The organism is Myxococcus sp. CA033, assembly GCF_013336625.1.
Taxonomy (GTDB): domain Bacteria; phylum Myxococcota; class Myxococcia; order Myxococcales; family Myxococcaceae; genus Myxococcus; species Myxococcus llanfairpwllgwyngyllgogerychwyrndrobwllllantysiliogogogochensis.
In genome coordinates this window covers 859203-916259 of sequence record NZ_JABUMU010000001.1, presented here as the reverse complement: position 1 = coordinate 916259, position 57057 = coordinate 859203, and the positions used below count along the sequence as shown (strand labels likewise).

Genomic DNA, 57057 nt, shown 5'->3' with positions numbered 1-57057 from the left:
GCGAAGGCCCCCGCGAAGAAGAAGCCCGCCCAGGGGAAGAAAGGGAAGCGGCTGCCCTCGCCACTGCCCAGGAACTGTTGGACCGGCGCGGGCAGCCCCACGCCCAGCCGCCACATCGTCGCGCTCGCCAGCGGGACGGCCACGGCCAGGGTGAACAGGACGAGCGGACGGCCTCCTCGCGCGGGCACGAGCGCGAGCAGCACGGAGCCCACGAGCAGCGCGAAGCCGATGCATTGGAGCGCATCGAAGGCGAAGACGCGCGACAGCATCGCGTCCGACCAGCCCATGTCATGCACCGCCGGCCAGCCGGGCCAGTGCAGGACGTAGCCGAGGAACAACAGCAACAGCGACCGACGGACGCGACGACCGAGCGAGTCGCGCGCGGCATTGGGCTTGGTTCCCAGCGCCGCGACCACGGCCCATCCACTCACGAGGAGGAAGAGGGGCGCGGTGATTCCGCGAAAGCTCCAGTAGTGCTGCACCCAGGGATTCAGGCGAGCTTCGGGCGAGAGCAGCGCGTCCAGCGTATGTCCCAGCACCATGGCGAGGACCGCTAGCCCGCGCGCCCCGTCGAGCCCGGGGTGCCGGTTCGATTGCTGCTGGAAGGTGAACGAGGGGCCGAGTCGTTTCACGCGACCCGGAGCATAGGACGACCCAAGGGCCGCGTCTCGAAAAGGCACGGCTGGACGCGGTCTCTGCCACGCTCCGGGCGAGCCACCTGGACGGTCCGTGGGGTGCTACATGCCTGGGCATGCGGACCCTTTCCAAGCGCCTGGTTGCCCCGCTGCTGCTGTTGTCCACCACGACTCCCGCGCGGGCCGCGTCAGGAGATGACTGGCTGGGCTCCGACAAGCCGAAGCACTTCGCGGCGTGCTTCGTCCTGGCGGGTGTGGGTTATGGCGCGGGCGCGCTTCTCTTCGAGCTGCCCGAGGCGCGCTTGTGGACGGGCGCTGGGCTCGCGCTCGGGGTCGGCGTGGGCAAGGAACTGTACGACCTGGGGCGTGGGACGCGCTTCTCGTTCAAGGACCTGGCGTGGGACGCGGCGGGGACGGCGACGGGTCTGGGCGTGGCGTGGCTGATCGACCGGCTCGTCTTCGGTCCACCGTCGAGTGCGGGCCCGGCGGCGACGCTACGACGGGATGTTCCGCTCGTCGTGCTCGTCCCCGGAGGACGTGGCGTCGGACCGGGTCGACAAGAGGTCTTCGTCGGGACGCGCGCGCGCTTCGATGAGTCGCAGCAGCTTCTCGCGCTCCATGAGCGGCTCCACCGTCATCAAGGCACTGCCTTGTCGCGCGCCTCCGCCGGTGACGAGCACGGTGACCTGTCCTCGGGGGCACTGCCGCAAGCAGCCGGTGGGCATGACCCGCACGGAGTCGGAGAGCCCTCGCTCGCTCAGCGAGCGCTGGAGCCAGCGCGGCAGCTCGATGCCACCCGACCTGGCGCCGCCGCGCATCAGGCACTTGCGACAGACGAGCACCTCGATGTCCTCGGGCGTCTCGTCCGTCTCCCCAGCGCGTTCATCCCGCATCCATCCTCCTCGTCGTCTTCGGAGCCGGGCACTTCCGCCGCGCGTCATGGCGCGGATGCGCCGCTGCGGAATGACCTGGTCCAGAGGAGGAGGTAGCCGCGCCTCCGCGGCCGCGCAGCCCGGACCCGCATGTCCGTGGAGCGAGGCGGCGAGGGGGCGACCGCTGACGGCGGGGCTGATGGACGCTGAAAGAGGGCGTGGGGTGCGTCATCAAGACGCGGGCGCCACGCGGGAGGTGGACTGGTAGCGTGCCGCCCTGTCCACGCCCCTGGAGTGCCTCATGTCGCGCAATCGGTTCCTGACGCTGCTCACGTTGACCTCGCTCGGCGCGGGTGGGCTGACGGCGTGCGAGCGGAAGCAGGAGGTCGCAGCGCCCGCGCCGGTGGTGGCGCAGGCCGCTCCGAAGCCGAAGGGCCCCAAGCCGATGACGCCCGAGCAGCTCGCGCACTTCTTCCGCCCGCTTCCTCTGGCGAAGGATGCGAAGCTCGCGCCCAAGGACACCGAGGCGCAGGTGCTGCTGGGCCGCATGCTCTTCTTCGAGCCGCGCCTGTCGAAGAACCACGACGTCTCCTGCAACACGTGCCACGGCCTGGACACCTACGGCGTGGACAACAAGGCGCTGTCGGACGGGCACAAAGGGCAGAAGGGCACGCGCAACTCGCCCACCGTCTACAACGCGGCGGGCCACATCGCGCAGTTCTGGGATGGGCGGGCGGACACGCTGGAGGCGCAGGCGTCCGGCCCCATCCTGAACCCGGTGGAGATGGCCATGCCGGACGAGCGGCGCGTGGTGGCCACGCTGTCGTCCATTCCCGAGTACGTCACGCGCTTCCGCGACGCGTTTCCCGGGGAGAAGCGGCCGGTGTCACTGACGAACGCCGCGCGCGCCATCGCCGCCTTCGAGCGGGGGCTCACCACGACCTCGCGCTTCGACCGCTTCCTCGCGGGCGAACATGCCGCGCTGACCGAACCGGAGCTGCGCGGCCTCCAGCTCTTTGTCGTCACGGGCTGCACCACGTGCCACAACGGCCCGGCGGTGGGGGGCCTGTCGTTCCAGAAGCTGGGGCTGCTGGAGGACTACCCGGGCCTGACGGACGCGGGCCGGTTCGACGCGACCAAGAACGAGGATGACCGGGGCAAGTTCCGGGTGCCCACGCTGCGTGACGTCGAGCGGACGGGACCGTACCTGCATGACGGCAGCGTGAAGGACCTGCCGACGATGGTGCGACTGATGGCGAAGCACCAGTTGGCGCGGACGCTGACGGACGGGGAGGTGGAGGACCTGGTGGCCTTCCTCACGAGCCTCACGGGGGCGCTGCCGCCCCGAGAGCGCATCGCCGCGCCGCCGCTTCCCCCCAGCACGAAGAAGACGCCCGAGGCAGATCCGTCTTGAAACGTGCTTCCCACCCCGTGCGTTGCTAAACCGCGAGCCCCATGGACCGAATGTTCTTCTACGCCCACTCAGGGCTTCGCTATCTGGTGCTGCTCGCGGGCGTGTTGGCCATCGCCTACTTCGCCTTCGGGTTCGCCACGAAGCGTCCGTTCGACAAGGGCGGACGCATCCTCGGCGCTTCCTTCGCGGGGCTGCTGCACCTCCAGGTGTTGCTCGGCATCCTCGTGCTGGTGACGCGCTTCTATTACCCGGCGCTCATCGGCCACATCGTGATGATGGTGCTGGCCGCCGTCGTCGCGCAGGTGCTCCTCTCGGTCAACCGCCGACGTCCGCAGCCCGGTTATGCGCTGCCGCTGGTGGGCGTGGGGCTCGCCTTCGTGTTCATCATCGGTGGCATCATGGCCATCGGCCGCGGCGTGTTCACCAGCACCGCGATGTGAGCCCGTGCCGCGCGGGTGGAGCGCATGGCTCCCCGCGCGGCTCTGTGTTGCTCGTCTCCGCTGGAGGGCGTGCACCGCTCCCAGCAGCGCGCAGGGCTGCTCGTCGGCCCTCCCTGCACGGAGGTGCGAGCGAGCCCTGCCGACCTCTCGTGGCGCGGACGAGGCCTCCATTGGGATGCGCGCACCCGGTCGAGGTCGAAGCTGCTCGTTGCCGGGCAGGCTCGCTTCCGTGCGTCACGGTGCTTCCTGCCGCGCGAGCCGACGGCGCATGCGCACCGGCCCGGTAGGACGCCGCCTTGGAGGCGTGGCGCGGAGCCCGAGTCCGTTCGTGCCCTGGCAAACGGTGCGTCCGCTCGCGTCACGCGGCGCAAATGCTGCGCTCCCTTCTCACGATTTCCGGTGCTCCGTGCGGCCCTGAGCCGATGAGCCCCCTGGCCTCCTGGTTGCACTGATGCCGCGTGTGCCGAGCAATGGGCTCGGCTTCCCCGTGAGGAGGGGCACGCAGCAATGCGGACACGTGTGCTGGGAGGATGGCCGCGTCAGGAGCGAACGCTCGTCCCCATCATTCCGCTCCTGGCCGTGCTGGCCGCGCCGTCCGCGCTGGCGCAGGCCTCGGGACAGGGCGCGCAGCTCTTCACCCAGCGGTGCGCGACCTGCCACTCGGTGGGCGAGGGCGACCGTATTGGTCCGGACCTGCACGGGGTGCTGGAGCGTCGCGACGAAGCCTGGCTCACCCGTTTCATCAAGAGCCCGGGCGCGCTCATCGACGCGGGAGACCCCATCGCGGGTGAGTTGCTCGCGAAGTTCAACGGCGTGCGCATGCCGGACCAGGCGTTGTCCGACGCGGAGCGTGCCAGCCTCTTCGCCTTCTTCCGCGAGTGCACGCAGAAGGGGAGGGGCGGCTGCAAGCCCTCTCCAGCGGAGAAGATGGGCACGGATGCCACGCCCGAGGAAATCGCGCGGGGCCGTCGTCTCTTCGACGGCACCGAGCCACTGACTCACGGAGGCGCCGCCTGCATCGGCTGCCATGACGTGCGTGGCCTGGGCATCGCGGGTGGCGGCACGCTGGGCCCCAACCTCACCTTCGCCTTCGCGCGCATGGGCGAGAAGGGAATGCGGCCCGCGCTCGCGAAGCTGGAGGGGCCGATGATGGGCGCGCTCTACGCGAAGGCGCCGCTCATTGAGGAGGAGCAATACGCCCTCAAGGCCTACCTCGCGGACGCCTCTCGTGATGGCAGCCGTCCGCGCGCGGACCGCGACTTCTTCTACCTGGGCGTCGTCGGGCTGGTCGCGGCGCTGGGCTTCATCGGGGTGGTCTTCACCACGCCGTCCGCGCGAGGTCACTCGTGAGCGACTCCCTCCTCTTCTCCTTCGTTCCATACGCGGCGGCGGGCATCGCGCTCGCGGGCATCATCCGCAAGCTGACGCTGCGTGAGACGCCCGCGCCGGGTTCTCCCTGGACTCCCGCCGGTCGCGCCGTGCTCGCGGGCGCCGCCATCGTCGCGTTCAACCACCTGCTGGGCCTCGCCGCGCCTCGCGCGATGCAGGCCTTCAACGCCTCGCCATCGCGGCTGTTCGCGCTGGAGTCGGTGAGCCTCATCGGCGCGCTGCTGCTGGGCTGGGGCTTGTTCTCCCTGACGCTGCGCCGGGCACGCGAGGGACAGTGGGGCGCGGCGGTCGCCCTGGGGCTGGTGTTCGCCCAGGTGCTCACGGGCGTGTACGTGGCGGTGTCGCTGCGCTGGGGCTCCGCCTGGTTCGTCCACGTGGTGGTGCCGTACCTGCGCTCGGTGCTGGCCTTCCAGCCAGACTCGACGCTGATTCGCACCGCGCCGCTCGTCTTCCAGGTCCACCTGCTCACGGGCTTTGGCCTGTTGGCGCTGGCGCCCTTCTTCCGGATGAGTCGGGTGACGGCACCGGCGCGTGCTCCCGAGCCAGTCGATCCTGGGCTGCTCGCCACGCCTCGTGAGGAGACGCCATGAGCCGCGGCTCCTTCCGTGCCCTGGGCTACGCCGGTGCGCTCGCGGCGCTGAGCCTTGGGGGATGCAGTGGCCCGGTGAACAACCAGCAGGGCCACATGCCCGCGCAGCCGGTGGCTTTCTCCCATGCCGTCCACGCGGGCCAGTACGAACTGGACTGTCAGTACTGTCACGTGGGCGCGGAGCGCAGTCGTCACGCGGGAGTGCCTTCCGCCAGCGTGTGCATGAACTGCCACACGCAGGTGAAGAAGGACTCGCCGGAGATCCAGAAGGTGGCGGCGGCGGTGGCGGCGAATGCGCCCATCGAGTGGGTGCGGGTCCACCGTCTGCCGGACCACGCCTTCTTCAACCATGCGAGCCACGTCACCGCGGGGCTGAAGTGCCAGGCGTGCCACGGCCAGGTCCAGGAGATGGTGCGCGTGGAGCAGGTGGAGCCCATGACCATGGGCTGGTGCCTGGACTGTCACCGCAAGACGTCGACGGAGTCGCTGACCGCGCCAACGCCGTCCGCACCGCGCGCGGGTGAGCTGCTGGCCCTGTCTTCCGGCACGCCTCTTCCCGAGCCGTCCAAATCCCCCCGCATCCTCCGGCCGCCCTCGGATTGCTCGGGCTGCCACCGCTGAGGACCTCTCGCCATGTCCGACACCCTTCCCAAGTACTGGCAGAGCCTGGCCGAGCAGGCCACCGACGCCGCGTGGCTCGAGCAGAAGCGCGACGAGTTCCCCGAGGAACTCCCGGTGGGCGTCGCGGACACACCACCGGACGCGAGCAGCCGCCGCGACTTCTTCAAGATGATGGGCCTGAGCGCCGCCGCGGCCATGGTGGCCTGTCAGCGCGCGCCGGTGCAGAAGCTCATCCCCTACGTGTCCCGGCCGGACGAAGTCATGCCGGGCACGGCGCTCTGGTACGCGTCCACCTGCGAGGGCTGCTCCGCGCGCTGCGGTCTGCTGCTGAAGACGCGCGACGGCCGTCCCATCAAGGTGGAGGGTAATGACGAGCACCCCGTGTCGCGCGGAGGTGTGTGCGCGGTGGGGCAGGCGTCCGTGCTCTCGCTCTATGACGCGAGCCGCGCGCGGTTTCCTTCGCGCGCCTGCAATCGCGTGTCGTGGAAGGACCTCGATACGGAGGTGAAGGCCGGGCTGCGCAAGGCGGCCGAGGAGGGCAAGTCCATCCGGCTGGTGCTGCCGTGGGTGATGGGGCCCACCGCCGAGGCGGGAGTGAAGCAATTCCTGGCCGCGCACCCGCTGGCGCGCACGGTGCGCTACGAGCCGCTGGGTGAGCTGGCCGCGATAGGTGATGCCTGGCGCCTCACGCACGGCGCGCGCGTGGTGCCCGACCATCGCTTCGACCGGGCCCAGGTCATCGCCAGCTTTGGCGCCGACTTCCTGGGCACGTGGGTGTCGCCGGTGGCCTTCACACGCCAGTACACCGAGGCGCGCGACGCCGCCGGGCGAAGGTCGATGGCGCGGCACTACCAGATTGAGCCGGTGATGACGCTCACCGGAGCCGCCGCCGACCGTCGTTTCGTGGTGGCACCCTCCGAGGTGACGCTCGTCCTGGGCGACGTGGTTCGCCGGCTCGCGGCGAAGGCGGGGCGTTCCGTCCCGGGTTTGAAGGAACTGCCGGCCTCGCGACTGGAGGAGGCCGCGCTGGACGAGCTTGCCGCCGCCCTGTGGTCGCACCGCACGGAGTCGCTGGTGGTGTGCGGCGGTGACGAAGTGGCGTCGCAGGTGCTGGCCGCGACGGCGAACGTGTTGCTCGGCAATGAAGGCACCACGGTGCTTCCGACGGAGGGCGTGGCGCTGGACGAGCAGGCCCTGTCCTACGGCGAGCTGTTGACCGAGCTGGGCGCGGGGAGCGTGGGCGCGGTGCTCTTCCTCGGCGTCAATCCCGCGCATGCGGACCCACGAGGAGACGCCTTGGGCGCGCTGTTGAAGAGCGTGCCGCTCACCGTGGCGCTCAATGACCGGCTGGATGAGACGGCGCTCCTGACGAAGCTGCATGCCCCGGCCTCCACGCCGCTGGAGTCGTGGGGTGACGCGGAGCCTCGTCGAGGTGTGCTCTCCCTGCGTCAGCCCGCGGTGGCACCGCTGCATGACACCCGGGACGCCGTGGAGTCGCTGTTGAAGTGGGCGGACGCCCCCGTGTCCCATCATGACTTCCTGCGGGCTCGTTGGGAGGTGGAGGTCTTCCCACACGCCACGCAGGCGGGGCCGTCCTTCGGTGCCTTCTGGGACGACGCGGTCCGCCGAGGTGTCGTGACCCTTCCCCTGGCACCGATGGTGCCTCAGTCCTTCCGCGAGGACGCGCTACCGAAGGTGCTGGCCTCGGTGGCCCGTCCGTCCGTGGAGTGGGAGCTGGTGCTGTTCCCCTCGGTGGCGCTGCGCGACGGCGCGCTCGCGAACAACGCCTGGCTCCACGAGGTTCCGGACCCCATCACCAAGGCGACCTGGGGCAACCCCGCGCTCATCGCGCCCTCACGGGCGAAGGAGCTGGGCCTGCGCGACGGCGATGTGGTGCAGGTGCGCGTGGGCGGCGAGTCGCTGTCCCTGCCCGTGCTGGTGCAGGCGGGGACGCACCCGTCCGCGCTCGGCATCGCGGTGGGCTACGGCCGGACGCGGGCAGGGCGCATCGGCGACGGCGTGGGCACGAATGTCTTCCCGCTGGCGGCGGTGGTGGACGGGCGCGTGCGGCGCTCGGTGCCGGGGGCGACGGTGGTGGGGACGGGGGAGCGGCAGAAGCTGGCGCTCACGCAGACCCACTCGAGCCTGGAGGGACGGCCGCACGTGCGCGAGGCGGAGCTGGCCGCGTTCCTGGCGAATCCGCGCGCGGGCAACGAGGAGCACGGCGGGCATGGTGGCAACGGCGCCCATCCGCTCTCCATCTGGTCCGGCCATGAGTACAAGGGCCACCGGTGGGCGCTGACGGTGGACCTGAGTGCGTGCACGGGCTGCTCGGCGTGCGTGGTGTCGTGCCAGGCGGAGAACAACATCCCCAGCGTGGGGCGCGAGGAGGTGCTGCGGCAGCGCGAGATGCACTGGATGCGCATCGACCGGTACTACCAGGGCGACGAGGCGAACCCCCAGGTGGTGCATCAGCCGATGATGTGCCAGCACTGCGAGAACGCGCCGTGCGAGACGGTGTGCCCGGTGCTCGCGACGGTGCACTCCAGCGAGGGGCTCAACCAGCAGGTCTACAACCGCTGCGTGGGCACGCGCTACTGCGCGAACAACTGCCCCACCAAGGTCCGCCGCTTCAACTGGTTCGACTATCCGCACGACGAGCCGCTGGAGCGGATGGTGCTCAACCCGGACGTGGTGGTGCGCAGCCGGGGCGTCATGGAGAAGTGCTCGCTCTGCGTGCAGCGCGTCCAGGAGGGCAAGGCGGAGGCTGTTCGCGAGGGCCGGGCGCTGAAGGACGGCGACATCCAGACGGCCTGTCAGCAGAGCTGCCCCGCGAAGGCCATCCACTTCGGGGACGTGAATGACCCGAACAGCCGCGTGGCGAAGCTGGCGAAGGACGGGCGCGCGTTCCGGCTGCTGGAGGAGCTGAACATCGGGCCGTCCATCACCTACCTCACGAAGATCCGGAACACCGGGTCGGGAAGCGGAACATGAGCCAACAGCACCTGTCCCCGCTGCGCGTGCCGCTGGTTACAGAGCCGCGCACCCTGGGCCAGCTCACCGAGGAGATCTGCGCACCCATGGAGCGCGCGCCCACGTGGAAGTGGTGGGCGGCGTTCGCGACAGCGGTGTCCGTGCTGGGCACGGGCGCGGGAATCGTCGCGTACCAGGTGGGCACCGGCATTGGCGTGTGGGGGTTGAACAAGACCATCGGCTGGGCGTTCGACATCACCAACTTCGTGTTCTGGGTGGGCATTGGCCACGCGGGCACGCTCATCTCCGCCATCCTCTTCCTCTTCCGGCAGAAGTGGCGCACCAGCATCAACCGCGCGGCGGAGGCGATGACGCTGTTCGCCGTCATGTGCGCGGCGCTCTTCCCCGTCATCCACATGGGCCGGCCGTGGCTGGCCTTCTGGGTGCTGCCCTACCCGAATACTCGCGGCAGCCTGTGGGTGAACTTCCGCTCGCCGCTGTTGTGGGACGTGTTCGCCATCTCCACGTACTTCACCGTGTCGGCGGTGTTCTGGTACGTGGGCCTGATTCCGGACCTGGCCACGGTGCGTGACAGGTTGAAGGCGGGCGTGAAGAAGGCCGTCTTCAAGGTGCTGTCGCTGGGATGGACGGGCTCGCACCGAACGTGGAGCCGCTACGAGACGGTGTACCTGCTGCTCGCGGGGCTGGCGACGCCGCTGGTGCTCAGCGTGCACACCATCGTCTCGATGGACTTCGCCACGTCGGTGATTCCCGGCTGGCACACCACCATCTTCCCGCCGTACTTCGTGGCAGGAGCGGTGTTCAGCGGCTTCGCGATGGTGCTGACGTTGATGATCATCACCCGCGTGGTGCTGGGCTACGAGCACCTGATTACGCTGCGCCACCTGGAGAACATGACGAAGGTCATCATCGTCACCGGTGGCCTCGTCTCGCTGGCGTATGCGACGGAGTTCTTCATCGCCTGGTATTCGGGCAATCCGTACGAGCGCTTCGCGTTCATGAACCGCGCGTTCGGCCCCTACGCGTGGGCGTATTGGATCATGGTGGCGTGCAACGTGGTGTCGCCGCACCTGTTCTGGTTCAAGAAGATTCGCACGTCGCCCGCGGCCATCTTCGCGCTGTCGTTGGTCATCAACGTGGGCATGTGGTTCGAGCGGTTCGTCATCATTGTCACCAGCCTGCACCGCGACTTCCTGCCCAGCAGTTGGTCCATGTACACGCCGACGATGGTGGAGGTGGGGACCTTCATCGGGACGTTCGGCCTCTTCTTCACCCTGTTCCTGCTCTTCGTGCGCGTGCTGCCCATCATCTCCATCGGCGAGGTGAAGAGTGTCCTGGGCTTCGCCAGGAGCCCTCACGAGCACGCCGAGGCGCATCCCCCGACGCATGCCCCCGCGAGGGACGTGTCGCCGGAGCCCGCGTCGCCCCGACTCAACCCGCCGCTGGCCATCGCCACCCGGAAGGACGTCCCCGTATGAGCGCCCCGGTCCTCATCGGCTATTTCGAGCATGAGGCGCAGGTCCTCGAAGCCACCCGCGCTGTGCGAGAGGCGGGCCATGACCTGCGCGACGTGTACACGCCCTACGCGGTGCACGGCCTGGATGATGCGATGGGGCTCAAGCCTGGTCGGCTCACCTGGGTGTGCTTTGGCGCGGGGCTCCTGGGCTGCACGCTGGCCCTGTCACTTCAGATCTACACCAGCGTGGTGAGCTGGCCGCTCAACGTGGGAGGCAAGCCGTTCAACTCGTTCCCGGCCTTTATCCCCGTGACGTTCGAGCTGACGGTGTTGTTCGCCGCGCTGAGCACGGTGGCGGCGTTCCTGGTGAGGGCCCGGCTGTTTCCGGGGAACAAGCGCCAGACATTGCCCAGGGTGACGGATGACCGGTTCGCCATTGTCATCGCGCCGCGCCAGTCCCCGGAGTCGCTGGAGGCGGCCGAGGACCTGCTGCGCCGGCATGGCGCGGTGGCCACGGACTTGAGGGAGGTGGCGCCGTGAGGAAGACCTGGGTGGGACTGGCGGCGCTGGGGCTGGCCGTCGGTGGCTGTGAGCAGGACGAGACGCGGCCGAACTTCGAGTACGCGCCGGACATGGTGGCCTCGGTGCCGTACGACAGCTTCGCGCCCAACCCGAACACGGGGGACGGCAAGACGCTGCTGACTCCGGCGAAGGGCACCGTGCCGCGAGGCCACCTCCCGTTGCACCTGCTCGCCGGACCTGACGCGGCCGAGCGGGCCGGGAGCGAGCTGCGCAATCCGTATCCTTCGTCGCCCGAGGTGGTGGCGCGCGGCCAGACGGCATTCCTGCGCTACTGCTCGCCATGCCATGGGGCCGGAGGGTTGGGGGATGGTCCGGTGACGGCGCGCTTCCCAATGCCGCCCTCGTTGCTGGCGGAGCACGCGGTGGGACTTCCCGATGGACGCATCTTCCACATCATCACCCATGGGCAGGGATTGATGCCGGCCCACGGCTCGCAGGTGGCGCCGGAGGACCGGTGGAAGCTGGTCCACTACCTCCGCACGCTCCAGAACCCCGCGCGCACGGCGCGCAAGGAGACGCCATGAGCGCCCCTATCGATGCAGTCGCCACCGAGTCGCGGGGTGGCTTCGCGGTCTCGCCCGTCTTCCACCGCGCGGCGCAGGTGGCGGCGGGGGCGGGGCTGGGAGTGCTCGTGCTGGGGTTGGTGCAGGCTCCGGAGCGCGCGCTGTCGAGTCTGCTCACCAGCGGCTTCTACTTCCTGTGCCTGGGGTTGGGCGGCGCGGTGTTCCTCGCGCTGATGTACGTGGCGAACGCGGGGTGGTTCACCGTCTTCAAGCGCATTCCCGAGGCGTTCGCTTCCTACGTGCCCTGGGGCGCGGTGACGATGCTGGCGCTGCTGCCGTTCGTCACGAAGCTGTATCCGTGGGCGAGGCCGGGGGTGATGGAGACGGACCACCTGCTGCATGAGAAGGCGGCCTTCCTCAACGTTCCCTTCTTCGCGATTCGGATGGGGGTGATGTTGGCGGTGTGGGTGGGCTTCACGTGGATGTTGCGGCGCAACTCGCTGCGACAGGACGTGGAGCATGGCGAGCCGTTGACCCGGAAGAACGTGACGGTGTCGGCGGTGTTCCTGGTGCTCTTCTCGCTGACCTTCTGCCTGGCGGCGTTCGACTGGCTGATGAGCCTGGAGCCGCACTGGTTCAGCACCATCTACGCGCTCTACAACGTGGCGGGGCTCTTGAGCTCCAGCGTGTGTGCAATCACCGTGGTGGCGGTGCTGCTGCACCGGGCGGGGGCGCTACCTCGGCTCAACTCCAGTCATTTGCATGACCTGGGCAAGCTGATGTTCGGCTTCGCGACGCTGTGGGCCTACCTCTGGTTCTCGCAGTTCATGCTCATCTGGTACGCGAACATTCCGGAGGAGACGGTCTACTTCATCGCGCGGATGCACGGCGGATGGGAGGTGCCGTTCTATGTGAATGTGGTGTTGAACTGGGCGCTGCCGTTCGTGTTGTTGTTGCCGCGTCCCGCGAAGATGAACCCGACGCACTTGCTACGAGTGGCGGGAGTGCTGCTGGTGGGGCGCTGGTTGGATTTGCAGTTGATGGTGGCGCCCGCGCACCAGCCGGAGGGGCTGACGGTGGGGGTGTATGAGCTGGCGGGGTTGGTGGGGGTGGGGGCGCTGTTCACGCTGGCGGTGACTCGGGCGGTGAGGACGTCGCCGATGTTGCCGGTGGGAGACCCGTACCTGGTGGAGAGCCTGCACCACCACACCTGACGCACGACCCGAGAGAATCAAGTCCGTGGTTGCTGACCCTTTCGGGTCGCGATTCAACGCTCCTGGGCCGAGCCAGTCAGCGAGTACCCCTTGGTCCGGAATCCCGTACCGAAGCGGCCGACGAGCCTGTCCATGTGTTCGGGCGAAACAGGTGACGTGACGACCCCTGTCAGACGCGGCATGCCCTTCGCGCTCACGAGCGCGGCGATGACAGCATCCAGATCGGTTCCCGCGACCTCCTCATCCTGACTCATGACCGTTGCGTCGAAGTCGAGGTGTAGCTCGGTGAGGTTGGGCAAGTCGGCGCGGCCGAGGCTGTCCGCGGTCGTGTGGTTGACCTCCAGCCGGAGCTCGCGCAGGCGCGGCAGGCGCCGAGCGACGAGACCTTGCTGCGACGCCGTGAGATCGTTGCTCAGGGTCAGAGACTCGAGTGCGGCGAGAAGCGGAGACCGTCCAAACCCGGTGAGGGTCGTACTCGAAAGATGGCAGCTCCGTAGGTGCAGGTGGCGCAGAGCGGTCAGGTAGGGAGACGCGATGAGGGACGCGAGCTCGTCATCCTCGACTGCCCAGAGAACGAGGTGCTCGACGGTCGTCATGCGTGCCGAGCCGGCGACCACCGCGGCGGCTCCCGGGACGTCGCCCAGACTGAGATGCGCGACGGCCAGGCGCGGCGACGTCATGAGCGCCGAGAAGCCGGGGCCAGGCAAGGCCGAGTCGCCGGCATCGTCGAAGCCGAGACAGCCCTCGAGATCGAGCCCTCGAAGGCGAGACAGGCTCGAGGCTCGGGCCAGGGCGTGGCAGCCCTCTTCGCCGATCTCGGAACGTGCGAGGTCCAACCAGGCCAACGCGGGCAGGTCGAACAGACGACTCAGCCCCGCCGGGCCGATGCCGACGCGGGGGAGCGTGAGGCTCTCCAGACGCTCGAGACCGGCAGCCGCGAGGAGGTCGGCCAGATCATCACCCACGGGGATGTCACCATCCTGGGCGTCGGGCATCGCGAGGCCGAAGCGGCGCAAGTGGGTCATCTTGCGCCGAGCCAGCGGCTCGTATGCCTCGACCGTGTGGAGCCCGGCGGCCAGCTCGAGTTCGTCCAGGTGATGCAGGAGCGGTGACGCAAGCACCTCGGCTACCCCCGTGACACCGAGCCAGTCGCAGTCGAGGCGCAGCTCAGAGATGTCCCGTAGCCGAGAACACCGAGTGAAGGCGGGCATCAGGTCCTCGGACCCGAAACGCTCGTTGAGCCAACCGCGATGGATGTCGATCCAGGACTCGGCGACCTCCCTCTTGATGCCGCGAGCCATGCGTCCAGCCAGGACTTCGTCGAGTCGAACGAGCCCTACCACGGATAGACGCGACTCGACGGAGACGTCATCGCGGATCAGCTGCCGCGCGGTGAGCTCAAGGGGCCAGGGCCGTTGGAGCATGGTCGGAAAAGTATTGCCGAATCTGGCGTGGCGGCAAATGGTGATCGCGTGGTCGCGCGACGGCCAGCGAGCGAACGGCGTGACCGCCGATGGCCCTTGCACTCCGACTCTCTTCCGTGACCCGCAAGAGCGTGCCCGGTGGGGTGGTGCACAAGCTCCCTGTAGACCTGCGTGAGGCGCTGATCGCGAGCCCCACGGCGCTTGCAGTGCCGTACACAGACGCATTCAAGGCGCAGATGGTGAAGCGGATGGTGGGCCCGAGCGCGGTGAGTGCCGCGACACTGGCCCGGCATGTGGGAGTGTCCCAACCGACGTTGTCGAGAGTGGTTGCGGGCGGCGGATGGGGGAGGGGGGAGGGGTCTAGACCGGAGAGGGGAATCATCGGAGGCCCGCAGGGCGCACACGCGCAACGAGGGACGGGCCCGTCCCGTCCCGGGCGGCGCCATCCCCGGAGCCCCTTGCGTTCACGCAGGGCGCGAGCCCTCGCACGGGAAACGCGGGAGGGCTCGTACGGCCCCTCGGCAAGTGCCGCGGCCCCCACGTGGAGCAGAAGCGTCAGGTGGCCTCGTCCGCCTCCTCGACGTCCTCTTCCTCGCCATCGTCGGCGACGACGGACGACGCCTCGGCCGACACCTTGTCCATCGCACGCTCGACGAGCGCCAGCAGCGCCTTCCTGCGGGCGGCATAGAACGCGTCGAACGAGTCGGTCCGCAGGAGCGCCGGCTGGATGACATGACTCGCGAGGATGTCGTCCATCTTGGTTTCGGCCAACTGGACCTGGGAATGGTCCTGGATCTGCGCCAAGTACAGCGACGGTGCCTTGCCGCCAATCATCCTGTTCGCCTTGTAGGAGATGGCCGTCTTGTTGACGATGGCATTGAAGACGCGAGGAGCGATGCCACGGTCCTCGCACCACTTCTTCGGGAAGATGTGGTGGATGTCGAGCTTCGCCTCGTCGCGGTCGAGGTCGACCATGCGCGTCTTCCAGAAGAAGTCGCGGGCGCCTTCACGTTGGAGCAGCACGTAGAGCCCACGGTACGCGGCGCTCGTACGTGAGCGAAGCGTGTCGAGGCGGTTCGGGTTGAACCCGGCGGCCTGCACGGTGGCCGGCTCTTGCGTCGAGGACCCGTCGATCCACGTGAGGAGCTGCTGCACGTCGAGCGCGATGCGGGTCTCGACCGCGCCGCCGTAGAGCTCGCCGAAGACGCCACACCAAAACCACCGCGCGAGCTTCGATTTAATCTGCGGCTCGAGCCAGCGCTCCCCGAGGTGCGCGAGCACCGCGGCGAGGGGCGTGAGCTGCGTCCGGTATGGGAGGAACTTTGGGTGATGGAATCCCTCGCTCCGCAAGAAGCGGTCGGCCTGCTCGAAGCCCTGGGTCAACGGCTCTGCCCACTTCTTGAACACGGTGAGCGGCATCTCGAGCACGTGCTCACGCTTCGCGGTGACGCTGGTGACCTCCTTCCCGGAGCGCCCCGCAGCGAGGTCCTGCTTGCGCCGCTCCAGCGAGTAGAGCAGCGACAACCCCTGCAGGAAGTCCGTCGGCTGGAGGTCGCGGAGCAGCGGCCTCTTGCTGAGCCGTGCTTGACGACCCCCCTTGCCACGAGGCCCGAACCAGTCATCACGCAGGTTGAAGCCATCGGCGGCCCATGTCGCCGTGATGAGCTCGAAGACCGTGAGCGGCACGCCCCCCGTGTTCACCTTCTCGAAGACGAGGCAGACGGCTTCCTTCGAGGTGGCCTTCGTCAAGCTGATAACCGGCAGCATGTAACGGCGGAACGGGTCGAGCACCTTCTCGCGGAACTCCATGAACCGCATGAACTTGTCGCGGTCCGCCTGGACGAGCGCGTACTCCCACTTGCTCGAATCGAGAATCTGGCTGCACGGGAAGTGGAACGTCTCGATCTCCTTCTCGCGCGTGCTGAGGTCGAGCACCACCTTGCGCCCGAAGTCCTCGCGCAGCGTGCGCTGCTCGTCGACGGCCTTGATTGCATCCGCGAGGGAGTCGGGCCCCTGGAGCGCATTCTCGATGTCGAAGTAGTAGTGAAGCCGAAGCTCCCGCTTCTTCGCGTCGCGCGTCACCACGGGCTTGTCGAACTTCAGCACCTGCGTGAGTGACGTGAGGCGCTGCTGACCATCGAGGAGCAGCTGCTCGGTGAGGGCGGAAGAATTCGGTGGCAGGTCGACGCCCTCGACCGGGCGCACCTGGAAGCGTGTCTCGCCACCGGTCTCGAGAAGCATGACCGCGCCTATGGGGAACGAGCGCGCGATGCTGACCAGCAGGGAGCGTATGTGCTCATCGTCCCAGACCCATCCACGCTGGAAATCGGGCAATTGCAGCTTGCCCTCCACAACCCTCGAGAGCAGCACGCTGAGCTGGGTCTTGGTCGAGTCGAATGTAGACATAGGCACCGGGTGCGGACGATTCCGCCGAGAGGCTTCGAGGATAGCCCACGGTGTGACGCAGGGACACTGACCGGCCCCCAGTGCCCCTACCGGGGAGGCGTGGACTGTGATTGATGGGCACCATTACGGCACTTACAATTCGCGACCATGGGGTCGCCAGCACCCACCACACGTACGGTGAGCGTCAAGGTAGTTGTGTGATGCCTGGAGGAACTCATGGACCCGTAGGGTGAAAGTCCCGAGGCGGCAGCAGGTCAAGGCCGCATAGCTGGGGTGGCGCCGACAGGGGAGACCCCTGCGGTGAAGCCCACTGACAACGCCCCGTTTCAGCGGGGTGAGCGAGTGCGCGGGCCGTAACGACGAGTGAATGCCCAGTCGAGGCCCCGTCAATTGATACCTCCGGGGGCCGAGCCGCCACAACTACGGCGAAGGCAGCAGGGCGTCCCCGCAGAACGACCGAGGGGCGCACCACCCGGCGAGGTAGAGGGCGACGGCACGCGCACAAGGACATGAGTGGAAACAGGGAAGGGCTCCTCGCCCTGCAGAGAAAACCTGCGGAAGCAAGGTAACCGCGGCGAGCCGATGAGGCGAAGCCCGGCGAAGGCGAGAGCCCGGCGGATGGGGTCGTAGTAGCGCGGAAGCGGGGTAATACCCGTGGAGCGAAGGGCCCCTACCGGAGGCACTCCGAGCAGAGGAGCGAGGCGGGAGCGGGATGACAAAGCCCACCATCAGTCCGCAGGAACTCCGCGCGAGGATAGGTCATCGGGCGAAATCCGCCCCGAAGCATCGCTTCTGGGGATTGTACGTCCACGTCCTCAATCCCGAGGTGCTCGAAGCCGCCTACCTGGAAGCCAAGCGCAACGGAGGGGCTCCCGGGCAAGACGGCATTACCTTCGAGCATATTGAGGATGAGGGACGGGCAGGGTTTCTCGGTGCGGTCGCCGAGGAACTCCGCGCAGGCACCTACCGCCCCAGACCGTACCGACGAAGAGAGATTCCGAAGGAGGGTGGCAAGGTGCGTGTCATCTCGATTCCATCAATTCGAGACCGCGTCGTCCAAGGTGCTCTCCGGCTGGTATTGGAGCCAATCTTCGAGGCCGACTTCTCGGGCAGCTCCTTTGGGGCGAGGCCGGGGCGCTCGGCGCATTAAGCCATCGACACCGTGCGGCAGGGGCTGCGACGGCGCAGGCACCACGTCGTGGACGTGGACTTGAAGGCATACTTCGACAGCATCCGGCACGCGCCGTTGCTGGAGCGGGTGGCCCGAAGAGTCCAGGACGACGAGGTACTTGCGCTCGTAAACCAGTTCCTGAAGAGCACGGGGGGCAATGGAATCCCGCAGGGCTCGCCCCTGTCCCCGTTGCTGGCCAACATCGCGCTGAACGACCTCGACCATGCTCTGGACCGAGGACGAGGCTTTCTCAGCTACGCGCGGTACTTGGACGACATGGTGGTGCTTGCCCCCGATTCCGAGAAGGGACGGAGGTGGGCATCCCGGGCGCTGGAGCGCATCCGCCAGGGGGCGGAGGCACTCGGCGTGTCGCTCAACACGGAGAAGACGCGGACGGTGACAATGACCGACCGTGGCGCCTCCTTTGCGTTTCTGGGCTTCGACTTCCGGTGGAAGAGGAGCCCGAAGACGGGGACGTGGTACCCGAATACGAATCCTCGACGAGAGAAAGTCACCGAAGTCCTGCGCCGCGTGCGCTACGTCCTGCGGGACAGCCGAGCACTTGCGGTGCAGTCAGCCGTGGCGGAAGTGAATGCCATTGTGCACGGCTGGGTGAACTACTTCCGGTGGGGAAACTCGTACCAGGCGCTCGACAGGGGGAAGCACCACGTCGAGCTCAAGGTGAGGTGGTTCGCTGCGAAGAGAGCGAAGCGAGGGGGATTCGGTTGGAAGCGTGGAGTAAGGACGTAGTGTACGGAAGCTGGGGTCTCTTCAATGACTACCGGGTGAGGTACTACGCCGCCCTGAAAGCGGACCTCCCAACGAGCGGGACCATAACCCCGGTGAGATGACGCCTTCGCGGCGAGCCGGATGCGGGAAACCCGCCTGTCCGGTTCGATGTGGCGGGGACCGGAGACGGAGTGATGGCGCGCTCTACTCGAGCACGAAGGCGGAAACGGCGGAGACGGCCAAGAGGAGCCTGTACACCACCGCGCCGGCCCCCGACCCGACCGCGTGAGAAGGCTCCCCCTCAGCGTCCCTCGCCTCCCGCTCTGCTCCTGCCTTCTACCCCCGATAGCGCTCCTGCCCTTCCTATGCGCGGCGTGGGCCTTGGCGTCGGAATTGAAGAGGGTGGCTTCGAAGCTCGCGGCCGGGTCCGGAACTGGCTTACGTCATGGGTACGTCATAGAACGCGCGCATCACATTCTTCTCCGGGCCCTTCCAGACCGCGTGAGGCCCCCACGCTCCCCCCTGCTTGCGCAGGCTGCGCGTGTGGACGCGGATACCACTCAGGTCCCGCTTCACCTCGATGAGATTGTACAACCGGGGGACTGACTCTGGACGGTCCTTCGTGGGCGCTCCAAAGCTGCCGGCTCCCACAACATGAATCCTGCGCGTCGGGTTCATGTCGTAGTTGAACAGGTCCGCGCGGTCTTCGTGAACGTGACCATGCAGGCAAACTCGGACGTCCGCCCTTTGCAGCCGCTGCATGAATGCATCCGACTGAATCTTCTCATTGCCTGTGCCAGGGTGGTGCCACACGCCCAACCGCAGGACCTTCGCATCTGTTGCGAGCGTACCCCCCTTGCGCGCATCGGCAACCTGCTTCTCCGCATCCACCAATCCTCGAGATAGTGCACTCTCGTTGATGCTGGAGCGATTCCGGAAGTATTCGTCAATCTCCCAGGCCGAGTTCATGGCCAGGAACTGGAGACGCGTGTCGCTGAAGAAGAATGGGATGCACTGCTGCTTCTCAGAGAGCGGGTACTCCTTCTGCAACAGCGGATGGTAGAAACACTCGGAGAAGTGGCGGAAACGCTCGGGGTACCTCGCATCGTCTCTCACGAGGTACATGTCTCCTTCGATGTGGAAAGAGCCCGGCTTGAGGTCCTGCTCAAGCACCAGCCGTTTCTTCTTGGTGAAGTAGACATCCGTGTCCCAGTGCAAGTCGTGATTGCCGGGAACAATAATGCAACGCTCGGATGTCAGGCTCAGTTCGTGGATGAGCTCGGACACGAACTTGCGGGCCTGCTCGAACTCCTCCGGTGTCGCCCGGTTGGTGATATCACCAGAGATAACCAGATAGTCCACGCGCCTCACGCCCAGACCATCCTCCTGGTCCCTCAGGTCCGCCATGAGAGGCTCGCGCAGGGCAAGTGGGTCTTGCCCCGCCCCCACGTGAAGGTCGCTCAAATGGAGGATTCGGATGGGAGTCTCGTCCTGCGCCGGTGCAAGCCTGTCAGCTTCCGCCATGATGACCTTGGTCTCCGTGATGCTCTGTGACCGTTGCTCCTGGACGCGCGTGCGCAGCACCCGTGTCTTCGTCACCAACTCCGGGTTCATGGTCTGAGATGCGCGGACCCCTTGCATGAGCGGCGTCCTGCAATCACACACCTGACAACCGACATCAGCCTGCCCCGCCTCGATTCGCGCGAGAACCACCTCTTCTTCGAACACCCAGCCGCACTTGCATGTGATGGAAATCCCCTCCACCAACTCCACGCCATGCTCGGCGAGGTGCGTTTCGACGAAACTGGCGAACAACTCTCGCTTGTCCCGGGACGTTTCGCTATCGAAGTAGAGATCCACGCGGGCGAAGCCGCGTGTGCCCTGAGGGCCACGCTGGACGCACCGGACCCCTACCATGCCAGTCCCGGCCCAGCTGAACTCGGCCCGGTCCTCCCACAAGCGCATTTGTCCAAACCCCCGACTCATGGCGAGTGAAGTCACGAGCGAGGCATAGATGTTGTCGACGGGCCCCCCGAAGTCGTAGTGCAGCGAGACGGAGTACGCAAATACGTCCGAGCGCTCGTGTGGCAGAGGCCTGAAGAGGGATGGGAAGATGAGTAAGCCCTCATGACGAAGGCACAGTCCATGCTCGATGAGGAGCTGGGTGACGCAATCGAGCACAATGAGCTCCTGGTCCCATCGAAGCCGCTCGTCGGACCGGATGCGTGGGAACTGTGTCGTGCGCGAGCGCATCTTCGCCACGTCGATGGCGGGCACTCCGTGCGGATTGTCCCTCGCGGCCAGGATGAGCGAGCCCGCATAACGCTCCACCTGCTCGACGTCCAAGATGAGTGCCCGCGTCGTATCCGCCATGCGCGTATCCGCCAGCAGTCCCCGGCGCGCGAGCTGGGCCACCACCGCATGGAGCGCCTCTGCGTCCACGGGGCCACCCAGCTCCCGCCGCAGCTCAGCCTCCAGGTCTGGGAAGGTGATGACCACCCGGCGCTCGCCGCGCAACCGCTGGATATACTCATGCAGCCGCTGGAAGAGCTCGGGGCGGCTCACCTTTTCGAGCATGTCCCATGCGACGGTACTCGCCAGCACGGCCCTCAGGTCGGCGATGCCCCGCCCAACCCTGGCACTGGTCGGGATGTAATCCGTGAAGCCGAGGCGCTGGACAAGTTGTTGAATCGCCCCCGAGTCCGCCGGCGCGTGCGCATCGTCCAGCTTGGTACCCACCAAGAGCCTGCGGACGGTGCGACCTGTCGTCTGGACCAGGAATCGCTGGTTCCACCCCTCTACTTCATCGAGCGCCGGCTTCCCTCTCGCCGGCTCCATGACCAGCAGCGCGAGGGAGGCGTCGTGGAGGAAGAGCTGATGCACCAGCTGATACTCGCTCTGCCCGCCCATGTCCCACAGGATGACTTCACGATGTGAACTCACGTTGCCGGGTTCGGGAGGCACAGGCATGGTCCAGAACCGCATGCCATGAGTGGAGCCCAGGTCCTCATAGCGGTCTTCGATCATCCGCTGGGCCAGACAGCTCTTGCCCGCGCGTCCCTCTCCTACCAGCACCACCTTGGCGCTGACCACGTGCACCGTGGGTGGCGGTACTGCGGTACTCAGCAGGGCATCGACATCGATGTCCCATAGACGAACCCCGACGCCTTCAGGACCCAGCGTAGCCAGGACAGAGGCCGTCGGAGAAAAGGCCAGCCCCGCGGAGGACAGAGGGGAAGCCAGTTCCTCAAGCCTCGCCACCTCCGTCCAGGTGTCCGTTCGGTAGAGGCGCACGCTTCCATCCAGGGACTTGGATGCGAGCAACCTTCCATCACTGGAGAACGACACGCCCATGACGGCATCCGTGTGCCCTTCGAGCACGGCGACCGACGTGTCCGAGTGTGTATTCCAGACGCGCACGGTCCTGTCCCGGCAAGCAAGCACGAGCCACGGCTCCACCGGATGCCAGGTCAAGTCGAGGATGTCCGCCTTCCCATTCACTCCTTGTTCCAGCACCTGAGTCGCCAGCCAAGAGGAATCCAGCACGACGCGGAAGACGACAAACGTCCCATGCCCTTTCTGGTTACTCCCTCCGACAGCCAGGAGGTCCCCGCTTGGTGACCATGACATGGAGAACACAGCCGCCAGATTCGTGCGGACCCGCGCACGGCCCAACCACATCGAGTCCACCCGCTCCCAGAGGAGAACTTCACCTGCCACGTTATCAAAGGCCACGAGCCCGGAAGGCGACCACGCGACCACCATTCCATTCATCTCGACGGGTGCCATCTTCATCGCCCGTGTCCCGTTCACGTTCCAGAAGTACAAATGGTGCTTGGATCGGGATGCGAGCATCCCTCCGTCCGCTGCAAAGCAGAGATCCACAATCTCCGTCTCGTGGGCCTGCACCGAGCGCGGGGCGCCCGTTGCCAGTTCCCAGGTCACAAGCCGACCGTCCACGAGGCCCACTGCAAGCGTGTCGCCCGAAGGGGCCCACGCCATCCATCCGACCACCGCGTGTCCCGTGCTCAGTGACTCCCGGTAGGTCATCCCCGGCGGCACGTCGCTCGTCGGCCCGGGGTGCGCCTTCACGACACGGAGGCCGGTGTCATCACGTTCGCTCTTTGGACCGGATGCCTTTCCTCGGACGATCGCCAGCGCCGCACCCAACCCGAGACTCGTGTTCCGTGAAGTCGCAAGGTCCGTGGAAAATGACTCGCCCGGAGGGGTATGAAGCTGTGCATCCGGAATGAGCGTCATGCCGGCCCGGGACTGCATGGCCACGCGAGAGAAGAGAGTCAGCCGGGCGGCCGCACTGCCGGAACCCATCTCGATGCTTCCCGCGATATAGCCCCAGCCGCGAGGCCCTACATCTGGATCTTCCCAGCCGAAGAGCGAAGGCGCATAGAGGCTGGAGGGGCTGATGCCCTTCTCAGAAGAAAAGACGCGCCTGCCTCGAGAGCTGCCGCACAGGTGGACCAAGACCCCCTCGGGTGGCGTGATGACGGCCGAAAGCTGCTCCAGTGCTTGGGGATGAAGCCTCGATCGACCGTGGTGGGAGAGGAGCATGACGACCTCATGGCTCCGAGCCCACTCAAGCGGAGTGTCATCCATGGCCGCATCCAGTTGCTGGATATCGACCTCGTGTTTCCACGTCATTTTCGTATTGGCGCCCTCCCGGAAGATGGAATTGAGCCCGGCGATGCCCACCTTCAGTCCGTTCTTGAGCACCGTCGCGGTGAAGTCGCCCGGGAGCAACCCAGGGCTGAAGCTCCGCAACGCAGGCGTTGGATGCGCATGCCGCCATGCGTTGAACCACTCCGTGAAGGGAGAAAGGCCTGCACGAATCTCCCACATGCTTTCGTCGGGCCCTGAAGCCTGATGGAACGCCCGTCTGGCGTCCGTGGCGCGCAACTGGGATGCTCCCAGGAACTCGTGGTTGCCTGGCACAGCGAGCAGCGTGGGGTTGGATCCGAGGCTGTTGAAGAACTTCCAGAGCGAGTCCAGCGTCGAGCGCACCAATTCGAACTCTCGCTCACTGCCAGACTTCGTCAGGTCTCCCGAGATGAACACCAGGTCCCAGGGACCTGTGCGCGCGTACAGCTTTCGAAGATCCTTCTCCAGCGCATCCCGGTACTCCGGCTGAAGAAGCCGTGAGCCGCGAGTCCCAATGTGAAGGTCCGAGAAGTGAAGCCAGTTGAGCTGCGCCACGTGCCCCCCCAAGGCAGACAGATTGGGAGACCCAGCATGCACCGATTGGTCGTCGGCGAAAAGCCGCTGGTGGGTCTACTGTTGTCATTGCTGGTCCCTCAAGCAGGCGCGCAGGAGGCGAGCGCGGGGCTTGAGGCAGCGGCCAGCAAGGAGCGGATGAAGGAGAGGACACCGCGAGAGGACTTTCGCCGAGTTGCTCAGCAGGAGGTTCGACTTCGACGTGTTCGCCAGCAAGAGGTGTGGAGGCAGGAGGCAAGTGCTGGCGTACGAGAAGGAGGAGGGAGAGGTGAGAGCGATTCTGGAGCACCGTGGGCCAACCCACGGCAGGTGCGAGACTCGCCCCGGCGCGCGGGTCTCCCCAGGCCGAGTGGTGTTGAAGCTCAAGCCGCCACAGCCAGCCGCTACCCGTCTACCCGTCAGCGTCCCTCACCCCCCGCTCTGCTCCCGCCTTCTACCCCCAATCGCGCTCCTGTCCTTCCTATGCGCGGCCCGGGCTCGCTGTGCTGCCTTGAAGGAGGTCACGGTCCTCACCTGTTGCTTCGGGCCTGCGCTCGCGTTCGAGCGGGGTGCCGGCGCGCTCATATTCACCTCCACTTGAGGGGCGCGGCGAGGGGCCCGCGTTCCTGAACGGGAAGCTCCAGTGACGCGTAGACTGCCCATGGTGCTGGCGTATCTCCTATCGGCGTCGGTGCTGGCTCGTCCGGCCGCGACGCTCGAAGACCTTCGGGGGCTGGCCGTGCAGAAGTCCTGGGCGGAGCTGCTGGAGCGCGCGGAGGCGCTGCCTCCCACAACGCGCTCCGACACATGGCGCGCGCTCGTGACGGAAGCGGCGACGGCCGAAGTCGAATCGGCCACGGTTCTGGACGACAAGGACCCGTTCGCCATGGCCCGGAAGGCGCGTGCTCTGGGGCAGCGGTATGCCTTCCTCGCCACGGCGCCCGGCTTCCTCTCGGCGCGCGATGCGCGGGGATTGAAGGACCTGGAGCGTTGCCTCGCGCTCGAGCGCAGTGGCTGCATCGACACGTACCGGGAGCTGGCGGGGGACGCGAGCGCTGAGACGATGCTCCAGGCCGCGCGGCTCGTGAAGAGAGGTCACTTCGCCTACGTCGCGATGCCGCTCTTCGCCTCGGCGGTGCGTGGTGGGAAGGAGGCTGGTGCTTGCAAGGACGAGGCTCTCGCGGAGGCGGTGCTGGCCGCACGGGACCTGCCCGCGCCGGATGCCCGCGCGGGTGATCGTTCGTCCCCGTCAGCCACAACACCACCATCAAGGAGGGGGCCAGCAAGGAGGTCGGCTTCACCGCCACGGGCCTGGGCGTGCCCTTCCACTGCACGCTCGACGGCAACCCGTGTGAGTAGGTGACGTCGGGGGCTCCGGGCCCATGGGGTCAAGTCTGGAGCCAACAGTTCCAGCGCGGATTGTAGGCCGCGGACTACAGGCCAGGGTGGGCAAGGCTCGTCCTTTCCCACCTTTGGCGCGTAGGCCCGGACCTTGCTCTTGGGGTCGTCCACCGTCTTACAGGCCCCCAGGAGCACCCCCATGAGCGTCGGACCCTCGAATGGCAGTCGGAGCAACGGAGTCAGCGAGCAGGACGCGGCACGGCGCGCAGCCGAGGAGGCACGGCGCGCGGCCGCGGAGGCCGCTCGCAGGGCCGCGGAGGCCGCTCGCAAGTCGGTCGAAGCCCAGAACCAGCAGGCCGCGGAGGCCGCTCGCAAGTCCAACACGGCCTTCGAGGGCATGCCTCGCAACGCGCAGTTCGACACGCGTCTGGGCGCTGAGGGGCCGGCCACGTCACTGCTCACGGAGGATGCCAAGGACGGGCAGGTGAACTGCCTGGACGCGGCCGCCGACTGGGTCGACAAGGGGACACCGCAGCTTCGCGCGAAGTCGGAGATGGTCTTCCTCAAGGACTCGCGCGCCGGAGCAGAAGGGCAAAGCGGGCACGTCATCGTCAGGCAGGGCGACCGCATCCTCGACCCCTCCACCGGCAAGAGCTTCGAGTCGATGGCGGCCTACCAGAAGGCCCACCCTGAGTACTCCGAGGCGGGGGCAGTCTCCGCCACGCAGGCAAAGAAGATCTTCGATGCCCCTGCTGGCTCCGCCGAGCGCGCGGACGCGCTGAAGCAGGCCAAGGTCTCGCCGGAGCTCCAGCAGATGATGGTGGCGGATGGGGACCCCATGAAGCAGGCCCAGGACGCGAAGGCGTCGGCGGCGAAGCTCCGGGCTCGTGCCAACGAACTGTCCGCAGAAGCGCAGCGGGTTCCCTCGGGGCCCAACAAGGAGGCCGCGGCCAGGGCTGAAACCAAGGCCGACGAAGCGGAGCAGGCCGCCAACGACGCTTCCCTGAAGGCGGGCCTCGAGGTTCCGTTCCCTCGTCCCCTGAACATCAAGTCCGCCACCCAGGCCACGGAGGACTACAAGCGGCTCAAGGAGCTGCACCCGGAAGGGCAGGCGCACCAGACGCTGGAGCTGCTCAAGCAGCACGCGGGAGACCCCGACTACACAGCCCAGCTCATCGACATGGCGCGCAAGGGGGGCGACAACGGCGTCCTGTTCCACCTGGGGACCCGGACCTTCAGCGTCAACGCGAGCACGCAGACTCCCAACGCGCCCGAGGCGGATCGCCAGGTGCTCCTCAACGCCTTGAAGACCGCCCGCGACGCGGGGCGCTTGTCCGATGTCGACATCAACTCCTTGCGGACGGCCGGAGGCGGCCTCAGATCTCCCTGGAATGACATCGCCCAGGGGCTCGGCACTCCGGTGGTGGAGCACTCGAGCTCCGCGAACGACGTCATCGGAGACGTGAAGGGGGCGACGTCCGACTACGAGAACGCCGTCGACGCGGCGAAGAAGAAGGACCAGGACTTGTTCAACCAGCTCACCGCCCTGGGGGACACGCTGACGGAGGGGCAGAAGCAGGAGTACATCAAGGCCTTCCAGAACCATCCGGACTACAAGGCCGCCTATGAGAAGAAGGATGCGGCCGCGAAGAAACTGGCGCAGGCGCTCCAGAAGGACCCGGAGGCACTGAAGAACGCCCTGGCCACGGGCACCCAGAGCGTGGCGGACGTGCGCAAGGCGCTCAACCTGCTGGCCGAGTCGAAGGAGGGCCCGCTCGCGCTCACGGTGGCGAACGACCTGGTCAAGGACCCGACCTCCCCCGCAGCGAAGGCCTTGCTGAGTGGTGACCCCACGTTCGCGGAGAAGCTGGTCGAGAAGGCCCTGCCCAAGACCGCGGCGGAGTACCTCCAAGGCGCCGATGACCCCAAGGACGGCTACTCCAAGTTCGTGGAAGGGATGGAGAAGTTCAAGCCCTTGCTGGAGCTCGCGGGCGGCTATGACCAGGCAAGGTTCGCCGCGAAGCAGATGAAGAACGCGGCCGATTACGAGAACTACCCGGACCTGAAGAAGTTCGCGCTGCAATGGCAAGCCAAGGGGCCCGCGTTCAAGGGCATCGCCGTGGCCAGTCTCTTCTTCGCGGGAGCGTCCGCCGGGGAGTCCTGGCGAAACGCGGGCGAGAAAGGCTCCCCCCAGTGGGAGAGCTACGCCAAGGCCTTCAAGGACCTCGGGTCGGCGTCCAAGGGCGGACTCGACCTGGCGGCCCAGCTCACGGGGGCTTTCACCGGGTTCGGAGCGCATGCGGCCCCTCCTGGCGCGGCCGCGACACGCATCGCGGCCGCCGCGGCGAATGCGTCGCCGGTGCTGGGATTGATGACCAGCTCGGTGTCGGCGGGGCTCAGGGTCCATTCCATCCGGGAAGATGCGGACGCCGGAAAGTGGGTCGCTCTCGGAGGCGATCTCCTCTCTGCCGCGGGGAGCATGATGGAGCTCGGGGCTCCCTTGGCAGGCCCCGCCGCGCCAGCCGTCATCGTGTCTGGAATGTTGGTGGGCGGGGTGGGGGCCATGACCTCGGCGGCCGGTGAACTGTGGAGCAATCACCTCCAGGCCAAGGAGCAACAGGAGCAGATGCAAGAGTTCCTGGAGAAGGCTGGCGTCCAGGATGCCGACTTGCGTGAGGTGCTGTCGAAGACGGACGAGAAGCAGACGAGCTACCTCACCGAGGACCTGGGGCTGACCGCGGAGCAGGTGCAGGCCCTGGCGACGAAGACGCCGATGCTGGTCGCGCCGGGGCATGAGACGCACTTTGACTTCAAGGAGTTCAAGCGCATGCTCCTGGACCATGGCCTCAAGGGCGAATCCGCCTACAAGGTCCTGGATGCCTTGTTGAACAAGGCGGAGGACCCTCACGGTGCTCTGGCCGTGCTGATCTCCGGGGCCGCCAAGGATGGCTCTCACATCAAGCGCAAGGAGCAATGGGGAATCATGCTGGAGCAGGCCAGCGCCACGTCTGACAAGAAGGACCGCGCGGCCATCGATGACCTGCGCAAGACGCTCGGCTACGCCGTTTGAGCCTGAGGAAGAAGAAGAGCCCTGCCTCTCGACAGCGAGGGACCGGGGCTTTTTTCGTGCGCTTCGGGTTTCCATGAACCCGAAGCGCATGGGTACGACATGGTCACTTCAAGAATGCGTGAGGGAGGGCGAACTGCTCCCCAGGCATGACGCCGACGAAGCCGAAGCGACTGGAGGGAGAGAGGGCGAACCTCCTCGAGTCGATGTTCTCGGGTCTGGGCCGTGTGGAGCGGCGCCGGGGCAACTTCAGACGCACAGACCGGGCCCGTCTCATTTCTCCCATTTTTCGGCTCGGCCTTGCCACCGCCACCTGCTTCTTCGCCCTTCCCCAAGACCCACTGGAGCCGGCTGGTGGGGGCTTTGGGTCAGAGGCGAGCACTGGCCAACCAACACGGGCCCATTCAGGGGGAATCGGACGCGTGGGTGAGGGCCTTGCCGTCCTTGGGCGCGGTGAACCGCGCCTCCTCCCGTGTGAAGCGAGACTTCCTGATGGATGAGAAGTCGCCCTTCGTCCGGGAGAAGTCGAGGTCCATGACCACCTCGCCTCCCTTCACGAAGACGAGCAGGCACTCCATTTCAGGGACGTCCCTGGCGCCGGACCAATCAATGCCGAGCCACTTCCGGACCTCTTCCGCGCCCACGTAGGGCGTAAAGATGTGGAAGGTGTCCCAGTCGAAGTCCGTCACCTCCGTCAGGAGGACATCGCCCCCCGTCGCCGAGGCGGCCTGGATGCGCTGCTCCAACTTCGTGGCGAGCGCCGCGCGTTCCTTGCCTTTGCCGCAGCCGCTCATCGCCACGCTGCAAGCGAGCCACATCGTCACCGCAATCACTGATGTGCCTGTCCATCTTCCGTGTCCGCGCATGCGGGACACTCTAAATGAGGGCTACACCAGGGGGAACGGCGTCTACGGCATCGAGGCGGGCGCGCGGGAGCACTTCGGCGTGTCCGCCTGTCGGGCCGCGCGCCCGTGGTAACGGGCGGCGGTGGTGACGAGGATTGAAGCGCTGTGTCGTGCGGGAGCGTGAATCGAGACGGTGGGTCAGAAGCAGTCGTTGCCCGGATAGGGCGGGCCGAAGCCGTCGTTCACGCTCTCGACGATGTAGTACTTCACCCTGCCGTAGTAGCTCATGTCGCCCAGGCAGGTCTTGAGATGGGCGCTGTAGTAGGGGTCTCCCGAGCGAATCAGCGTGCCGTCGAGGTAGACGGTGAGCCCGCTGCTGAACGTCCCCATCGCGTCACTCGTGCGCAGGTAGCCGTCGAAGATGTTGTTGCAGAAGGCCTTGATTCCGGAGCCATCGGCGCAGTTGAAGTACTCCTTGACGAACGCCGGACCGAAGCCGGAGCGCTGATAGGCCAGCGTGCCATTGACGTAGATCTGGGTCAGGGAGCCGCCGGTGCTCTGCGTCGACCAATAGCTCGCCAGGGCGGCGGTGCTGGCGAACGGACCGTCCTGCTGGGCCAGGGCAGGGGACGCGACAGACATGGAAAGCACAAACACAGCGAGGAACGCTTTCACAAACACTCTCCTTGGGAAGAACCGAGCGAAACTGGCGTCGGTGTGATGGATGTATAGAGGAGGAGCGGGGAGGGGGCTCGGCCACCAGCGCACAGGAATTCGGCCGGGTGTGCAGGGGGCCGTCGGACCGGGCGGATAATGTGTGCCTCCTTACCTGGGGTGGCCCATGCGCACAGTCTTCTCCACGGACGCGGTCTCCGAGCGGGAGCGACACGAGTACTGGCAGGAAATGGCGAGCAAGGTGCTCCTGGGACTGCGGACGGAGCGGAAGACGTCCAGTCCCTTCTTCGGGCGGCTCGACCACCACGAAGCAGGGCCGTTGGGAGTGACCTATCTCCACTCCTCGGCCCAGAGTGTTCATCGAGGGGAGACGGAGATCTCCCGCGCCCCCCGGGAGTGCTACTTCCTCTGCATGCAGGTGTCGGGGGTCTGCCGACTGCGCCAGGGGCGTGAGGAGCGAATTTCCCATCCAGGAGACGTGGAGCTCTTCGACGGGACTCGGCCAGGCGAGCTTTCGTTCGACGCGGAATACCGCCGCATCGTCATCGTGGCGCCTTATGCCACGCTGCGGCCACGGCTCTCACACCCAGATGAGATGGTCGGGAGTGTGCTCCATACCCGGGAGGGCGTCGGTGCCCTGGTGTCCGCCTACCTGCGCGCCTTCGCGGAGACCCAGGTCGCCGAGCCCGTCGCGGGCTCTGTCTCGGACAACCTGCTGGAGCTCCTCGCGCTGGCCTTCAACACCCAGGGCCGCGATATCCAGACAAACGCCGCGAGCGTGCGAGAGGCCCGGAGGCACGCCCTGCGTGTCTATGTCGAGCATCACCTCGCGGAGCCATCGCTGAGCCCGGCGACGGTCGCCGCCCGTTTCCGCATGTCCACGCGCTACCTGCATGGGCTGTTCGCGGAGAGCGGTGAGAGCTTCATGCGCTGGGTCCTCTCGCGTCGCCTGGCTCGCTGCCGCAAGGCGCTCGAGGACCCGGAGATGGACGCGCGGAGCATCGCGGACATCGCCTTCAGCTGGGGCTTCATGGACCTCACGCACTTCGGCCGCGCCTTCAAGAAGGCATATGGCAGGACTCCCCGGGACTGGCGCTACGAACAAGCCCGACAGCGGTCATGACATCCGCCGAGAGAGGCGCAAGCGCCTTCCTGGGCGGCGGGTATCCGGCGTGCTTCAATCCTTGTCCCCATGAGCGAGCCCGCCACCCCTCCCGCCCCCCTCCGCGTCGCCCTGTTGGGCTACGGCTTCGCGGGCAAGTCCTTCCACGCTCCGCTGCTGCGCACCGTGGAGGGCCTGTCATTGCGCACGGTGTCGTCCAGCCGGCCTGATGACGTCCATGCGGACCTGCCGGATGTGACAGTGATTCCGTCCGCGCGCGATGCGGCCACGCACCCGGACGTGGACCTGGTCGTGGTGGCGACGCCGAACGAGACCCATGTTCCGCTCGCTGAAGCCGCGCTTCGTGCCGGCAAGCACGTCGTCGTCGACAAGCCCTTCACCATTACGTTGGCGGAAGCGCGAGCCCTCTCCGCGCTCGCCCATGAGCAGGGCAGGGTGCTCTCGGTGTTCCATAACCGCCGATGGGACAGTGACTTCCTCGCGCTGAAGGCCCTGCTCACGGATGGCACCCTGGGCCGTGTCACCCATGTCGAATCGCGGTTCGACCGGTTCCGTCCAGAGGTCCGCCAGCGCTGGCGCGAGCAGCCCGTCCCCGGGGCGGGCATCTGGTTCGACCTGGGGCCCCACCTCGTGGACCAGGTCCTTCAACTGTTCGGTCTGCCCGACACCGTGGTGGGGATGCTCGCGGCCCACCGGGACGGCGCGGCCGTGGATGACTGGTGTCAGGTGACCCTTGTGTATCCCCAGCGACACGTGGTCCTCCAGGCCTCGATGCTCATCGCCGGAGGGCTGCCGCGCTTCGCGGTGCATGGCACCCGGGGCTCCTGGCTGAAGTACGGGATGGACACGCAGGCGGACCGGCTCATCACGGGCGAACTTCCGGGTGCGTCGGACTGGGGCGAGGACGCCTCGCCTGGGCGATTCCTCGTCGGAGGCTCCAGCGAGACCCGGACGACGTCGACGCCCCGTGGCGACTACCGCCAGTTCTACGCGGGCATTCGCGACGCCGTGCGAGGCACCAGGCGCAATCCGGTGACACCCCTGGATGCGGTGGCAGTGGCCGCCGTGCTGGACGCGGCCGTCCTGTCGTCTCGGACCGGCCGCGCATGCACGCTCGACCTCACCTCGGAAGAGCGAGGCGCCTTCTCCGATGGTTGTGATTTGACGACCAGTTGATGGGGGGCCAACACGGACCTGTTATGTGAGTTGCTCCTGCAATCCCGTGGGACATGCACCGAGGAGGTTCGTGGATGAGAAGCGCATTCGTGGTGGCTTCAGCCGTGGTGGTCTCGATGGTCGCGTGTGGTGGGGCACCCGGCGACGAGGCACGGGACGCCACCGTCCAGCCGGCTCCGGCAGAGGCTCAGTGGACGGAGGTGGAGCGAGGCGTCTGGGAGCGGCCGAGGGTCGGCGGCGGCCATGAGCGTGTCGGCTTTGGCGTCGATGGCCTCGAGTACGTGCTGCGGAAGACTCGCGCCGAGCGGGAGTCCCTGCTCAAGCAGGCCCCGCGGTCCTCGGCGGCTCGGCTCGAAGCCAACGCGCGGAGCCTCCAGGCCCTGGAGGCCCAGCTCCGCGAGGCCTCTGCTCCAGGGGGCTCGCTGCCTCCTCCCGTCTTGCCGCCCAAGGTCTCCAGCCCACCGGGGCGCGCCGCGAGCTTCGGGCTCGATTTCTGCGGGGGCGTCTTCGAGCCCGACGTCCTCTTCAACAACGCGCCTCACCTGTTGGTGGGTGAAGTCACCGCGAAGGGACGCTGGACGGAGCCGGCGCCTTACGCGACCAACATCAAGACGCTGTACACCTATGTCTACGCGGCGGCCTTGGACATGGGGCCGGGCTACTATGACGAGGACTACAGCCTGGAAGGCCCGTTCTCCGGCTCGTGCTGTGCCTCTATCGAGACCTTCGGCGGCATCGCTCCGACCGGGATGGCGTACCTGCTGGGACGGGTCACCATCACCAGCACGCATGGTTGCTCGGACCAGCGGGTCTATGAGGCCACGAGTTACTGAGCGGACGCACCGGGCGCGCGAGCGTCCACTGGACGGAGAGGGGAGTTGCCTGTTCGCCCCGACCCGTCCACCTCCTGCTACGGTGCGCGGCGGATTCCACCGCTCGCCCCCGCGAGCCGAGAGGCACATTTCCTTGAGCACGAAGAAGCCCGGCCGCAATGACCCGTGTCCCTGTGGCAGTGGCAAGAAGTACAAGACCTGCCACGCCGCCGAGGACCGCACGCGTGCCGCGCCTCCCGCCGATGTTTCCAGTCCGCTCGAAGAGGACTTCCGCGCCGCGATGGAGCTGCTCAAGAACCCGGACGTCGGCGACCTGTCCGCCGCGCTGGACCGAGTGGCCCGCCTGCTGGCCGAGTGGGGCCCCGTGCCCGGCCTGCGCTTCGACGCCGAGTCCTTCGACAAGCACGTGGGTGCGGCCCTCGCGCGCATCTCCGAGGACGAGGTCCTGGACGCGTCGAGCGCGCGTCGGGAGCTGTTGGTGAGCACGGTGAAGGCCCTCGCCACGAAGTCCTTCCTGGAGAAGCTGACAGCCACGCTGCACGGCCGCGCTGGAGAGCCGGGGCGTTCCTCGGAGGACCGGCGAGCCCTTCGCGCGGCCAGCCTGCTCGCCGCCGCGTCGAAGCGGGTGGGCAAGACGCGCATGGAGGACAACCCCGTCCTCGACCTCGTGTTCGACGTCCAGTTCCGCGAGTGGAGCACCCACCACAAGGAGTGGATGGCGAAGTACGAAGCGCTGGCGAGTGGGATGGATGAGGCCTCGCTGTCCGAAGAGGCTCGCAAGGCGCTCCAACAGGCCCGCGAGGGTGATGTGGATGCGCTGGTGGACTACGTGAAGGAAGACCCGGGCCTGGCCGAGCGCATCGTTCGCGAAGCCAAGGAGCGCGCCACCCGCGTCGAGATGAAGCTGCGCGAGCCGTCCACGCCGCCCGTGTTCGCGCCCGAGGAGGAGCTGTGGCTCACCTGTGTCCTCTGGGAGCCGATGCAGGCACTCAAGGGACTGCCCCCGGACTCAGCGCCCCCGGTGCGCCGCGAGGCTGTGACGGCGCTCCTGCGGGGCGTGAAGGGCGCGCTCGACGAGGAGTTCCTCAAGGGAATGCTGGGGCGCATGCGCGAGAAGGCCCAGGACGCCTCGGTGGATGAGGCCCTGCGTGCCTGGTACGCGGATGCCGCCATCGCCTTCGAGGCCGAGCCCGCGCGCATGTCCCTTGCCGCGCTGCTCACCGCGAGGCAGGAAGCGGCGGGGCGCTCCGCTGAGGAGATGGTGGCGCTGGCGGACCTCAAGGCGCTCACCACCTGGACGCCGGAGAGCTTCGAGCCCTATCGACAGCTCCTGCTTCAGATGGGGCTGCCCGCCTCCGCTGAGCGCATCGCCCGCTGCCAGGAATGGCTGCGGACCCATCCCGTGGAGCTGCGCGCCGCTCCTACGGAATGACGTGGATGCGGCGAGTGGCTCCCGGTGGAGCCCCGCCAGTCCGCCTCACGGCGTCGAGCCGCTGTCTCCCGGGCTCGACGAATCCGCGGCCAGCATGGCGACGCGCCGGGCCGCCTTGAGCAACTCGTCGGAGACCGCAGTGCCCGCCGTCGCCTTCGCCAGCGTCAGCGTGCCCACGCACAGCGCATACGTCGCCAGCGCCCGCTCCCGTGCACTGGCGCGCTCATCCGAGGGCAGGTGTCTGGCGAACGTCTCCGCCGTCAGATTCAGCTCGTGCGCCAGCGCTTCCTTCAGGTCCGCATCCCCGCGCACCACGTCGGACAGCACGGCGGGCAGGGCGCACACGGGGACCTCCGCGTCCCGGTGGGCCCGCGAAAGGTAGCGCCGCACCAGGTGGCTCAACCACTCCGCGCCCTTCAGGTCCTCCAGCCCCTGCGGCCAGTCCACGCGCTGTCGGCTCATGATGCGCTGGAGTGATTCGATGAGCAGCGCCTGCTTCGAGCCGAAGTGCGCATAGAAGCCGCCCACCGTCAGGCCCGCCGCGCGCATCACCGTGTCCACGCTCGTCCCCAGGAAGCCCTTCTGGCGGAACAACCCTCCCGCCGCTTCCAGGATTCGCTCGTGCGTGGACTGCTTCTGCTCCGGGGGATGGGGCATCCGAATCTCACCTCGCTGTACACCATTATACACGTCATCGCGTCGCCCGCCGCCCTTTGACGGGGACCGACCGCCTGCCCGCCGCCTTCACATTGCGACCATATTACGAGCATAATATGGTTGGTTCACACGGGCGGGCGTGGAGCCACCCCGCGAATGGAGGGCTCGTCGATGGATGCCTACATCTTGGATGCGGTCCGTACCCCTCGTGCCCGGGCCAAACCCGGTAAGGGCGCGCTCAGCGGACTGCACCCGCAGGAGTTGCTGGCGCAGACGTTGAAACAGCTTCCGCTGCGCACGGGCGTGGACGTCGCGGACGTGGATGACGTGGTGGTGGGCGTCGTGTCGCAAATCGAGGCGCAGGGCGCGAACATCGCGCGCAACGCGGTGCTCGCCGCGGGGTGGCCCATTGGCATCCCGGGTTTCAGCCTCAACCGCTTCTGCGGCTCGGGCCTCCAGGCCCTGTCACTGGCGGCCATGGGTGTGGCGTCCGGCGCCCAGCAGTTGGTCGTCGCGGGTGGCGTCGAACAGATGAGTCGCTACGGTCTCAACGCGGATGGCGGCGGAACAGATGGCGGAAACGTCGACCTGCGCCGGCGTTTCTTCCAGGTCCCCCAGGGCATCTCCGCCGACCTCATCGCCACGCTGGAAGGCTTCACCCGGCAGGAGCTGGATGCCTTCGGCCTGCGCTCGCAACAGCTCGCCGTGCGAGCCCAGGCGGAGGGACGGTTCCAGCGCGGCCTGTTCCCCGTGAAGCATCCCCAGACGGGAGAGGTGTTGCTGGCGGTGGATGACCACCCGCGCGCGGACACAACCGCCGAGAAGCTGGCCGCGCTCGCGCCCGCCTTCACCCAGTTGGGGGCTCGGGCCGAGGGGCCCGACGGTGAGACGCTGGATGCACTGGCGCTCCGGGCCTATCCCCGGGCAGGCGCGGTGCGCCACCTGCACACGGCGGGCACCGCGAGTGGTATCGCGGACGGCGCGGGCGCCATCCTCGTGGCGTCGAAGGACTACGTGCGCGCGCACGGCTTGAAGCCGAGGGCTCGCGTGCGGGCCGTCTCCGCCGTGGGCAGTGACCCCGTCCTCATGCTGACGGGGCCGGCGCTCGCGGCGCGCAAGGCGCTGGACTCCGCGGGGCTCAAGGCGCGCGACATCGACCTCTGGGAAATCAACGAGGCGTTCGCGGCGGTGGTGCTACAGACGGCGCGGGCGCTGGAGATCGACCTGGACCAGGTCAACGTCAACGGAGGCGCCATCGCCCTGGGCCACCCGCTGGGCGCGACGGGGAGCATCCTGGTGGGGACCGCCCTGGATGAGCTCGAGCGACGGGGCCAATCGCTGGCGCTGGTGACGTTGTGCACCAGCGGCGGGCAAGCGGTGGCGGCGATTCTCGAGCGCGGCTGAACCGAACTGGCCGAGCAACATCAACAGCATCATGGGTGTGCCTCCCCAGGGGGGACCTGGGGCTCCGGAAGGTGACGTCGAAGGAGTCCCAGTCCCTCAGTGGGCAAGTGACGGCGAGGCCGCGCTGGTCTCCATGAGCGCGGACTTCCGCGCGGGGGTCCGTGCTGCGGTCTCCAGGTCCACCAGGCCCTTCTCGAGCTGCTTGCCGATGAAGGACTCCATGAGTCCGAAGGCCATCATCGCCTTGCCCATGAAGGTGTTCGGACCGGACATGCTCCAGGTGACGCGCGTGCCCTTCTCGACGGCTTCGAGCACGAAGCTCGCCTGGTTGACGGCGGCGAAGGGCTCGATGAACTCCAGACGGATGTCGATGCGCTCACCCGGCTTGGTCGCCAGGATTTCCATCCGGCCCACGCCGATGTTCCGGTTCCCCTTGTACAGGTAGCTGGCGCCGACTCCCTCCGCGGGGCCCTCGTACGTGCGCTCCATGTTCGGGTCGACGTTCTCGTAGGGCGACCACTGGCGCCACAGGGAGAAGTTGTTGATGAGCGCGTAGACGGCGTCGGGTGACGCATCGAGTTGCCGCGTCCGGGAGATGTGGAAGCTGTCCGGGCGGGTGGCGATGAAGGCAAGCACGCCGACGATGAGCACAACGACAGCGATACCAATGAGCTTGGCCATGTGAACGACTCCTGATGGGGTGTTGGGAAAAGGGGAGGCTCCGGGGTCTCCGGTCAGCCGCCTCGGTGGGTATGAATCCCGGCTTCAATGCGACGACGAATGGGCTTCGAGGGGATCGACACGACCCCTGTTTTCCCCATCCGAGGCGCGCAACCAGCTGGAATCATTGGTGATTTCGCCGTCGGGAAAATGCCCGGATTAATCCAGGGCCGGCTGCGACATCGCGGTCGGACGGGGTCGCATACCCGGAGCGCGGGTGGGTCATGCCGCGGTGTCGATCCGCCGGTGTCTCGTTCGTCGCGAGGATGGAGCTTCGGCTCATGGCGGAGGGGCACGCCGTCGGATGCGTGCCTTTGGGACCGACGAGGAGATGCGACGATGAGATTCATGCTGCTGCTGAAGGCGAGCCAGGACACCGAGGCGGGAGCGCTCCAGGGCGAGGCACTTACCTCCGAGATGGAGCGCTACAATGAAGCGCTGGTGAGGGCGGGGGTCCTCCTGGATGCGGCGGGCCTTCATCCCAGTTCTCGCGGCGCGCGCATTGACTTCTCACAAGGCAAGCGGACGGTGACGAACGGGCCTTTCACCGAGACGAACGAGCTGATTGCTGGATTCTGGATGATTCAGGTGAAGTCGCGGGAGGAGGCCCTGGAGTGGGCGCGGAGATGTCCGCACCCGGAGGGGAGCGCGGATTCGCGAATCGAGCTGCGCCAGGTGTTCGAGCCGTCAGATATTTCCACGACGTCCCAGGAGCCGACGGAGCTGGAGTTGTGCGCGGCGCGCTCGCGGTCCTGAGTCGAAACGTGCTCCACTGAGGGGATTCGCGGGACCGAGGTGGGCACATGAAGGTGGTCGCACTCGTGGAGGTCCCGCCGGACATGCAGGCGGCGGCGATGGCCCTGGCATCCGCGACGGGCATGGCGCCGGCGGAGGCTCGGATGCGTCTGGCGCCGGAGCCGCCCGCGTTGCTCGCGCGGTTGGCGCCGGAGGCGGCGGAGGCGCTGGTGGCGTCGCTCAAGCGCCTGGGACTGGCGGTGCTCGCGGTGGACGAGCAGGGGCTTGGTCAGGGGCGGGTGGTGGCGCGCCGCGTGACGTTCAACGCGGACACCGTGACGTTCACGTCGCGCGCGGGTGAGTCACTCGACGTGGCGTGGGGCGAGGTGGTCGCGGTCATCCGAGGGGCGAGCTCGGTGCGGACGCAGAGCGAGCACAAGGAGCAGCCGAGCAAGTTGGATGTCGCCAAGGCGTACGGCCTGGCGATTGCCACGCACGGGCTGATGCTGCCTCGGACGGGGGCGAAGACGGTGCGCCAGGAGTCCGAGGAGACGTCGCAGCTCATTTATGTCTTCGCGCGAGAGGGTGGGAGCGCGGTGCTGAGCGAGCACGGGATGGACTACTCCTGCCTGGGGCCCGCGATGCAGCCCTCGCGCATCGCGAACATGACGATGCTCATGCGGATGCTGTGTGAGCGCGCGCCGGACGCCTTCCACGATGAGCGCCTGTTGCGCCTGGGCCGGCGCCCGCTGCCCTTCGTCGTGGCGGATTCGACGCAGATGGCGACGGGCGACGTGTCGGTGCGGCGGGTGAACACGCTGCAGGGCATGGACGTGCTCGCCGAGGTGATGCGTCAGGCCGTCGTCCAGGGGCTGCTGGGCTGACAGCCCCGCCCGAAGGACTCGCCGTGACAAGACGCCTTTGCCGCCGTCGGGTGAGGCGCGCGAGTCCTATTCGTGCGCGGTCGCCTTCGCGGGGGCCTCGCCGAGCAGCAGTCGCCGGACGATGGGCACGGGCGGGTAGCCGTAGGACACCACCGCGTCGTGGAAACGCTGGAGGGAGAAGGCCTGGCCCCACTGCGCCTTCGCGTCCTCACGCAGCTCCATGAGCAGCTTCTTGCCCAGTGCGTAGACCAGGTAGGTGGGGTCCGACGTTCCCCGGCGGGCCTCGCGCTCCGCGTTCGTCTTCGTCATGAACGCCTCTTCCTCGAACAGCCGCACCGCCTGCTCGTACGTCATGCCGCGCGTGTGCAGGGACAGGCCCGCGACGTAGCGCGCCAGTCGCTGGAGGTAGAGCGCGAGCTGGTTCAGTCGCAGCTTGTCGGCCGCGGGCCCCGAGCGCCCACCGTAGCCCTCGTCGAGCATCATCTGCTCCGTGTAGAGGCCCCAGCCCTCGGAGAACGAGCCCGAGCCCAGCAGGCGCCGCACCTTGGACTCCACCCGGTTCGTCCAGAGGAACTGCACGTAGTGGCCGGGGTATGCCTCATGGATGGAGACGAGCGGCAGCGCATGATGATTGTAGAAGCTCATGTGCTGCTCGGTCTGCTCCGCGTTCCACGTCGGGTCTGGCGGCGTCACGTAGTAGTAGGCCTCCGTGGCCTGCTTCTCGAACGGACCGGGCGTGCTCATGCTCGCGAAGGACAGTGAGCGATTGAACGACGGCGTCTCCGCCACCTGCGCGCGGACCTCGCTGGGCACGGTGATGATGCGCTCGCGGATGAGGAACGCTCGAATCTCCTCCAGTGTCGCGGTGGTGCTGGACACCAGCTCCGCGGGCGTCGGGTGCTCCTTGCTCAGCTCCCGGTACACGTCCATGGGCGCCTTGCCAGGCCCCAGTCGTCCGGCCACCTCCCGGAACTGGGTCTGGGTGCGCTTCATCTCCGCCTGCCCCCATGCGAGCAGCGAGTCGATGCTCTCCGTCACGCCCTCCTCGTAGAGCAGCTTCTTGCGGTACGTCTCCTCGCCAATCGCGAAGTTCCCCTGGGAGCGGGGCAGCACGTCCTCACGCAGGAACTGGATGTACGCGTCGATGGCCGCGAGGCAGCGCGCCTGTTCCTTCTGGAACGCCTCGTTCAGCGCGGCGTCCTTCACCGGCGCGAAGGCCTGGGGCAGCGTCTGAGCGTAGAGCGACCGGGTGCCCTGGGCCTGCTGGAGGGCAATCTCCGTCCACATCTTCGGCGGGTTCTTCAGCGTCGTCCGCGCCGCCGCGAACAGGTCCGGCACCTTCGCCATGCGGCTCACCGCCGAGCGCATCCGCTGTTCCAGTGGCGCGAAGTCCCGGTTGATGAGCTGGAAGACCGAGACGGAGGCCTGGCTCAGGTACGTGTTGGGGTTGCGCTCCCAGGAGCGCACCTCTTCGGAGTCCAGGATGCGCGCGCGGAAGTGGTTCTCCAGGATGTCGTAGTCGGCCCGGTCCAGGGGCGGCAGCGCGTCGCGGTCCACCGCGGTCGGCAGCGCGGCGAGTCGGCCCTTGGGATACGCGAGGTGGGATGCGCGCTCCTCGGCGGTGAAGCCGCGCAGCTCACCGTCGTAGGTGTGGACGCCCGCGGAGGTGGCTGACAGCGGGAAGCGACGGAACTGCTCGTCGAAGTGCGCGTCCACGAAGGCGCGGAGCGCCACCTGCGCGGGCGTGAGCGCGGCCGCGGCCTGGGTGACAGCCGTGGACGGAGACTCGCTCTGTGTCGGAGGGCGCGAGGTGGTGCAGCTCGCGGACAGCAGCAGCAACGCGGCGAGAGTGCTCGAAGTGCGCGGCGCGGTCATCGTTCCTCGGCGGGCGAAAGAGAAGGTGCCGGGAGCCTCGCCGATGCCACCGCGTGCGACAAGCGCACCCCGACGCATCGCGTGGGGGCCGCCGACGCTCAGTGACAGCGCGGTGATGTGTCGACCGAGCGGAAGACGAGCACCGCCGCCGCCACGAGTGGCATGGCCCGACGAAGCAGGAACTCCGAGAGCCGGGGCCGCTTGCTCCACAGCCCTGCTTGCAGCTGTGCGCCGAGCAGCGCCGGAACTCCCCCCAGCGCGAAGGCTCCCATCACCAGCGCGCCACCACCGAACGAACCGCTCGCGAGCGCCACGGTGAGCACGCCGTAGAGCAGGCCACAGGGAAGCAGCGGCGTCACCGCACCCATTGCGCCCGCGCGACCCACCCACGAAAACTTTGCGCTCCAGCGTGAGAGGGCGCCCGCCAGCCGCGAGAGCCCAGGCAGAGGGGGCAGGCGCTTTCCCAGCTCCAGGGCGGAGGCCACGAGCGCCGCCGCCATCAGCCACGGAAGGTACGGACGCGTGGATACGGCGAGCGCGCGCGTGACGCCGCCGCCCAGTGCGCCCAGCGCGCCTCCCACCAGCGCGTACGCCCCCAGGCGAGCACCTTGATAGGCGAGCAGCGCCCGGTGTCGCTCGGGCCCGCGCATCGCCGGGAGCCCCGCGCAGGCGAGCGGCCCACACATGAGGAAGCAGTGAACGCTGCCGGTGAGTCCCACGGTGAGTGCGCCGAGCGCGCCCGCCACCAGCGTCGGCGTCGGAGTCAGCGAGGTCAGCAGCAGCGGAACGTCGATGGGCATGAACGGGTCCTTCGCAACAGGCATGCCGTTCGCAAGGTGACAGCTCGCATGCCCGACTCCGCGCAAACCCGGCCCCATGTGGCCGTCTGCCTCCACTGTGGCAGCCGCGTGCCGGAGGGCACGGCCTCGCGCGAGTTCTGCTGCGCGGGGTGCGAGGTGGTGCATGGCCTGCTGGTGACGCAGGGGCTGACTCGCTACTACCAGCTCACGGGTGGGAAGACGGCGCCCGCGGCGGAGCCTGCTCAAGGTCGAGGACTCGCGTGGCTGGAGCCCCTGGTGGCCCGCGCGGAGGCCACGCCGGGCGCGCTGTGTTCGCTGGAGCTGGACGTCCAGGGCATCCACTGCGCCGCGTGTGTCTGGTTGATGAACGAGTTGTTCCGCCGTCAGCCCGGTGGGGCGGGGCTCACCGTGGACCCCGCCTTGGGTAAGGCTCGCATGCAGTGGAAGCGCGGGGCCTTCGACGTGGGCGGCTTCCTGCGAATGGTGGAGGGCTTCGGATACCTCTTTGGCCCCAGTCGCAAGCGGCCCGCGCCCGCGAGCCTGGACCTGCCCATCCGCCTGGGCATCTGCGTGGCGCTCTCGATGAACGTGATGTTGTTCTCGGTGAGCTTCTACGTGGGGCTCGCGCCGGAGGATGGAGACGTCTTCCAGCTCTTCACGCGGCTGAGCCTGGGGTTGTCCACGCTCGTCGTCGCCGTCGGAGGATGGCCGTTCTTCCGCTCGGCGTGGCAGGGGCTTCGTCGAGGCGTGCCGCATCTGGACCTGCCCATCGCGTTGGGCATCCTGATGGTGTTCGGCACCTCGCTGGTGCAGGCCAGGGGAGGACGCGGCGACCTCGCCTACTTCGACACCCTCAATACCTTCGTCACGCTGATGCTGGTGGGACGCTGGCTCCAGCAGCGTGTCCTGGAGCGCAACCGGCGCTTTCTGCTGGAGGACGATGGCGCCGACGGGCTCTTCGTTCGTCGGCAGGAGGGAGAGCGGCTCGCCACCGTGCGCGTGTCCCAGGTCGCCGAGGGTGACCTGCTTGTCATCGCGCCTGGGGACCTGGTGCCGGTGGAGGCCGAGTTGCTCGATGCGAGCGCGCGCGTCTCCACGGACTGGATGACGGGAGAGCCGGATGAGCGCGAGGTGGCCGTGGGGGAAGCGCTGCCCGCGGGTGCCTTCAATGCGGGGCGCGAGGCGGTGCGCGCGAAGGCGCGACAGTCGTTCCAGGACTCGCCGCTGGTGGCGCTGCTGCGCCGTGCGCCGGAGGGCACGGGCCGAGGCGCGGGCCACACGCGCTTCTGGGAGGCGGTGTCGCGGCGGTGGGTGGTGACCGTGCTGGCGGTCTCGGCATTGGGGCTCGTGTTGTGGTGGCCGTCGGGACCCGACAAGGCGCTGGAGGTGGCGGTGGCCCTGCTGGTGGTGACGTGTCCCTGCGCCATCGGCATCGCCACGCCGCTGGCCTATGAGTGGGTGCAGGCGCGCTTGCGTCGTGAGGGCTTCTTCATCCGCTCCACGGATCTGCTGGACCGCCTGCCGCGTGTACGTCAGGTGCTGTTCGACAAGACGGGGACGCTGACGCTCGGGCGGATGGAGCTGGTGGACCGGGCCTCGCTCGATGCGCTCACGGAGGAGGCGCGCGACGTGGCCTTCAATCTGGCCTCGCGCAGCAACCATCCGGTGAGTCGGTGTCTCTCGGACTCGCTCTCGCGGATGGGCGCCCGCTTCGTTCCGGAGGCGCGGGTGACGGAGCATCCCGGGCAGGGCCTGGAGTGGGTGCGAGATGGAGTGTCGTGGCGCCTGGGCCGCGCGGACTGGCACCTCGTGCGAGCCAGCAGCTCGCCGACTTTCGTGGGGCATGGCCACGGCGCCGCGCAGTTCGAGGCAGGACTCGGAGACTCGGACACGCTGCGAGCTGGCTACACCCCACGGCTTGAGATGGGAAGTGAGCAAGCCCCATCCGCCGTGCCGTTCGAGGCGGGACTCGGAGCAACAGCCCCGCTGCGAGCTGGCTATACGCCACGGCTCGAGGTGCCATCGCAAGCGAGCGCCACCCTTCCTGGCTCGAACAATAGAACTCCGGTCCTGCCGCGCGCCGACGGCACCGACGGGCCTCGTGGCACCGTGCTCTTTCGCGACGGCTCCCCCCTGGCCTCATTCCCGGTGCGTGAGGCCCTGCGACCGGACGCACGCCGCGAGGTCCTCGCGCTCCAGGCCGAGGGCCATGCTGTCTGGCTCATCTCGGGCGACGCACCCGCGAGGGTGCGCGAGCTGGCGGTCTCCATCGGCGTGCCCCTGGAGCGCGCCTTGGGCGGCCTTCGTCCCGAGGACAAGGCGTGGGCTGTCTCGCGCCTCGGCGCGACGGATTCGCTGTACCTGGGCGACGGCGTCAACGACAGCCTCGCCTTCGAGAGGGCGCTCTGCGCGGGAACCCCCGCGATTGATCGCCCGGTGATGCCGGGCAAGAGCGACTTCTTCCTGGTGGGCGAGGGGCTCTCCTCCCTGCGCGAAGCCCTGCGACTGTCGCGCCACCTGCGGCATGTGGTGCGACGGTTGTTGGTGCTGGCCATTGGCTACAACGCCGTGGCCGTCGCCGTGTGCCTCGCGGGCTGGATGACTCCGCTCCGGGCCGCCGTGGCGATGCCGGCCACCAGCCTCGCCACCGTCCTGTTCACCTTGTGGAGCCTGTCCGCGCCCCGGGCTCTCCGCGGCGCTTCGGTGCCCCTGGCTCGTCCCACGGAGGTGCCCGCATGAACGTGCTCGTGCTCCAGGTCTTCGTGAGCCTGATGCTCGTGGCCAGCTCGGTGCTGCTGTTCATCTACAGCATGCGTCACCGGGACCACGAGCAGGCGGACCGGCTCGCGCTCTTTCCGCTCGAGGAGGACAGCGCGGTTCGCCCCGCCGCGTCTTCCGACGAGCCATCGTCGCCTTCGGCTTCCCAGGAGTGACTCCGTGCAACAACAGCGAATCGTCTACGACGACACCACGGTCCGCCGCTTCATCTTCGCGGCGGTGGTCTTCGGCATCGTGGGCATGGCGGTGGGTGCGCTGGTGGCCAGCCAGCTCGCGTGGTGGCAGGCCAATCTGGGCATCCCCTATCTGACGTACTCCCGGCTGCGGCCCCTGCACACCAACGCGGTCATCTTCGCGTTCGTGGGCAACATGATGTTCGCCGGCGTCTACTACTCCACGCAGCGCCTCTTGAAGGCGCGCATGGCGTCCGACGTGCTCTCGAACATCCACTTCTGGGGCTGGCAGCTCATCATCGTCGCCGCGGCCATCAGCCTGCCCTTGGGCATCACCACCTCCAAGGAGTACGCGGAGCTGGAGTGGCCCATCGACCTGGCCATCACCGTCATCTGGGTCGTCTTCGCCATCAACTTCTTCTGGACCCTGGCGAAGCGCAACGAGAAGAACCTCTACGTCGCCATCTGGTTCTACATCGCGACCATCATCACCGTGGCGGTGCTGCACATCGTCAACAGCCTGGCGCTGCCGCTGGACGGGCTCAAGAGCTACTCCGTCTTCTCCGGTGTGCAGGATGCGCTGGTGCAGTGGTGGTACGGCCACAACGCCGTCGCCTTCTTCCTGACCACGCCGATTCTGGGCATCATGTATTACTTCCTGCCCAAGGCGGCGGAGCGGCCGGTGTATTCGTACCGGCTCTCCATCATCCACTTCTGGGCCCTGGTCTTCATCTACATCTGGGCCGGTCCCCACCACCTGCTCTACACGGCGCTGCCCGACTGGGCGCAGTCCCTGGGCATGGTGTTCAGCGTCATGCTGTGGGCGCCGTCGTGGGGCGGCATGCTCAACGGCCTGCTCACGCTGAAGGGCGCGTGGCACAAGCTGCGCGATGACCCGGTCCTCAAGTTCTTCATCGCCGGCGTGACGTTCTACGGCATGGCGACGTTCGAGGGGCCGCTCTTGTCCATCAAGACGGTGAGCGGGCTGGCGCACTACACGGACTGGATTGTCGGCCACGTGCACGGCGGCGCGCTGGGCTGGAACGGCTTCATGGCGGCCGGCATGTTCTACTGGCTGGTGCCCAGGCTGTACGGCACGAAGCTGTACTCCACCCGCTCGGCGGACGCGCACTTCTGGCTGGGGACGGTGGGCATCCTCCTCTACATCGTGTCGATGTGGATCAGCGGCATCAACCAGGGGTTGATGTGGCGGGCCACCCACGCGGACGGGACGCTGCTGTACCCGAACTTCGTGGAGACGCTGCTCGCCATCCGGCCCATGTACATCGTCCGCTTCGTCGGCGGCTCCATGTACCTGGTGGGCTTCTGCATGATGGCGTGGAACCTCTGGAAGACGGCGCGCGCGGGCAAGGCCGTCGACGGAGAGACCACCGTGGTGGTGGAAGACGCGCCGGCTCCCGTGCCCACGGCGACGACGACGCCCGCGCCAGGCTGGGTGCAGGTCGTCACCGGTCGTCCGCTGGTGTTCGCCATCGCCATCCTCACGGTGACGATGTTCCTGGGCTGGGCGAAGCCGGTGCGCGCGCTGGTGCTGATGGGCGCCATCGTCGCGCTGGGCGAGCTGGCCTGGATTGTCACTCGCAAGGACCGCGAGGCGGGACGGCCGTCATGGTTCGCGCTCATCGAGGGCCGCCCATTGGCCTTCACGGTGCTGACGCTGGTGGCCATCCTGATTGGCGGCGTGGCGGAGCTGTTGCCCACCATCCTCATCCAGCAGGCCGTGCCCGCGCATGGCGAGGCGCAGAAGCCGTACTCGCCGCTGGAACTCCAGGGACGGGACCTCTACGTGCGCGAGGGTTGCTACACGTGCCACTCGCAGATGATTCGCCCCTTCGTGGCGGAAACACAGCGCTACGGCGACGTGTCCCGCGCGGAGGAGTTCATCTACGACCACCCCTTTCAGTGGGGAAGCAAGCGCACCGGGCCGGACCTGCACCGCGTGGGTGGCCGATATCCGAACCTCTGGCACTACACGCACATGATGGATCCGCGAGCCACGAGTCCCGGCTCGAACATGCCGCCTTATCCGTGGCTGGCGGAGAACCGCATCCGCGTGAAGGACGCGCCGAAGAAGCTGTCGCTGATGCGGAAGCTGGGCGTGCCGTACACCAACACGGACGTGGACTCGGCCGAGGCACGGCAGAAATCCCAGGGTGAGGCCATCGCCGCGGACCTGGCGACTCAGGGTGTCCAGGTGGCGTGGGACTCGGAGATGGTGGCCCTGGTCGCCTACCTCCAGCGCCTGGGTCGAGGTCCGCAGGATGTGCGGCCGCCGGAGGTCGCGCCCACCGCGTCGGCGGCGGGAGTCCAGGAAGGAGGCCGCTGATGTACAAGCAATTCTACCAGGGAATGACGTTGGAGGAGCTTCCCCTCTTCGCGCTCGTCCTGTTCATCGCCATCTTCCTGGGCGTCTGCGCCTGGGTGTTCGGAGCTCGCAGGAGCCAGGACTTCGACGCGCTCTCACGGCTGCCGTTGTCGGAGCGCGGGGAGGGCGGTCATGAGTGAGAAGTCGCTGGTCAAACACATCTATGACGGCATCGAGGAGCACGACAACAACCTGCCGAACTGGTGGCTGTTCATCCTCTGGACGACGCTCGTCTTCGGCGCGGGCTACTGGTTCTGGTACCACATCGCGGAGGCAGGGCCGGGACAGTTGGGCGAGTACGCCGCGGAGTCCGCTGAACACGCCCAGCGCATGGCCAGCAACACGCCCGCGTCGGACGACCTGCTGCTGAAGCTGGTGAAGGACCCGACGTCGCTGGAGGGTGGCAAGGCCGTGTTCCAGGCCAACTGCGCGGCCTGTCATGGCGCGCAGGGACAGGGCCTCATCGGTCCCAACCTCACGGACGGCTTCTGGCTGCACGGCGGCGCACCCATGGCCATCCACAAGGTGGTGGCCGACGGCGCCGTGGCCAAGGGCATGCCCGCCTGGGAGCGGACGCTGGGGGCCGAGCGCGTCAAGGCCGTCACCGCGTACGTGTTGACGCTCAAGGGGACGAACGCCGCTGGCGGAAAGGCGCCTCAGGGCGAGCCCGAGCAGCCGTAGCGCTCGCGCCGCGAGGACTCCGACATGGCGACAGCACCCCAGCAGGAAGGCCCCCGCATCGACCAGCTCTCGTCCATCCACGCGGATGGCTCGCGGCGGGCGCTGCACCCGTCGGATGTGCGGGGCCGCTTCATCACCTGGCGCCGCGTGGCGTTCGCGGTGCTCATCGCCATCTATGTGGCCCTGCCGTTGATAGACGTGGGCGGACATCCCGCCGTGCACCTGGACGTGGCGGCGCGACGCTTCTTCCTCTTCGGCGCCACATACAACGCGCAGGACTTCTGGCGGGTCCTCTTCCTGTGCACGGCGCTGGGGTTCGGCCTGCTGTTCGTCACGGCGTGGCTGGGCCGGGTGTGGTGCGGTTGGGCCTGTCCGCAGACGGTGTTCCTGGAGGGGCTCTATCGACCGCTGGAGCGGCTCATCGACGGGCCTCGCGAGCGGCGGCTGCGCCAGGAAGGGACGTCGTGGACGGTGGGCCGCGTGGCGCGCGCGGTGGTGAAGCATGGCGCCTGGCTGGGTGTGTCGTTGCTCATCGCCCACGCCGCGCTCAGCCTCTTCGTGTCCGCCGGAGGGCTGGTGTCCATGGTGGCCGGTGGGCCGAGCGCGGCTCCGGTGGCGTTCACCTGGGCCATGGCCGTCACGGGCGCGCTGTACTTCAACTTCGCGTGGTTCCGGGAGCAGCTCTGCGTGGTGGTGTGCCCCTATGGGCGGCTCCAGTCGGCGATGCAGGACGGGGACTCGCTCATCGTCGGGTACGACTCGCGACGGGGCGAGCCTCGGGGGCGGTTGTTGAAGGTCCTCCCCACGCGGCCCGCGCCGCCGAAGGGCGACTGCGTGGACTGCCGCAAGTGTGTCACCGCGTGCCCCACGGGCATCGACATCCGCAACGGCCTGCAGATGGAGTGTCTGGCCTGCGCGCAGTGCATCGACGCGTGCGACGAGGTGATGGACCGGGTGGGGCGTCCGCGCGGGCTCATCCGCTACGACTCGCTCAACGGGCTCGCGGGCCAGCCCCGGCGCACGTGGCGGCCCCGGCTGGTGCTGTATGCGGTACTGCTGCTCGCCTCCGTGGGCGGGTTCGTGTGGAGCGTGGCGAGGCGCATCCCGTTCGAGGCGAACCTGCTGCGCTTCCAGGGAACGCCCTACCTCGTGGAGGCGGGCTCGGTGCGCAACCAGTTCGAGGTGCACCTGGTGAACAAGAACCCGGAGGAGTCTACCTTCTCCATCACCGTGCGGGGCCCGCCCTCCGCGCAGGTGGTGATACCGCAGGCCCAGGTGCGGCTCGCCTCGCTGGAGAGCTTCCGGGTGCCGCTGTTCGTCCTCGTCCCACAGGGGAGTGTCGAGGTTCCCTTCACCTTCCTCGTCGAGGTGGCGGACTCCGCTTCCGGCGAGGTGAAGCGGGTGGAGGCGCGCTTCCTCGGCCCGCCGTCCCCGCGTCGCTGAGGGAGCAGGGCGGCAGGCTCACGGACACTCCATTCGACGAAAGCCGTGCGTGTCCCCTGGGGCACTCCGCAGATTCTGCGGGTGCTTCCGGGGACCTCGGGCGACAGGCGTGGCACGCGCCTTGGAATGGGGTGGAGGGACATGGAACCGCTGCCAGGTGTCCCCCGGCCCACGCCGGAGCTGCTGAGTCGGTACGACGTCTCCGGACCTCGCTACACGAGTTACCCCACCGCGCCGGAGTGGCGTCAGGACTTCGGGCCGGAGGCGCTGGAGGCCCGCCTGCGGAGCGCTGGGACGCGGGACTCCGCCGAGCCGCTGTCGCTCTATGTCCACCTTCCGTTCTGTCACAGCCTCTGCTGGTACTGCGGCTGCAACGTGGTCATCAGCAGGGACACGAGCGCGGCGGACCGGTACCTCGACCACCTGGTCATGGAGCTGGACCTGGTGACAGCGCGCCTGGGCGCGCGTCGCTCGCTCTCGCAAATCCATTGGGGAGGAGGCACGCCGACGTTCCTCACGGAGCCGCAGCTCGCGCGACTGTGGACCGAACTCACGCGGCGCTTCGTGCCCCTGCCTGACGCAGAGGTCGCCATCGAGGTCCATCCCTCCGTGACGACAGCGGGGCAGCTCACGTTGCTGCGGAGCCTGGGCTTCAACCGCCTGTCCATGGGGTTGCAGGACTTCGACCCGCGCGTGCAGGAGGTGACGAACCGCCTTCAGACGCCTGAGCGGACGCGAGCGTTGCTGGAGCATGCGCGCGCACTTGGCTTCACCGGCGTGAACTTCGACCTCATCTACGGGCTGCCCTACCAGGAGCCGGAGGGCTGGGCGCGGACACTGGAGACGGTGCTGGAGATGCGGCCGGACCGGCTGGCCGTCTATTCGTTTGCCTTCATGCCGGACGTGCTCAAGCACCAGAAGCGGATGCCGGCCGAGGCGCTCCCCACCGCGCCAGTGAAGCTGGAGTTGTTCCGTTCGGCCTATGCGGCGTTCGTGGGGGCGGGGTACCAGGCCATCGGCATGGACCACTTCGCGGTGCCGGAGGACGAGCTGGCGCGCGCGCTGTCCGAGCGCCGACTGGGCCGCAACTTCCAGGGCTACACCGTGAAGGCGGCCTCGGACGTGGTGGCGCTGGGCAGCACGGGCATCAGCGACGTGGGCGGCGCGTATGCGCAGAACATCCGTCCGCTGCCCGCCTACTACGAGCGCGTCTCGCGGGGGCGACTGGCCACCGAGCGCGGCCTGCTGCTCACCGAGGACGACCGGAAGCGCCGCGCGGTCATCACCCAGCTCATGTGCAACGCCTGGGTGGACCTGGGCGAGGATGGAGTCCGCGACTTCGCGCCCGAGCTGGAGCGACTGCGGCGCTTCGAGGAGGACGGCCTCGTGGTCCGCTCGGGCACGCAGTTGGAGCTGACGGCCCTGGGGCGACTGTTCGTGCGCAACGTGGCCATGGTGTTCGACGCGCGCCTGGCGCGCGCCGAGCGGCCTCGCTTCTCCCGAACGGTGTAGCCACCCGGACCACCGAGCAGGCAGGCCCCTCACGGGGCCGCTCCCCTGGCTTCCTCCCGAGGCAATGGCCACTTCACCTGCGCGCCCTCGGGCGACGGAGGTGGTGATGGAGCCGCGACAGTCGCGTGGGTCTGTTCGACGAGGGCTGAGGGCCTCCTGCCTGCTCGCCTCGCTCCTGGTGGCCTCACTGGCGGGCGCGGCGCCCAAGCCAGGGGAGGCCCTGCCGGAGCTGTCCTCGCAGGACCTGGAGGGGAAGACGCACCGCAGTCAGGAGTGGAGGGGACGGCGCACGTTGCTGGTGGTCCTCACCGACAAGGACGGCGGCGAGGAGATGCGGCGCTGGTTCGACACGGCCGCCACCCAGGTGCCGGACTCCGTGCACCGGGCCTCCGTGCTCACCTTCAAGGTGCCCTTCTTCGTCAGCGCGGACTCCGCGAGGGAGCGGGCGAAGAAGAAGGTGCCCGAGGCGTTCTGGACGGACACCTGGCTCGACAAGAGCGGCGATGTGGGCAAGTCGCTGGGGCTGGCCTCCAGTCGCGAGCCCTATGCCATCGCGCTCGATGAGCGGGGACAGGTGCTGGCCGTCGTGCACGGCAACGCGGACTCGCCGGAGGCCAGGGCCCTGCTGGAGAAGCTGTCCGGCCCGTGAGGCTTCCGGTGGTGGAAACACGAAGGGCGCCGCGGGTGGGTTCCCGCGACGCCCCGATTCAGCGTGTCTGCTCGTTGGCGCTCAGCGCTGCGACAAGATTTCCTGGGCGCGCTTCTTGTCGGAGGAGAACGTGAAGGCGTTGTAGAGCTGGTAGTTGTTCTCCGTGTCGAGGATTCGCGACCTCACGGCGCGCAGCACGTTGATCTTGTCGTCGTTGAAGGAGAAGCGGTCCATCAACCGCATCACCTGGGAGACGAGGAGGTAGTTGTTCTGCAGGCCCGTGTTGAGGACGCGGAGCTTGTCGTCGGTGAAGTTCTCCCGGGCGATGGCGTCGTACCAGCGCTGGAAGGCGCCGTCCGCCATCGGGCGAACCATCGGCTCCGGCGGCGGGGGCGGCGGGCGCGGCATCACCGTGGCGAGCAGCGGGGCATCGGCGACCTGGCGCCTCACGTTCTCCAGCGTCTCCTGGGCCTTGCGCACCTTGTTGCGCGAGTCCCGGTCCGCCCGGTCCTCGATGTCCTCCAGCAGGCGCTCCAGGCGCTCCAGGCGCTGCGCCAGGTCCTCGCGGCTGACCACCACCAGGGTGCCGGTGCTGTTCGGCGGGACGAAGGGGCCCGAGTTGTTGTGCGGCGGGTACTGCGGCTGGGAGGGCTGCGACGGCTGCGGACGGCCCGGCGGGGGAGGACGGAACTTCTCCATCGTGGCGTCGGGCGCCTGCTGCTTCTCGACCTGCGGGGAGGTCTGCGCGAAGGAAGTGGCGGCGGTCAGCAGGGCGACGGCGATTGCGAGGGACTTCATCGGGAGCGTCCTTGTTTGTGTACTCGACAGTTCTGACGGGCCGAGTCTCATGGCATTCAAAGCCCCCAGACGACAAGGGGCCCCCTGTCTCATGTCTCAGGGAGAGGGGGTTCGTTTGGACAGCACGGACCCCTCGGCCGACAGCTCGTAGACGAGCGGAATGCCGGTCGCCAGCTCCAGCCCCACCACCTGCTCGCCGGTGAGCTGGTCCAGCTTCATGACGAGAGCGCGGTTCGAGTTGCCGTGGGCGACGACGAGGACGTTCTTGCCCAGGCGGACGTCGCCGGAGATGGCGCGCTCGTAGAAGGGGAGCACGCGCCGGGCGGTCATCTCCAGCGACTCGCCATTCGGCGGCGGCACGTCGTATGAGCGGCGCCACAGCTTCACCTGGGCCTCGCCGAAGCGCTGGGCGGCGTCCGCCTTGTTGAGGCCCTGGAGGTCGCCGTAGTGGCGCTCGTTGAGGGCGGCGTCGCGGATGATGGGCGGGCGCTGGCCGAGGGCCTCCAGGATGATTGTGAGCGTCTCCTGCGCGCGGGTGAGCGCGGAGGTGTAGGCGACGTCGAAGCTGATGCCCTGGAGTGCGCGCGCGGCGAGGCGGGCCTCATCGCGGCCCTTCTCGGTGAGGGGCACGTCCACGAGGCCGGTGAAGCGGTTCTCGTGGTTCCAGAGGGACTGACCGTGGCGGACGAGTGCGAGAAGGGGCATGGCTCTCCCTGCTAGCGCAAGCCGGGCATCACGGCCAAGGGGCCCGCGCGCAGGAGCGCGACGGGGGTGACACCCGTCAGGCTCCGGAAGTCGGAGATGAGGTGGGCCTGGTCGTAGTAGCCGGTGGCCGCGGCGATGGCGCCCCAGTCTGGCGTGGCGGCGCGCGTGGAGGCCCGCATGGCGCGCTGGAAGCGGACGATGCGCGCATAGACCTTGGGGCTCATGCCCACCACGTCGTCGAAGGCGCGCCGCAGCTGTCGCTCGCTGACGCCCAGCCCTCGCGCCAGTGCCTCAATCCGGGGCAGCTCCTGTGACTGGGAGATGGCGCGGACCGCGCGGCGGACGACGTGCGCGGAGGCGGGCTCGAACACGTCACCGCGACGCAGGCGCTCGGTGAGCGCGGTCTCCAGCACCTGGACCTTCGCGGCCAGGGTGGTGCTCTCGTGCATCCGCTCACGGAGGTGGGCTCCGTCCTCGCCCCACAGGGTGTCGAGGTTGACGACGCGGTCGGTGAGGTGGGCCATGGGCACACCGAAGAAGGGGTAGGCGCCTCCGGCCTTGAAGCGCACGGCGACGGCCAGGGGCGGCACCTCCGTCCCGCCCTTCTGGAGCACATGCAGGCGCGTGCCGATGACATAGGCGTCGCCCCGGGTGTCGGAGAGGCGGACGATGAGCTCGGCCTCTCCATCGGGAAGGCGGACGTACGCGGGGCCGCCGCCCGCATCCCGGGGAACGGCGCGGAAGCCACGCACGAAGCCCGCGAGCGCGCCGTGGGCTTCGACCTGGAGCGACTGGGAAGTCACGGGGCCAGCATGCGGCACGCGAGGGGCGGGTTCAATCCGGGGCCAGGGCAGGCGAGCGCTCATGGCCGATTTCTCCAATCGACCCGAGGCCCGCGTTTCTACCTTGGGAGGGCACGACACCCCTGCTTCCCCCGAGGAACCTTCATGCGAGTCCATCACCTCAACTGCGGCACCCTGTGTCCCGCCGGCGGCGCGCGCTTCGTCCTGGGCGAAGGCGGCTTCTTCTCGCGGGCCCGGATGGTCTGCCACTGCCTCCTCATCGAGACGAATGATGGCCTCGTCCTGGTCGACACGGGGCTGGGGCTCAAGGACCTCCAGGACCCGACCCGACTGGGCCAGCGCTTCCTCCGCCGCAACTCGCCCCGGTTGGACCCTCGGGAGACGGCTGTCGCGCAGGTGGAGCGACTGGGCTTCCGGCGCGAGGACGTGCGTCACATCATCCCCACGCACTTCGACCTGGACCACATTGGCGGGCTCGCGGACTTTCCTGGCGCGCAGGTGCATGTCTTCCGTGACGAGCACGCGGCGGCCATGGTGCCGTCGGCGAAGAACGCGAAGTTCGGCTACCGGCCCGTGCAGTGGGAGCACCAGCCGTCTTGGAGGCAGTACGCGGTGGAAGGGGAGCGGTGGTTCGGCTTCGACGCGGTGCGCGTGATTCCGGGGCTGTCCACGGAGGTGTTGCTGGTGCCGCTCGTGGGGCACTCGCCGGGGCATTGCGGTGTCGCCGTGAAGACGGAAGGGTCATGGCTGCTGCACGCGGGTGACGCCTACTTCAACCACAAGGAGCTGAACCCCGTGTCACCTCGCAGTCCGCCGGGCCTGGCGCTCTTCCAGCGGCTGCGCTCGACGGACAACGCGGCGCGCCTCGCGAACCAGGAGCGCCTGCGGACGCTCGTGCGGGAGCACTCGGCGGAGGTGAAGGTCTTCTCCGCGCACTGCGCCGTGGAGCTGGACCGCTACGCGGTGGCACAGCCCGTGACGGCGGAGCGAAGTGGCGTCGCGTCTCCGAACCTGGAGCCCGCGCCCGGAGCGGGTGGTCGCGCCGCCTGAGAGACGTGCACGGGACGTGTCAGGCCTGTCGGCGCCGACGGGCCCGGTACAGGTCTTCGTAGAGGCCGAGGAGGAGGTGGCCTCCCAGGATGAGTCCCTGCTCGATGTCGCGCGCGGCCGCGGGTGACGCGTCGTAGGGCGCGTCGAGCTGGCGGTAGAAGCCGTCAGCGTGCTCCTCGTCGAGCGTGGCGTGCGTGGGGTAGTGCACCACCTGGTCCGCGGTCAGCCAGCCTCGCGCGACGATGCCGCGACCCAGCTCCACGGAGATTCCGCTGAACAGGTCCTCGATGATGCCGAACACGGCGAGGCCAGTGTGCGGTGTCTCGAAGCCGGCGATGCCCGTCAGCGCGACGTTGAACTTGCGGACCTCCGGACCGAAGGCGCCATCCTGGAGCCGCTCCCCGGACGCGCCGAGCCGCTCCAGGAGCAGTTGGAACGTGTGCTCGTGGCCGTGGGAGAGCGCGCCGCGCCCATGCTCATCGAAGACGTTCTCAACCAGCGGCAGGCGGAGCTCGGGGCGGGGAAGGCGGCTGGCGAGCAGGGCCATGGGCCGCGAGAAGTGCGCGACCGCCGAGAAGAACTGCAGCTGCGTCTCGATGAAGTCGCTCCGCTCGAACGAGCCGTCCTTCAACGCGCGCAGGTACGACGACGTCTCCAGGACGTTCCAGCCCGACTTCAGGCCAGCGATGTGGTGACGCAGGTTCAGATTTCGGAGGAGGGAAGGTGCACCCATGCAGGGGTTCCCTTAAGTCGGGTCAGGTCGAGAGAATAGACGGTGCAGACCGTGTCGGGAGAAATGCCGGCGTCCCGCAGCCAGTCGAGCTGCGCTTTCAATCGCTCGTCGAGCGTGAAGCAGGCCAGCGTGTCCGCGTTCCGCCCGGCGAGTTCCCGCCCGCACTCCCGGAGGTAATGCCCCCAACCCCGGGTCCAGGCGGTGGGAGGCGCCGCGAGGTGCACGAGCGGCCAGGGCTTGTTCGTCGAACGGAGCTGGAGGTCCTTGCTCCCCGACGTGGTGCACCAGCCCGCCCCTTCGAGCTTCCGGCCAGACGAGGGCCCGAGCACCAGCCCGTCACCTGGGACCTGCGTGGGCGCGCCCGCGAGCTCCAGCGCCGCGAGCCGCGCCGGGGGAACGAAGTAGAGCGCGAGCCGGCTCTCCGGCCGACCCATGCGCAGCGGGTTCCAGCCTCGCGCCGTGTGCATGACGTCGCCGCGCGCGCCCCGCATGGCGGCGCCGTACAGGAACCGGATGCCGCGCAGCGCGGGGATGCGGAACAGGTGCGTGAGCCCCTGGAAGATGAGCCTCCGCGCCAGTCCCGTGCCGCGCGCGTGCGGGGCCACCTTGAGGTCGCAGATGTAGAAGCCCTGGGCGGCGGTGTCGCCTCGCAGGACCTGCCGGGAGATTCCCGTCACGGAGCCCAGCAGTTGTTCGCCACGCAGCGCCAGCAGGAAGTACGCGTCCCCCATGGACGAGAAGAAGGGGTGGTACTCGGGTCCGTGGTCGATGAAGAAGTGGTCGGCGCCGTCGGCGATGGGGTACTCGATGCCCCGCTCGAGCTGGCGCAGTCGTTCCACATAGGGGCCGAGCGTGTCTGGCCGACACACCACGTAGCGCACGCCGCTCATGGTGCGGCGGTCCGTCGGAAGCCGACCTCGATGCGCTCATAGAACAGGCTGCGGTCCCGGGCCTGGAGTTGCTTGCCGAGCGCGTCGTCGAACACGAAGGCTGGACTGAAGAAGCGGCGGAGGTCTCGCTGGTTGTTGAGCTGTCGCAGCAACACGGCGCAGCCGGGGCGAGCCTCGCGTGACAGCAGCGCGGCCCACTCGGCGACGAGCGTGTCATCCGACCAGTCGAAGATGTTGGACAGCGAGATGACGTCGAAGCGTCCCAGGTCAGGCACGTCGGGGAGCGAGCCCTGCACCAGCGTGACGGGGAGCGGCGCCTCCGCGCGCAGGTACTCTGGACGGTCCTCGGGACAGTAGGCGCCGAGCAGCACGTGCTGCAGGTAGGGGTTGCGGTGGGCGTCCTCGCGCCGCAGCCCTCGCTCGAAGGTCGCCTGAAAGTAGCCGGGATAGGAGCCGGGCGTCGCGTGCTGGGTCGCCGCCGGGCCGAACATGGCGTGGAGGAACGGGTCCGCGAACGCGAGCTGGAATGCCACCGGCCAGAAGGACGAGGCGAACCAGCCGTCGCGCAGTGCGGCCCGTTCGGCGGCGGAGGTCGTGGGCGCGAAGAAGGCCGCCAGCTCGCGCGCTGGGGCCGCGAACTCCTCGAGGAAGTGGCGCAGGGTGCGGAACAGGCCCTCGAACTCGCCGCGCTGATTCAACCCCGTGGCGTCGGTGGCCCTCACGTTGAAAGCCTCCAGGCTCGCGGTGCCGAGGCTCGCGGCCTTCTCCCGTACGTGGGCGAGCTGTCGAGGGTTGAAGTCGAAGCCCACCAGCTCCAGGGATGGATTGCGCCGGGCCAGGGTCAGGAGCGTGCAGCCTCCGGACGCGACAGTGAGGAGGGCTCGGGCCTGGGTACGCCCGATGAGTTCCTGCTCCAGCTCCGGGTCTTCACGGACGACGGCGAATTTCAGACGGGGGGGCGTGGTGCTCAAGTCGTCGGCGGGGGGCGAGGGTTGCTTCGGCGAGGGGGCGGATTGTAGGGCATGATGTCACCCACAGGAACAGCCCATGCCGACGCTCTCATCGTCCCTTACTCCCCAGCGATTGCGTGAGCTGGAGCAGGTCGACGCCCGCCATCTGCCCCGGCTCGGGGTGTTCCTCGCGCTCTACGGTGTGGCGGCGTGGGGGGCAATGGTGCTCGCGCTGGAGGCCCTGCCGGCTGCCCAGGTCTGGCTCGCGCGTGGGCTGCTCTACGTCGTCGCG

48 protein-coding genes (2 of these 48 running past the window's edge) are annotated in these 57057 nt (G+C 68.0%); 32 read left to right on the top strand and 16 right to left on the bottom strand.

The window, feature by feature from the left end:
* A protein-coding gene (locus HUA78_RS03540; RefSeq protein ID WP_371745484.1) for an acyltransferase crosses the window boundary here: on the bottom strand, positions 1–632 show its 5' portion. The gene continues 472 nt to the left of window position 1, outside the view; only the first 632 of its 1104 coding nucleotides appear in the window; its start codon is at positions 630–632; its stop codon lies beyond the left edge, outside the window.
* A 119-nt stretch (positions 633–751) separates the two neighbouring features.
* Between HUA78_RS03540 and HUA78_RS45885 the strand changes: the two genes are divergently transcribed.
* The 11 genes from HUA78_RS45885 to HUA78_RS03485 all read left to right on the top strand — a co-directional run bounded on the left by HUA78_RS45885 (position 752) and on the right by HUA78_RS03485 (position 12709).
* A complete protein-coding gene (locus tag HUA78_RS45885) occupies positions 752–1624 on the top strand; it encodes a YfiM family protein (protein WP_217442328.1) in 873 nt (290 codons plus the stop codon).
* A 184-nt stretch (positions 1625–1808) separates the two neighbouring features.
* On the top strand, positions 1809–2921 hold the full coding sequence (locus HUA78_RS03530; RefSeq protein ID WP_174475667.1) for a cytochrome-c peroxidase: 1113 nt from the start codon (positions 1809–1811) through the stop codon (positions 2919–2921).
* A gap of 41 nt (positions 2922–2962) precedes the next feature.
* The gene (locus tag HUA78_RS03525) at positions 2963–3361 is read left to right on the top strand and encodes a hypothetical protein (RefSeq protein ID WP_174467918.1); all 399 of its coding nucleotides are present in this window, start codon (positions 2963–2965) and stop codon (positions 3359–3361) included.
* Positions 3362–3868: 507 nt separating this feature from the next.
* Positions 3869–4711: a c-type cytochrome gene (locus tag HUA78_RS03520; protein WP_174475666.1), complete on the top strand. Its 843-nt coding sequence runs from the start codon at positions 3869–3871 to the stop codon at positions 4709–4711.
* Positions 4708–5340: a respiratory nitrate reductase subunit gamma gene (locus HUA78_RS03515; RefSeq protein ID WP_174475665.1), complete on the top strand. Its 633-nt coding sequence runs from the start codon at positions 4708–4710 to the stop codon at positions 5338–5340. The genes HUA78_RS03520 and HUA78_RS03515 overlap by 4 nt, the downstream gene beginning before the upstream one ends.
* Positions 5337–5960 carry a cytochrome c3 family protein gene (locus HUA78_RS03510; RefSeq protein ID WP_174475664.1) on the top strand — a complete coding sequence of 208 codons (624 nt, stop codon included), beginning with the start codon at positions 5337–5339 and terminating at the stop codon, positions 5958–5960. The genes HUA78_RS03515 and HUA78_RS03510 overlap by 4 nt, the downstream gene beginning before the upstream one ends.
* Before the next feature lie 12 nt (positions 5961–5972).
* Positions 5973–8954 (top strand): TAT-variant-translocated molybdopterin oxidoreductase, encoded by a 2982-nt coding sequence (locus HUA78_RS03505; RefSeq protein ID WP_174475663.1) that lies wholly within the window; start codon positions 5973–5975, stop codon positions 8952–8954.
* Positions 8951–10432 (top strand): NrfD/PsrC family molybdoenzyme membrane anchor subunit, encoded by a 1482-nt coding sequence (nrfD, locus tag HUA78_RS03500; protein ID WP_174475662.1) that lies wholly within the window; start codon positions 8951–8953, stop codon positions 10430–10432. Before HUA78_RS03505 ends, nrfD begins: the two co-directional genes overlap by 4 nt.
* Positions 10429–10950, top strand: coding sequence for a DUF3341 domain-containing protein (locus tag HUA78_RS03495; protein ID WP_174475661.1), 522 nt, complete (start codon positions 10429–10431; stop codon positions 10948–10950). Before nrfD ends, HUA78_RS03495 begins: the two co-directional genes overlap by 4 nt.
* Positions 10947–11516 carry a cytochrome c gene (locus HUA78_RS03490; RefSeq protein ID WP_174453171.1) on the top strand — a complete coding sequence of 190 codons (570 nt, stop codon included), beginning with the start codon at positions 10947–10949 and terminating at the stop codon, positions 11514–11516. The genes HUA78_RS03495 and HUA78_RS03490 overlap by 4 nt, the downstream gene beginning before the upstream one ends.
* Complete coding sequence (locus tag HUA78_RS03485) at positions 11513–12709, top strand: hypothetical protein (RefSeq protein ID WP_174475660.1); 1197 nt, start codon at positions 11513–11515, stop codon at positions 12707–12709. The genes HUA78_RS03490 and HUA78_RS03485 overlap by 4 nt, the downstream gene beginning before the upstream one ends.
* A gap of 53 nt (positions 12710–12762) precedes the next feature.
* Here HUA78_RS03485 and HUA78_RS03480 read toward each other — a convergent pair whose 3' ends face one another.
* A complete protein-coding gene (locus tag HUA78_RS03480) occupies positions 12763–14235 on the bottom strand; it encodes a hypothetical protein (protein WP_174475659.1) in 1473 nt (490 codons plus the stop codon).
* A 453-nt stretch (positions 14236–14688) separates the two neighbouring features.
* Positions 14689–16539, bottom strand: a complete 1851-nt coding sequence (locus HUA78_RS03475; RefSeq protein WP_174475658.1) for a DUF262 domain-containing protein — start codon at positions 16537–16539, stop codon at positions 14689–14691.
* Between the two features lie 712 nt (positions 16540–17251).
* Between HUA78_RS03475 and HUA78_RS47640 the strand changes: the two genes are divergently transcribed.
* Both HUA78_RS47640 and HUA78_RS47635 read left to right on the top strand, forming a co-directional pair.
* Positions 17252–17689, top strand: a complete 438-nt coding sequence (locus tag HUA78_RS47640; protein WP_371745483.1) for a hypothetical protein — start codon at positions 17252–17254, stop codon at positions 17687–17689.
* 48 nt (positions 17690–17737) lie between these two features.
* Positions 17738–18460, top strand: coding sequence for a reverse transcriptase domain-containing protein (locus HUA78_RS47635; RefSeq protein WP_371745482.1), 723 nt, complete (start codon positions 17738–17740; stop codon positions 18458–18460).
* Between the two features lie 417 nt (positions 18461–18877).
* Here the strand turns inward: HUA78_RS47635 and HUA78_RS03465 are convergent, their stop codons facing one another.
* Positions 18878–23650 carry a metallophosphoesterase gene (locus tag HUA78_RS03465; RefSeq protein WP_174475657.1) on the bottom strand — a complete coding sequence of 1591 codons (4773 nt, stop codon included), beginning with the start codon at positions 23648–23650 and terminating at the stop codon, positions 18878–18880.
* Between the two features lie 640 nt (positions 23651–24290).
* On the opposite strand from HUA78_RS03465, the gene HUA78_RS03460 reads away from it, so the two are divergent.
* Both HUA78_RS03460 and HUA78_RS03455 read left to right on the top strand, forming a co-directional pair.
* Entirely contained in the window at positions 24291–25010 is a 720-nt protein-coding gene (locus HUA78_RS03460) for a hypothetical protein (protein WP_371745481.1), read from the top strand.
* A gap of 177 nt (positions 25011–25187) precedes the next feature.
* Complete coding sequence (locus tag HUA78_RS03455) at positions 25188–28058, top strand: hypothetical protein (protein ID WP_174475656.1); 2871 nt, start codon at positions 25188–25190, stop codon at positions 28056–28058.
* A 401-nt stretch (positions 28059–28459) separates the two neighbouring features.
* On the opposite strand, the gene HUA78_RS03450 is transcribed toward HUA78_RS03455, so the two are convergent.
* Both HUA78_RS03450 and HUA78_RS03445 read right to left on the bottom strand, forming a co-directional pair.
* Positions 28460–28873 (bottom strand): hypothetical protein, encoded by a 414-nt coding sequence (locus HUA78_RS03450; protein ID WP_254614264.1) that lies wholly within the window; start codon positions 28871–28873, stop codon positions 28460–28462.
* Positions 28874–29098: 225 nt separating this feature from the next.
* Positions 29099–29542 carry a hypothetical protein gene (locus HUA78_RS03445; RefSeq protein WP_141649297.1) on the bottom strand — a complete coding sequence of 148 codons (444 nt, stop codon included), beginning with the start codon at positions 29540–29542 and terminating at the stop codon, positions 29099–29101.
* Positions 29543–29741: 199 nt separating this feature from the next.
* Here HUA78_RS03445 and HUA78_RS03440 point away from each other — a divergent pair, with 199 nt between their 5' ends.
* The 4 genes from HUA78_RS03440 to HUA78_RS03425 all read left to right on the top strand — a co-directional run bounded on the left by HUA78_RS03440 (position 29742) and on the right by HUA78_RS03425 (position 34139).
* Complete coding sequence (locus HUA78_RS03440) at positions 29742–30698, top strand: helix-turn-helix domain-containing protein (protein WP_174461458.1); 957 nt, start codon at positions 29742–29744, stop codon at positions 30696–30698.
* Between the two features lie 69 nt (positions 30699–30767).
* A complete protein-coding gene (locus HUA78_RS03435; protein ID WP_174475655.1) occupies positions 30768–31874 on the top strand; it encodes an oxidoreductase in 1107 nt (368 codons plus the stop codon).
* Positions 31875–31948: 74 nt separating this feature from the next.
* The gene (locus tag HUA78_RS03430; protein ID WP_174475654.1) at positions 31949–32707 is read left to right on the top strand and encodes a hypothetical protein; all 759 of its coding nucleotides are present in this window, start codon (positions 31949–31951) and stop codon (positions 32705–32707) included.
* A gap of 133 nt (positions 32708–32840) precedes the next feature.
* Positions 32841–34139 (top strand): SEC-C metal-binding domain-containing protein, encoded by a 1299-nt coding sequence (locus tag HUA78_RS03425; protein WP_174475653.1) that lies wholly within the window; start codon positions 32841–32843, stop codon positions 34137–34139.
* A gap of 45 nt (positions 34140–34184) precedes the next feature.
* Here the strand turns inward: HUA78_RS03425 and HUA78_RS03420 are convergent, their stop codons facing one another.
* Entirely contained in the window at positions 34185–34796 is a 612-nt protein-coding gene (locus HUA78_RS03420) for a TetR/AcrR family transcriptional regulator (RefSeq protein ID WP_141645459.1), read from the bottom strand.
* Between the two features lie 171 nt (positions 34797–34967).
* On the opposite strand from HUA78_RS03420, the gene HUA78_RS03415 reads away from it, so the two are divergent.
* Positions 34968–36200, top strand: a complete 1233-nt coding sequence (locus tag HUA78_RS03415; protein WP_174475652.1) for an acetyl-CoA C-acyltransferase — start codon at positions 34968–34970, stop codon at positions 36198–36200.
* A 96-nt stretch (positions 36201–36296) separates the two neighbouring features.
* Here HUA78_RS03415 and HUA78_RS03410 read toward each other — a convergent pair whose 3' ends face one another.
* Positions 36297–36881, bottom strand: coding sequence for an SRPBCC family protein (locus HUA78_RS03410; protein ID WP_174461453.1), 585 nt, complete (start codon positions 36879–36881; stop codon positions 36297–36299).
* A 378-nt stretch (positions 36882–37259) separates the two neighbouring features.
* Here HUA78_RS03410 and HUA78_RS03405 point away from each other — a divergent pair, with 378 nt between their 5' ends.
* Both HUA78_RS03405 and HUA78_RS03400 read left to right on the top strand, forming a co-directional pair.
* Positions 37260–37676, top strand: a complete 417-nt coding sequence (locus HUA78_RS03405) for a YciI family protein (protein WP_174475651.1) — start codon at positions 37260–37262, stop codon at positions 37674–37676.
* 47 nt (positions 37677–37723) lie between these two features.
* A complete protein-coding gene (locus HUA78_RS03400; protein ID WP_174475650.1) occupies positions 37724–38539 on the top strand; it encodes a hypothetical protein in 816 nt (271 codons plus the stop codon).
* Between the two features lie 66 nt (positions 38540–38605).
* Here the strand turns inward: HUA78_RS03400 and HUA78_RS03395 are convergent, their stop codons facing one another.
* Positions 38606–40414 carry a DUF885 domain-containing protein gene (locus tag HUA78_RS03395; RefSeq protein ID WP_174475649.1) on the bottom strand — a complete coding sequence of 603 codons (1809 nt, stop codon included), beginning with the start codon at positions 40412–40414 and terminating at the stop codon, positions 38606–38608.
* Between the two features lie 98 nt (positions 40415–40512).
* Complete coding sequence (locus HUA78_RS03390; protein WP_254623532.1) at positions 40513–41238, bottom strand: sulfite exporter TauE/SafE family protein; 726 nt, start codon at positions 41236–41238, stop codon at positions 40513–40515.
* Between the two features lie 24 nt (positions 41239–41262).
* Here HUA78_RS03390 and HUA78_RS03385 point away from each other — a divergent pair, with 24 nt between their 5' ends.
* The 8 genes from HUA78_RS03385 to HUA78_RS03350 all read left to right on the top strand — a co-directional run bounded on the left by HUA78_RS03385 (position 41263) and on the right by HUA78_RS03350 (position 50836).
* Positions 41263–43953 (top strand): heavy metal translocating P-type ATPase metal-binding domain-containing protein, encoded by a 2691-nt coding sequence (locus HUA78_RS03385; protein WP_174475648.1) that lies wholly within the window; start codon positions 41263–41265, stop codon positions 43951–43953.
* A complete protein-coding gene (locus HUA78_RS03380; RefSeq protein ID WP_174475647.1) occupies positions 43950–44147 on the top strand; it encodes a cytochrome oxidase in 198 nt (65 codons plus the stop codon). The genes HUA78_RS03385 and HUA78_RS03380 overlap by 4 nt, the downstream gene beginning before the upstream one ends.
* Positions 44148–44151: 4 nt before the next feature.
* Positions 44152–46512 carry a cytochrome-c oxidase, cbb3-type subunit I gene (gene ccoN, locus HUA78_RS03375; RefSeq protein WP_174475646.1) on the top strand — a complete coding sequence of 787 codons (2361 nt, stop codon included), beginning with the start codon at positions 44152–44154 and terminating at the stop codon, positions 46510–46512.
* On the top strand, positions 46512–46691 hold the full coding sequence (locus tag HUA78_RS03370; protein WP_141645468.1) for a CcoQ/FixQ family Cbb3-type cytochrome c oxidase assembly chaperone: 180 nt from the start codon (positions 46512–46514) through the stop codon (positions 46689–46691). Before ccoN ends, HUA78_RS03370 begins: the two co-directional genes overlap by 1 nt.
* On the top strand, positions 46684–47232 hold the full coding sequence (locus HUA78_RS03365) for a cbb3-type cytochrome c oxidase N-terminal domain-containing protein (protein WP_141645469.1): 549 nt from the start codon (positions 46684–46686) through the stop codon (positions 47230–47232). Before HUA78_RS03370 ends, HUA78_RS03365 begins: the two co-directional genes overlap by 8 nt.
* Positions 47233–47256: 24 nt before the next feature.
* On the top strand, positions 47257–48675 hold the full coding sequence (gene ccoG, locus HUA78_RS03360) for a cytochrome c oxidase accessory protein CcoG (protein WP_174475645.1): 1419 nt from the start codon (positions 47257–47259) through the stop codon (positions 48673–48675).
* Between the two features lie 141 nt (positions 48676–48816).
* Positions 48817–50187, top strand: a complete 1371-nt coding sequence (gene hemN, locus HUA78_RS03355) for an oxygen-independent coproporphyrinogen III oxidase (RefSeq protein ID WP_174475644.1) — start codon at positions 48817–48819, stop codon at positions 50185–50187.
* A 64-nt stretch (positions 50188–50251) separates the two neighbouring features.
* On the top strand, positions 50252–50836 hold the full coding sequence (locus HUA78_RS03350) for a hypothetical protein (RefSeq protein ID WP_174475643.1): 585 nt from the start codon (positions 50252–50254) through the stop codon (positions 50834–50836).
* Between the two features lie 81 nt (positions 50837–50917).
* On the opposite strand, the gene HUA78_RS03345 is transcribed toward HUA78_RS03350, so the two are convergent.
* The 3 genes from HUA78_RS03345 to HUA78_RS03335 all read right to left on the bottom strand — a co-directional run bounded on the left by HUA78_RS03345 (position 50918) and on the right by HUA78_RS03335 (position 53205).
* Positions 50918–51634: a DUF4476 domain-containing protein gene (locus HUA78_RS03345; RefSeq protein ID WP_254623531.1), complete on the bottom strand. Its 717-nt coding sequence runs from the start codon at positions 51632–51634 to the stop codon at positions 50918–50920.
* A 96-nt stretch (positions 51635–51730) separates the two neighbouring features.
* Positions 51731–52339 carry a 2,3-diphosphoglycerate-dependent phosphoglycerate mutase gene (locus tag HUA78_RS03340; RefSeq protein WP_141645474.1) on the bottom strand — a complete coding sequence of 203 codons (609 nt, stop codon included), beginning with the start codon at positions 52337–52339 and terminating at the stop codon, positions 51731–51733.
* Between the two features lie 11 nt (positions 52340–52350).
* Entirely contained in the window at positions 52351–53205 is an 855-nt protein-coding gene (locus tag HUA78_RS03335) for an AraC family transcriptional regulator (protein ID WP_217439743.1), read from the bottom strand.
* Positions 53206–53286: 81 nt separating this feature from the next.
* Between HUA78_RS03335 and HUA78_RS03330 the strand changes: the two genes are divergently transcribed.
* Positions 53287–54192 (top strand): MBL fold metallo-hydrolase, encoded by a 906-nt coding sequence (locus HUA78_RS03330; protein ID WP_174461444.1) that lies wholly within the window; start codon positions 53287–53289, stop codon positions 54190–54192.
* A gap of 19 nt (positions 54193–54211) precedes the next feature.
* On the opposite strand, the gene HUA78_RS03325 is transcribed toward HUA78_RS03330, so the two are convergent.
* Genes HUA78_RS03325 through HUA78_RS03315 form a run of 3 tightly spaced genes read right to left on the bottom strand, consistent with a single transcriptional unit; the run spans position 54212 to position 56786 of the window.
* Positions 54212–54925, bottom strand: a complete 714-nt coding sequence (locus tag HUA78_RS03325; RefSeq protein ID WP_174453192.1) for a TenA family transcriptional regulator — start codon at positions 54923–54925, stop codon at positions 54212–54214.
* A complete protein-coding gene (locus tag HUA78_RS03320; protein ID WP_174453193.1) occupies positions 54895–55815 on the bottom strand; it encodes a GNAT family N-acetyltransferase in 921 nt (306 codons plus the stop codon). The genes HUA78_RS03325 and HUA78_RS03320 overlap by 31 nt, the downstream gene beginning before the upstream one ends.
* On the bottom strand, positions 55812–56786 hold the full coding sequence (locus HUA78_RS03315) for a DUF3419 family protein (RefSeq protein WP_174466750.1): 975 nt from the start codon (positions 56784–56786) through the stop codon (positions 55812–55814). The genes HUA78_RS03320 and HUA78_RS03315 overlap by 4 nt, the downstream gene beginning before the upstream one ends.
* 76 nt (positions 56787–56862) lie before the next feature.
* On the opposite strand from HUA78_RS03315, the gene HUA78_RS03310 reads away from it, so the two are divergent.
* A protein-coding gene (locus HUA78_RS03310; RefSeq protein ID WP_174453195.1) for a fatty acid desaturase crosses the window boundary here: on the top strand, positions 56863–57057 show its 5' portion. 744 nt of this gene lie beyond the right edge of the window; the window shows 195 of its 939 coding nt (coding positions 1–195); its start codon is at positions 56863–56865; its stop codon lies beyond the right edge, outside the window.

What these genes read in the sequence shown, in the direction of transcription:
- HUA78_RS45885 (WP_217442328.1), top strand. Translation starts at nt 752, where the DNA reads ATGCGGACCCTTTCCAAGCGCCTGGTTGCCCCGCTGCTGCTGTTGTCC.
- HUA78_RS03530 (WP_174475667.1), top strand. Translation starts at nt 1,809, where the DNA reads ATGTCGCGCAATCGGTTCCTGACGCTGCTCACGTTGACCTCGCTCGGC.
- HUA78_RS03525 (WP_174467918.1), top strand. Translation starts at nt 2,963, where the DNA reads ATGGACCGAATGTTCTTCTACGCCCACTCAGGGCTTCGCTATCTGGTG.
- HUA78_RS03520 (WP_174475666.1), top strand. Translation starts at nt 3,869, where the DNA reads ATGCGGACACGTGTGCTGGGAGGATGGCCGCGTCAGGAGCGAACGCTC.
- HUA78_RS03510 (WP_174475664.1), top strand. Translation starts at nt 5,337, where the DNA reads ATGAGCCGCGGCTCCTTCCGTGCCCTGGGCTACGCCGGTGCGCTCGCG.
- HUA78_RS03505 (WP_174475663.1), top strand. Translation starts at nt 5,973, where the DNA reads ATGTCCGACACCCTTCCCAAGTACTGGCAGAGCCTGGCCGAGCAGGCC.
- nrfD (WP_174475662.1), top strand. Translation starts at nt 8,951, where the DNA reads ATGAGCCAACAGCACCTGTCCCCGCTGCGCGTGCCGCTGGTTACAGAG.
- HUA78_RS03495 (WP_174475661.1), top strand. Translation starts at nt 10,429, where the DNA reads ATGAGCGCCCCGGTCCTCATCGGCTATTTCGAGCATGAGGCGCAGGTC.
- HUA78_RS03485 (WP_174475660.1), top strand. Translation starts at nt 11,513, where the DNA reads ATGAGCGCCCCTATCGATGCAGTCGCCACCGAGTCGCGGGGTGGCTTC.
- HUA78_RS03475 (WP_174475658.1), bottom strand. Translation starts at nt 16,539, where the DNA reads ATGTCTACATTCGACTCGACCAAGACCCAGCTCAGCGTGCTGCTCTCG.
- HUA78_RS47640 (WP_371745483.1), top strand. Translation starts at nt 17,252, where the DNA reads ATGACAAAGCCCACCATCAGTCCGCAGGAACTCCGCGCGAGGATAGGT.
- HUA78_RS03455 (WP_174475656.1), top strand. Translation starts at nt 25,188, where the DNA reads ATGAGCGTCGGACCCTCGAATGGCAGTCGGAGCAACGGAGTCAGCGAG.
- HUA78_RS03450 (WP_254614264.1), bottom strand. Translation starts at nt 28,873, where the DNA reads ATGTGGCTCGCTTGCAGCGTGGCGATGAGCGGCTGCGGCAAAGGCAAG.
- HUA78_RS03445 (WP_141649297.1), bottom strand. Translation starts at nt 29,542, where the DNA reads ATGTCTGTCGCGTCCCCTGCCCTGGCCCAGCAGGACGGTCCGTTCGCC.
- HUA78_RS03440 (WP_174461458.1), top strand. Translation starts at nt 29,742, where the DNA reads ATGCGCACAGTCTTCTCCACGGACGCGGTCTCCGAGCGGGAGCGACAC.
- HUA78_RS03435 (WP_174475655.1), top strand. Translation starts at nt 30,768, where the DNA reads ATGAGCGAGCCCGCCACCCCTCCCGCCCCCCTCCGCGTCGCCCTGTTG.
- HUA78_RS03430 (WP_174475654.1), top strand. Translation starts at nt 31,949, where the DNA reads ATGAGAAGCGCATTCGTGGTGGCTTCAGCCGTGGTGGTCTCGATGGTC.
- HUA78_RS03420 (WP_141645459.1), bottom strand. Translation starts at nt 34,796, where the DNA reads ATGCCCCATCCCCCGGAGCAGAAGCAGTCCACGCACGAGCGAATCCTG.
- HUA78_RS03415 (WP_174475652.1), top strand. Translation starts at nt 34,968, where the DNA reads ATGGATGCCTACATCTTGGATGCGGTCCGTACCCCTCGTGCCCGGGCC.
- HUA78_RS03410 (WP_174461453.1), bottom strand. Translation starts at nt 36,881, where the DNA reads ATGGCCAAGCTCATTGGTATCGCTGTCGTTGTGCTCATCGTCGGCGTG.
- HUA78_RS03405 (WP_174475651.1), top strand. Translation starts at nt 37,260, where the DNA reads ATGAGATTCATGCTGCTGCTGAAGGCGAGCCAGGACACCGAGGCGGGA.
- HUA78_RS03400 (WP_174475650.1), top strand. Translation starts at nt 37,724, where the DNA reads ATGAAGGTGGTCGCACTCGTGGAGGTCCCGCCGGACATGCAGGCGGCG.
- HUA78_RS03395 (WP_174475649.1), bottom strand. Translation starts at nt 40,414, where the DNA reads ATGACCGCGCCGCGCACTTCGAGCACTCTCGCCGCGTTGCTGCTGCTG.
- HUA78_RS03390 (WP_254623532.1), bottom strand. Translation starts at nt 41,238, where the DNA reads ATGCCTGTTGCGAAGGACCCGTTCATGCCCATCGACGTTCCGCTGCTG.
- HUA78_RS03385 (WP_174475648.1), top strand. Translation starts at nt 41,263, where the DNA reads ATGCCCGACTCCGCGCAAACCCGGCCCCATGTGGCCGTCTGCCTCCAC.
- HUA78_RS03380 (WP_174475647.1), top strand. Translation starts at nt 43,950, where the DNA reads ATGAACGTGCTCGTGCTCCAGGTCTTCGTGAGCCTGATGCTCGTGGCC.
- HUA78_RS03370 (WP_141645468.1), top strand. Translation starts at nt 46,512, where the DNA reads ATGTACAAGCAATTCTACCAGGGAATGACGTTGGAGGAGCTTCCCCTC.
- HUA78_RS03365 (WP_141645469.1), top strand. Translation starts at nt 46,684, where the DNA reads ATGAGTGAGAAGTCGCTGGTCAAACACATCTATGACGGCATCGAGGAG.
- ccoG (WP_174475645.1), top strand. Translation starts at nt 47,257, where the DNA reads ATGGCGACAGCACCCCAGCAGGAAGGCCCCCGCATCGACCAGCTCTCG.
- hemN (WP_174475644.1), top strand. Translation starts at nt 48,817, where the DNA reads ATGGAACCGCTGCCAGGTGTCCCCCGGCCCACGCCGGAGCTGCTGAGT.
- HUA78_RS03350 (WP_174475643.1), top strand. Translation starts at nt 50,252, where the DNA reads ATGGCCACTTCACCTGCGCGCCCTCGGGCGACGGAGGTGGTGATGGAG.
- HUA78_RS03345 (WP_254623531.1), bottom strand. Translation starts at nt 51,634, where the DNA reads ATGAAGTCCCTCGCAATCGCCGTCGCCCTGCTGACCGCCGCCACTTCC.
- HUA78_RS03340 (WP_141645474.1), bottom strand. Translation starts at nt 52,339, where the DNA reads ATGCCCCTTCTCGCACTCGTCCGCCACGGTCAGTCCCTCTGGAACCAC.
- HUA78_RS03335 (WP_217439743.1), bottom strand. Translation starts at nt 53,205, where the DNA reads ATGAGCGCTCGCCTGCCCTGGCCCCGGATTGAACCCGCCCCTCGCGTG.
- HUA78_RS03330 (WP_174461444.1), top strand. Translation starts at nt 53,287, where the DNA reads ATGCGAGTCCATCACCTCAACTGCGGCACCCTGTGTCCCGCCGGCGGC.
- HUA78_RS03325 (WP_174453192.1), bottom strand. Translation starts at nt 54,925, where the DNA reads ATGGGTGCACCTTCCCTCCTCCGAAATCTGAACCTGCGTCACCACATC.
- HUA78_RS03320 (WP_174453193.1), bottom strand. Translation starts at nt 55,815, where the DNA reads ATGAGCGGCGTGCGCTACGTGGTGTGTCGGCCAGACACGCTCGGCCCC.